Here is a 56,426-nt window from a genome sequence, read left to right on the forward strand (position 1 = left end):
AGAAAGGACCGTTACCAAAAAAGGTAGCGGTCCTTTTGTGTTTGAATTTAAAACGATTTATTTACAATAAAAGCACTGCGAGGGAAGGGAGGAACAAGGAGATCAAGGAAGCGAGGGAGAGAGACCCGGAACGTGTGATACACGTGAGGACCGAACGAGTGAAGCTGATGCTAAAGATCCGACGTTCATCCTTTTCCGAGCGCCGAACACGGAAGTTAAGCTCGTGCGCCGATGGTAGTCGGAGATTTCCCTATAAGAGAAGGAACAGAGCTAAAAGTGCCCACATCGCTAGGCTATGAAAAGCAGTATCGAAAGGCAGCAGTTCTTTTGTAATTAGAGAAGGGGAAAAAAGGAACTCATCTTTAGGAAAATGATTCTGTGCTTCAAAAAAATCATCTCACATTGCCTAGGAGGATTCTATATTCAGGACAGGTAAGTCATTTGGAATCCTGTTTGCACCGCTCTCCCCGTTCTAAAAGCCAGATTTTATGATTAATATATTGAATACTACTTGAAGTTATTTATTACCATAAATGATCATTTAATGTCCTCAAAAGAGATTCTACCCTCTCTTCATTCAAATTCTAGAGATATGAATTTTACACACCGGAGAAGGCAACCTACATCTTTAAAATCATTGTACACTGACGAAATAAATTTCACGTTCAAGAAATACGCTTCTACTTTCAGACGATATAGCAGCCCAAATCGATAAAGATCAACTTAATTCAATCGGGTGCGATTTTCTAATTGTAATCCAATAAATTTCTATTTTAATTCATTTCAACGCCCTATCCACCCAATTATTAATTCCTCAACTCCAAGGTAAATACAAACGGGCTCATCCACTTTTTCATCAACAAATATCTTTTATGTAATACAAATCAAGAATACCCTTCCTTCCTACCTGTTATTATTCTCTTGTACATTGTCCTTGAGTTTTAATTGTTGAAATAAATAGGCGAAAAGGCATAAACATTTGGAGTCATTAGTGATAGCACTTCGAGCATTCTGGATGCATATTTATTATTATTATGGAACGAACTTTAATTTCTTATGAAAGATAAAAATAAATGTAATCAATTTTATATTACGAATATCATTCAGTAAATATGGAGAAAAATAGTTCAGGAAGGCAGGATGGGGGACAAGTCTTGAAAAATGAGCTGGTCTATTTATCCGTTTTACAGTATATAGAATGGGTTAAAATTACATTTGAGTACACATCAATTAGCTGAAAATTATTAATTATATTTTTCTCCGATCGATTAAAGGGTTAATCCTTTGCAAATCAAAAGAATGCTGTTGTATAATTTATGTCAAAGATAGTCAAAGTCAAAGGGAGTGGAGGTTATATGAAAAACATTTCCGATGTCATTGAAAGTTATTTAAAACAGGTTTTAGATGTAAGTGGAAGTGAAATAGTGGAAATAAAGCGAAGTGAGATCGCAGATAAATTTCAATGTGTCCCATCACAAATCAATTATGTAATCAATACGCGTTTTACAGTCGAGCGTGGATACTTGGTGGAGAGTAAACGCGGCGGTGGTGGATATATTAGGATAATCAAAGTCAAAAGCCACGATCAATCACACCTTATTGATCAGGTGCTAGCGCTATTGCATTCACATTTGCCTCAAGCTACGGCAGAAGACGTGGTTTATCGACTTCTAAATGAAGAGGTTATATCAAAACGGGAAGCAAAACTGATGTTGAGCGCAATGGATCGTGCAGCATTACAGCTTGATTTGCCTCTGCGTGACGAGATTCGAGCGAGAATTTTAACGGCTATGTTAATAACGTTAAAGTATAAATAAGTGGGTGAGGTGTGGGAAATGGTTTGTCAAGAATGCAATGAGCGACCGGCAGCACTCCATTTTACAAAAGTAATTAATGGAGAAAAAACGGAAGTTCACCTTTGTGAAAAGTGTGCCCAAGATAAGGGGGGGCTTTTTCTTTCAAATGACGCGAGCGCCTTTTCATTTAACAATTTACTCGCAGGATTACTAAACATATCTCCAATGGTGCAACAGGCTAATCAGCCGCAGCAGAAAGAACATGAGACTGTTCAATGTCAACATTGTCATATGACTTTTCATCAGTTTTTGAAGCTCGGTAAATTTGGCTGTCCTAATTGTTACGTGACATTTGGGGCGCAAATTCCACCTATTTTAAAGCGTCTCCACAGTGGTAACGCGCTTCACCAGGGCAAGCTCCCTGCGCGTATTGGCGGGACCATTCATGTGAAGCGTCAGCTTGATGAACTACGCTTGCAATTAAAAGGATTAATTGAGCAGGAAGAATTCGAACAAGCTGCGAAGATCAGAGATGAGATTCGATCACTTGAGAAGGGTGTAAGCGATCAAGGAGGGGAGAACGTATGACGTTAGAGCGGTTTTTGTCACACGCTGTAAGCTCTTGGATGAGCGAAGAGGGACCTGATTCTGAAATTGTCCTGTCCTCACGCATCCGGCTTGCTCGCAACAGTCGTCACCATCCGTTCCCAACTGTTTTTTCTGCTGAAGAAGCTGTGGATGTTGCATCGGTTGTAAAGAAATCTATGGAACAAATAGGAGAATCATTAGAGAAGCTTGAGATGGATGAATTACAGGGCCTTCAAAAGCGCGTTCTCGTTGAAAAACATTTAATTAGTCCGAATTTAGCAGAGGATTCAACTGCTGCAGCGGTTTGGCTATCAGATCAGGAAGATATAAGCATTATGGTCAATGAGGAGGACCATCTTCGGATCCAATGTTTATATCCAGGCCTGCAGCTGAAAGAAGCACTTGAAAAAGCAAACCAAATTGATGATGCCCTTGAAGCCCATCTTGATTATGCATTTGATGAACAGCTAGGTTATTTAACAACATGTCCTACAAATGTTGGTACAGGTTTACGTGCTTCCGTAATGATGCATCTGCCAGGTTTAATGATGACGCATCAAATGAACAGAATAATTCCTGCAATTGGACAATTTGGTCTTGTAGTAAGAGGAATTTACGGGGAAGGTAGCGAAGCTTTAGGTAACATCTTTCAAATCTCTAATCAAATCACTCTTGGTAAGTCAGAAGAAGACATTGTGGAGGACCTGCTACGAGTTGTCCATCAGATTATTGCTCAAGAAAAGGCAGCAAGAGAGGCACTTGTTCAGACCTCTGGTATTCAATTAGAGGATCGAGTATTCAGGTCCTATGGAATCTTGCGCTATAGCCGGGTGATAGAGTCAAAAGAGGCGGCAAAATGTTTGTCTGATGTACGTTTAGGCATTGATCTTGGGTATATAAAGGATGTCCCGCGCTCAATATTAAATGAGTTGATGATTTTAACTCAGCCAGGATTTTTACAGCAGTATGCAGGCGGTTTTCTTCGACCGTTCGAGCGGGATTTGAGAAGAGCTGCTTTAATTCGAGAGCGGTTGGAAATGGATGATTTACAGGATAAAGGAGGAACAAACCTATGATGTTTGGACGATTTACTGAAAGAGCTCAAAAGGTATTGGCATTGGCACAGGAAGAGGCGATTCGTCTCTCACATTCAAATATAGGCACAGAGCATATCCTTCTCGGCCTTGTTCGCGAAGGAGAGGGCATCGCTGCTAAAGCACTTCAGAGCTTAAATCTCAGCTCTGATAAAATCCAAGAAGAGGTAGAAGAGTTAATTGGCAAAGGTACAGAGCAATCGCCAAGTGTTCATTATACACCTCGAGCGAAAAAAGTGATTGAGCTGTCCATGGACGAAGCACGCAAGCTGGGACACTCTTATGTAGGCACAGAACATATTCTCCTTGGTCTTATTCGTGAAGGCGAAGGTGTGGCTGCACGTGTTCTTAATAATTTAGGTGTAAGCTTAAACAAAGCGCGTCAGCAGGTCTTGCAGCTATTAGGAAGCAATGAGGCAAGCGGACATCAGGGAAGCTCTCATACCAACGCAAATACACCGACACTTGATGGTCTTGCAAGAGATTTGACCGTTATTGCGCGTGAAGGAAGTCTGGACCCTGTTATTGGTCGAAGCAAAGAAATACAGCGCGTAATTGAAGTATTAAGCCGCCGTACAAAAAACAACCCTGTTTTGATTGGCGAGCCGGGTGTTGGTAAAACGGCCATTGCTGAAGGACTTGCACAGCAAATTGTTCAAAATGAAGTACCTGAAATTCTGCGTGATAAGCGCGTAATGACGCTCGATATGGGAACGGTTGTAGCTGGTACTAAATATCGCGGAGAATTTGAAGACCGTTTGAAAAAAGTAATGGATGAAATTCGTCAAGCAGGAAATATTATTTTATTTATTGATGAATTGCATACATTAATTGGCGCAGGTGGGGCGGAAGGTGCGATTGATGCTTCAAACATTCTAAAACCTTCTCTTGCACGTGGCGAACTGCAGTGTATTGGTGCGACAACACTTGATGAGTATCGTAAATATATTGAAAAGGATGCTGCTCTTGAGCGTCGCTTCCAGCCGATTCAAGTCGATGAGCCTACACCAGAAGAATCTATTCAAATTCTTCAAGGGCTTCGCGACCGTTATGAGGCTCACCACCGTGTGTCCATTACAGATGCAGCAATTGTAGCGGCGGTTAAACTTTCAGACCGTTACATTTCAGACCGTTTCCTTCCGGATAAAGCCATTGATTTGATTGATGAAGCAGGTTCAAAGGTTCGATTGCGTTCATATACAACACCTCCGAATTTAAAAGAGCTGGAATCAAAACTGGAAGAAATCCGTAAAGAAAAGGATGCTTCTGTTCAAAGCCAAGAGTTTGAAAAAGCAGCTGCTTTGCGTGACTCTGAGCAAAAAACGAAAGAAAAGCTAGAAGAAACGAAGAAAGTGTGGAAAGAAAAGCAAGGTCAGGAGAACACAGAAGTAACAGTCGAGGATATTGCCCACGTGGTTTCTACTTGGACGGGAATTCCTGTATCACGCTTAGCGGAAACAGAAACACAAAAGCTTCTTAACCTTGAAGAAACGCTTCATAATCGTGTAATCGGACAGCATGATGCCGTAACAGCAATCTCTAAGGCTGTTCGTCGTGCTAGAGCAGGTCTTAAGGATCCGAAGCGTCCAATTGGTTCATTTATTTTCCTAGGGCCAACAGGGGTCGGTAAAACAGAGCTTGCACGTGCATTAGCTGAATCCATGTTTGGTGATGAGGATGCGATGATCAGAATCGATATGTCTGAGTATATGGAGAAACACTCCACATCACGTCTTGTGGGTTCACCTCCAGGATATGTTGGTTATGAAGAAGGCGGGCAGCTGACGGAAAAGGTTCGACGCAAACCATACTCTGTTGTGCTGCTTGATGAAATTGAAAAAGCGCATCCGGATGTTTTCAACATTTTGCTGCAAGTATTAGAAGACGGCCGTTTGACAGACTCTAAGGGGCGTACGGTAGACTTCCGCAACGTGGTCTTAATTATGACATCAAATGTAGGTGCTAGTGCCCTCAAGCATAATAAACACGTTGGCTTTAACGTCCAAGACACAGTACAGGATTACAAGGATATGAAAGGCAAAGTAATGGAAGAGCTTAAACGTGCTTTCCGTCCGGAATTCCTTAACCGAATCGATGAGATGATCGTGTTCCATTCTCTTGAGAAGAGTCATTTGAAAGAGATTGTAACACTGATGGCCAACGGACTGGTTAAGCGTCTTAAAGAACAAGACATCGAACTTACGATCACAGAGGCAGCAAAAGAAAAAATTGCGGACGAAGGATTTGATCCGGAATACGGTGCAAGACCGATTCGCCGTGCGATTCAAAAACATATTGAAGATCGTCTTTCTGAAGAACTATTAAAAGGTAACGTCTTAACGGGCTATGTCGTTGAGGTGGATTATAAAGATGGAGAATTTGCTGTGAATCGAAAAGAAGAGGTTAACTCTGCTACAATTTGATGAATGAAGGTGCGCGTGTTTTCCATAGGCACGTGCGCCTTTTTTATCTTTAATAGGTGGAATGCATGATTTAGCATTTCAGTGCATGTTAGAAAAATAGAAAGGGAGAGTTTTTTGGCGAAGAAAAAGACAAAGTTTATGTGTCAATCCTGTGGGTATGAGTCGGCAAAATGGATGGGGAAATGTCCGGGCTGCGGTGAATGGAATTCCATGGTAGAAGATATTGAAATCACAGGGAAACAGCCGAAAAGATCATTCACCCATACGCCTGTTGGAGAGTCAGCAAAGGCAACGCCACTCATTTCGGTAGAATCAATCGAAGAGCCAAGGGTAAAAACGAAAATAGCGGAGTTGAACCGCGTATTAGGTGGGGGGGTTGTTCCCGGTTCCCTTATTTTAATCGGGGGAGATCCTGGGATTGGTAAGTCTACTTTACTTCTTCAAGTATCCTCTCAATTAGCAGAGACTGACAATAAGGTCTTATATATCTCCGGTGAAGAATCCGTTAAGCAAACGAAGCTCCGATCTGATCGATTGAATATCCAATCAAAAGAGCTTTATGTATACGCAGAAACTAGCTTAGAAGCTATTCATCAATCTATTGAACAATTATCTCCAGATTTTGTTGTAATCGATTCAATTCAAACGATTTATCACCCCGAAGTGACATCGGCACCAGGAAGTGTCACACAGGTTAGAGAGTGTACAGCTGAGCTTATGAGAATCGCAAAAACAAAGAATATCGCAATCTTTATTGTTGGACACGTAACAAAGGAGGGATCCATCGCCGGACCGCGTATTTTAGAGCATATGGTGGATACCGTTCTTTATTTTGAAGGAGAGCGGCATCATACGTACCGCATTTTACGTGCTGTAAAAAATCGTTTTGGTTCAACAAATGAAATGGGTATTTTTGAAATGAAGGAATCAGGTCTTGAAGAAGTGGCTAACCCTTCAGAAATTTTTCTAGAAGAGCGGTCGCAGGGGGCTGCGGGTTCTACTGTTGTGGCTTCAATGGAGGGAACCAGGCCGGTATTGGTTGAAATCCAGGCGCTCGTTACACCAACAAGCTTTAATAATCCGAGACGAATGGCAACAGGAATCGATCAGAGTCGTGTTTCGTTGTTAATGGCGGTGCTTGAAAAAAGAGTGGGACTTCTTTTACAGCAGCAGGATGCCTACTTAAAAGTGGCTGGTGGTGTACGGTTAGACGAGCCGGCAATTGATTTGGCTGTGGCTGTAAGTATTGCTTCAAGCTTCAAGGATCAGCCGTCAAATGCGTTTGATTGTATCATCGGGGAGGTCGGCTTAACGGGTGAGGTTCGTCGTGTTTCGCGCATTGAACAGCGAGTGCAGGAAGCGGCTAAGCTTGGCTTTAAACGTGTTATTATTCCCGCAAATAATATAGGGGGGTGGAAGTTTCCTGAGGATATTCAAGTAATAGGTGTTTCAAGTGTGAACGAAGCGTTGAAGCAGGTATTGGGGGGATAGCTATGGATGAAAAGAAAAAACCGGATCGGTCGTCTGGAGATATTGTTCAGATTGTGGCGCCGGGTACGCCTTTTCGTGAAGGACTCGATAATGTCCTTCGTGCAAACACAGGAGGTCTTATCGTTGTTGGCTACAATGATAAAATGAAATCGATCGTAGATGGTGGATTTCAAATCAATTGTCCTTTCTCCCCAACCTATTTATACGAGCTTGCTAAAATGGACGGTGCGATCATTTTAAATGAAAGTGGAAGCAAAATTTTGATAGCAAACGCTCAATTAGCACCAAGCCCCATGATTCCTTCCTCAGAGACGGGGATGCGTCATCGAACAGCAGAACGGGTGGCAAGAGAAACGGATGCACTTGTAATTGCCATATCCCAAAGGAGAAATGTGATTACGCTTTATAAAGGGTCCTTTCGCTATGCTTTAAAGGACATGGCTGTTATTTTAACAAAAGCCAATCAGGCGGTTCAAACGCTTGAAAAATATAAAGTGGTGTTAGATCAAAGTATCTCTAGTCTTACACTGCTGGAATTTGAAGAAATGGTGACTTTTAGCGATGTTCTCAAAGTACTTCATCGTTTTGAAATGGTGCTGCGTATAAAAAATGAACTGCTTGTCTACTTAAATGAATTAGGAACAGAAGGCCGTCTAGTGCGCTTGCAAATGAATGAGCTGATAGCCGATATGGAAGAAGAAATCATGCTGATTATTCGAGACTATTCGATTGATCGTTATATTAAGCCGTTAGAAATCCTTCATCGTTTTCAGGATATCGTCACAACAGAGGTGCTCGATGACACGGTGCTGTTAAAGCTTCTCGGTCATCAAGGCTATGTTCCAATGGATGATGTTATTGATCCGAGAGGTTACCGTGTGTTGAATAAAATACCGAGGCTCCCAATGATCATTATTGAAAATTTAATTAATGAATTTCAACATTTGAATCAAGTGGTAAAAGCAAATGTACAAATGCTCGATGACGTTGATGGTATCGGAGAAGTGAGGGCAAGAAAGATAAAAGATGGTCTTCGTCTAATAAAGGATCAGTCGACGGCAGACAATCAGCTGTAAAAAAAAGATATTGTCGAGAGTGTAGATTTATGATACGATGTGTCGTTTTCAATGAATTGACACTCTAGTTTGAATCGTGCTACTCTTTTCACTAAAGATAGAAGGTAATTAATGGCTATTTCAATATGTAGCTATTTGGTTTAAATGTAAGTAAATAGACATGATTATGTAAGAATATAAGGTTTGAAATTTGGAGTATTGTTTATAATGAATAGAAGGAGGTGAAGGAATGTTAAGAAGAATTGTACAATCCTGTTTTCTAATTATAGGTGGTACGTTGGGCGTCTTTTTAATTCCGGAATTATTACTTGAATTACTTAATTTATCTGATAACGCATTCATTAATAATCCCTACACCACCGCGATTGTGGGAGCGATAATTTTTTATTCGTTATTGTTCTGGGTTATCGATCATGTGGTGAATTTTATTAAATGGTGTGAGGACACAATCATTAAGGCACCTGTAACCGATATTTTATTTGGAACACTTGGACTTATTATTGGTTTAATCGTCGCATTCCTTATCGGTGTAGCGATTACTGATATTCAAATCCCAATCGTCAATACAGTTTTACCGATCTTATTGACATTAATTTTAGGTTATTTAGGTTTTCAGGTCGGTTTTAAAAAGCGTGATGAACTGATTCAGTTCTTTACGAACTCTCGAAGCAACACAAATAAAAAGCAGTTGGATATTAATGGTCAGCAGCTGACTTCTGAGCCGTCCGTATCAAAACGTCACAAGATTCTTGATACGAGTGTCATTATTGATGGGCGTATAGCTGATATTTGCCAAACCGGCTTTTTGGACGGAGAAATTGTTATACCTCAGTTTGTACTTGGGGAGTTACAGCATATTGCTGACTCTTCTGACGCTTTAAAAAGAAACCGAGGGCGACGCGGACTGGATATATTAAAAAGAATTCAGCGTGATATTCCGATCGAGGTTACAATCTACGAAGGCGATTTTGAAGAGATTCAAGAAGTCGATAGCAAGCTTGTGAAGCTCGCGAAAGTTCTTAATGGAATTGTTGTAACAAATGATTTTAATTTAAATAAAGTATGTGATCTTCAGGGAGTCCAGGTATTAAACATTAATGATCTTGCAAATGCCGTTAAGCCGGTGGTTTTACCGGGTGAAGAATTGCATGTGCAAATGATTAAGGACGGAAAAGAGCATAATCAGGGTATTGCTTATCTAGATGATGGAACCATGATTGTTGTGGAAGAAGGTAAAAACTTCATAGGCAAGCATATTGATGTGATCGTAACGAGTGTTTTACAAACATCAGCGGGCCGTATGATTTTTGCTAAACCAAAAGCGTATGAGAAGGCACTTTAATCGCGTATTGTTGAACAGGAGATAAAAGTATGGAATATCAGGTAATTATCCCTGCTGCGGGTCAAGGCAAGCGAATGGGAGCCAATCGCAATAAGCTTTTACTGGAAGTTGATGGTCGTCCGATCATTGTTCATACACTAAAGGTGTTTGAACAGGATGAAAATTGCCGAGGGATTTTGTTAGCCATTCATCCAGACGATCACTTAGTGCTTCTTGAATTATTTGATCAATATAATATTCGTAAGGTGACGGCAATGGTAGAAGGCGGAAAAGAGCGTCAGCAAAGTGTATATTATGCTCTAAAGCAAGCACTGCCAAATGGGGTTGTGCTTGTCCATGACGGGGCTCGTCCTTTTATACAGCAGAATACGATTAATGAATTGGTGTCGGTGGCCAAAGAGACAGGAGCGGCCATTGCGGCTGTACCTGTAAAAGATACAATTAAGACGGTAAAGCAAGGACTTGTTGATAAAACAATTGAACGTTCAAGCTTGTGGTCGGTTCAGACACCACAGGCTTTTCGTCATTCTTTGCTGATGGAAGCATATGAACAAGCTGAGAGCTCAGCATTTCTTGGAACGGATGACGCCTCCCTCGTAGAAGAAATGGGTAAAAAAATTCAAGTCGTGGAAGCAGATTATGATAATATAAAGCTGACCACGAAAGAAGATCTTATTTTTGCTGAAGCTATTATAAGAAAAAGAAAAGAACAGTGATAGTCGGGCTGTTTTGAATAGAGAGGAGAGACTCCATATGTTTCGTATTGGACAAGGTTATGACGTTCATCAGCTAACAGAAGGACGCCCGCTTATACTAGGCGGTATTACGATCCCTCATGAAAAAGGGCTGCTTGGACATTCAGATGCTGATGTGCTGCTCCATGTTATAGCGGATGCGGCTCTTGGAGCAATTGGAGCGGGAGACATTGGTAAGCACTTTCCTGACACAGATCCTGCTTTTAAGGGAGCAGACTCTGCTGAGCTTCTTCGGCATGTCTGGGCACTTGTGAAAAAGGAAGGCTATAAGCTTGGAAATATCGATTGCACAATCATTGCGCAAAGACCTAAGATGGCGCCGCATATTGAAGCAATGAGAGAGAAAATTGCGGAGCTTTTAGATGCTGAACCATCACAGATAAACGTGAAGGCGACGACAACAGAAAAGTTAGGCTTTGCAGGGCGTGAAGAAGGCATCGCAGCTCAGGCAGCCATTTTAATTCAAATGGAAAAATAAACGAAGGCCACACAACTGAATAAAAAACATTATAGGAGGATCAGTATGTCAGCAGATATTCGAGTGCGCTATGCACCAAGCCCAACAGGTCATTTACATATTGGGAATGCAAGAACAGCTCTTTTCAATTATTTATTTGCAAGAAATCAAGGTGGAAAGTTTATTATTCGCATTGAAGATACGGATAAAAAACGCAATATTGAAGGCGGAGAGGAATCCCAGCTTCAGCATTTAAAATGGCTTGGAATCGACTGGGATGAAAGTGTTGATGTAGGAGGAGAGTATGGTCCTTACCGTCAGTCGGAACGTAATGATATCTACAAAAAGTATTACAACGAGCTGCTGGACCGCGGACTTGCCTATAAGTGTTACTGTACCTCTGAAGAGCTTGAGGCAGAGCGTGAAGCACAAAGCGCGCGTGGGGAAATGCCTCGTTACAGCGGGAAATGTCGTAACTTATCAGAGGAAGAACGTGCTGCGCTAGAAGCTGAAGGACGCCAGCCAAGTATTCGTTTTGCTGTGCCTGCGGGTAAGATCTATACATTCAAGGATATGGTAAAGGATGACGTATCTTTTGAATCTGACGGTATTGGCGATTTTGTTATTGTCAAAAATGACGGAATCCCGACTTACAATTTTGCAGTAGCGGTGGATGATCATTTAATGAAGATTTCTCATATTCTTCGCGGTGATGATCATATTTCAAATACTCCTAAGCAAATGATGATTTATGAAGCGCTTGGATGGGACATCCCCGTATTTGGTCATATGACGCTGATTGTAAATGAAAACCGCAAAAAATTAAGTAAGCGAGATGAGTCCATTATTCAGTTTATCGAGCAGTATGAGGGCTTAGGGTATCAGTCTGCTGCTTTATTTAATTTCATTGCTCTTCTTGGATGGTCTCCAAAAGGAGAAGAAGAAATCTTCACAAAAGAACAGTTCATTGAAATTTTTGATGCCGATCGTCTGTCTAAGTCACCCGCTGTTTTTGACCAGCAAAAACTTGTTTGGATGAATAATCAATATTTGAAAAATCTTGATTTAGATGAAGTGGTTCAGCTTGCAATTCCGCATTTGGAAGAAGCGGGACGAATCTCTAAAAATCGAACCCCGGAAGAAAATGCTTGGGTTCGCAGCCTTGTTGCGCTGTACCAGGAACAAATGAGTTTTGGTGCCGAGATTGTAGAGCTTTCAGAGCTTTTCTTTAAAGAGGAAATTGCTTATGATGAAGAGGCCAGTGCAGTGCTCGCTGAGGAGCAGGTGCCTGAGGTAATGACCGAGCTTCAAAACCAGCTGGCTGCCTTGGAGTCATTTGAAGCAGCTGAAATTAAAAAAGCAATTAAAGCCGTTCAAAAGGAAACAGGACACAAAGGGAAGAAGCTGTTTATGCCGATTCGAGTAGCTGTCACAGGACAGACTCACGGTCCTGAACTGCCAAATGCGATTGAAGTATTAGGTAAAGAACGTGTTTTAACTAGAATAAGCAAACTTTCAAATTAACATTTTGGGTTAAATAGTATATAGTATGACTAGAGGACGATGAAAAAAGCAATCGCCTTATAAGCAAAACGTAAATATATGCAAAGCATTGAAGAGGAAAAGTAAAAAAATGATGTCTAGAAGAGAGAACCATCACCGGCTGAAAGTGGTTCAGACCTCTTGTTTTTTGAAGTGCCCCTCAGAGTCTTTTACCGAACAATGTAGTAGGTAAGAGCGGTTCAGGCCGTTATCCTGTATAAGTGGGGAACAGTGAATTTGCTGTTTCAAACAGAGTGGAACCGCGCATTCAAAAGCGTCTCTGTCTATAGACAGAGACGCTTTTTTTCGTTTCTAAAGAATGTGTTACGAGTTGGAAAGATGGAAAATAATTAGATCAAAAAGGGAAAAGGGTCAGAGAGGAAAGGGGATGGGAGTATGTTTAAGAGAATTAAAGAAGATATTGAAACAGTATTTGATCAGGATCCGGCAGCAAGGTCATCCATTGAAATCATCTTAACCTATTCGGGGCTGCACGCTATATGGGCATACAGGATTGCTCATGCTTTTTATAAACGAAAGCTTTACTTTATTGCTCGGGTAATATCACAGCTTGCACGATTTGCAACCGGAATTGAAATTCATCCAGCAGCTAAAATCGGACATCGTTTTTTTATCGACCACGGTTCGGGAGTAGTAATAGGAGAAACGTGTGAAATTGGCGATAATGTAACGCTGTTTCAAGGTGTCACACTTGGCGGAACAGGTAAGGAAAAAGGGAAGCGGCATCCTACATTAAAAGATAATGTACTCATTGCAACAGGTGCCAAAGTATTAGGTTCGATTACCATTGGAGAGAATTCTAAAGTGGGAGCGGGATCTGTTGTATTAAAAGATGTTCCTGCTCATTCAACAGTGGTCGGAATTCCTGGGAAAGTCGTAATTAGCAACGGAATAAAGGTTCGCCGTGATTTAAATCACCAGGATATGCCGGATCCAATCGCAGATCGATTAAGAGTTTTAGAGACAGAAATTGCTCGTTTAAAAGAAGAGCTTCATGATGTAAAAGAGAAAGGGGTACAGCAGTATGAGCGTTAAGCTGTATAACACATTAACAAGACAAAAAGAAGAATTTAAACCGATACAAGAAGGGAAAGTGTCGATGTATGTATGCGGTCCAACCGTATATAACTACATTCACATAGGAAATGCCCGGCCGGCTATTGTCTTTGATACCGTTCGCCGCCATTTAACCTATCGCGGATATGACGTGAATTTTGTATCTAATTTTACGGATGTTGACGACAAGCTCATTCGTGTTGCCAACGAACTCGGAGAAGAAGTGCCAGCCATTGCAGACCGATTTATTAATGCGTATTTCGAGGATGTTGGCGCGCTTGGGTGCTCTCCAGCAGACGTTCACCCTCGTGTTACCGAGAATATCGATTTAATTATCGAGTTTATAGCAGTGCTAATGGAAAAAGGTTTTGCTTATGAATCAGGCGGCGACGTTTATTATCGCACACGCAGGTTCGATGGCTACGGAAAGCTTTCACATCAATCGATTGATGAATTGCGTATTGGTGCTAGAATTGAATCAGATGAACGCAAAGATGATGCCCTTGATTTTGTGTTATGGAAAGCGGCAAAAGAAGGAGAAATCTCTTGGGAAAGTCCATGGGGGCAAGGTCGCCCTGGCTGGCATATTGAATGTTCCGCAATGGCTCGCAGATATCTGGGCGATACAATTGATATACACGCTGGAGGACAGGACCTCGCCTTTCCGCACCATGAAAATGAAATAGCCCAGTCAGAAGCGCTGACAGGAAAAGAGTTTGCAAAGTACTGGATGCATAATGGGTATATCAACATTGATAATGAAAAGATGTCCAAGTCGCTTGGAAACTTTGTTCTTGTACATGACATTATAAAAGAGCATGACCCTCAGGTACTCCGCTTTTTCATGCTGTCTGTACACTATCGCCATCCAATTAACTATAATCTTGAGCTATTAGAGGCGGCGAGAGCGGGATTGGATCGCCTGCGAACTTCTTACGAGAATCTTCTTCACCGTAAAGAATCAAGTGCAGGACTGAATGAAAAGAAGGAACACTGGATAGAGGGGATTAAAAATAGTAAAGATGCCTTTGTCACAGCGATGGACGATGATTTTAATACCGCCAATGCGATCGCTTCTTTATTTGATTTATCTCGCCAAGCAAATCTTTATTTGATGGAAAAAAACACGGCGGTAGAAGTGCTTGACACATTTACCTCAGTATTTGACGAGCTTACAAGTGTTTTGGGTATCCCTCTTAAACGAGAAAAAGGCAAAATGCTGGATACAGAAATCGAAGCGCTTATTGAAAAGCGTGAACAAGCAAGAAAAGAAAGAAGCTTCAAAGTCGCTGATGAAATTCGAGATCAACTAAAAGAAATGAATATTATTTTAGAAGATACAGCTCAGGGCATTCGCTGGAAACGAGGATAAGGGTATGGAAGAAATAGAGCACAATTTAATAAATCCTAAACAGCTCAATGCATTGGCACTGGCCTATATGGGAGATGCTGTGTTCGAACAATACGTTCGACACCATCTCCTCCTTCAAGGGGCAGTGAGACCCAATTTGCTGCAAAAAACGGCGATTCAATATGTTTCGGCCCGTGGACAGGCCTTCGTGATAAAAATAATGCTAGCCGATGAGTGGTTTTCAGAGGAAGAAAAGGCGATTATTCGCAGAGGCCGTAATGCCAAATCAGGCTCAATACCAAAAAATGTTGATGTTCAAACGTATCGATACAGTACAGCTTTTGAAGCGCTTATTGGTTATTTATATTTGAGGGAACAAAAGGATCGTTTGCAATCAATTGTAGAACGAGCGATTGAAATCATCATGGAAAAGCAGAAAGGAGAGTAGACATGACTCAGGAATTCATTGGAGGAAAAAACCCTGTTATAGAAGCATTGAAGTCTGGACGTGACATTAATAAAGTTTGGATTGCAGAAGGATCGCAAAAAGGTCAGATGCAGCAGGTTATTCATCTTGCAAAAGAAGCGGGAGTACTAGTTCAATTTGTACCTAAGCAAAAAATTGATCAAATGCTTGATGGACAGCATCAGGGGGTAGTAGCATCCGTTGCAGCTTATCAATATGCGGAGATTGATGATATGCTTGCCTCTGCTAAAAACAAGGGTGAACAGCCGTTTATTTTGCTTTTAGATGAGCTGGAAGATCCACATAATTTGGGTTCCATTATGCGAACGGCGGATGCTGTGGGTGCACATGGTATCGTTATTCCTAAGCGACGATCCGTTGGACTAACGGCCACAGTAGCAAAATCTTCGACGGGTGCGATTGAACACGTCCCAGTGGCGAGGGTAACAAACCTTGCTCGTACAATAGATGACCTAAAGCAAGAAGGGCTCTGGATTGCCGGAACGGATGCGAAAGGCAGCGAGGACTACCGCCGATTTGATGGTACAATGCCGCTTGGTTTAGTCATTGGAAGCGAAGGGCGTGGCATGGGTCGCTTGATTCGTGAAAAATGTGATTTCTTAATACATTTGCCGATGGCCGGACATGTTACATCATTAAACGCTTCAGTTGCGGCGAGCATCTTGATGTATGAAATCTACCGAAAACGTAATCCGTTAGAGGGATGATGTTCCTATGAACAACGTCCTTCTTGTCGACGGATATAATATTATTGGCGCTTGGCCGGAGCTAAGTGAGCTTAAAAGTCGGGATCTCGGGGCTGCTCGTGACCGCTTAATTGAGATGATGGCTGAATATCAGGGCTACACTGGTTACAGAGTCATTGTGGTGTTTGATGCCTACTATGTACAAGGTATTGCGAAAAAACATAGGAACTACAAAATAGAAATATTATTTACGAGCGAAAACGAAACAGCGGATGAACGGATTGAAAAGCTAGCTATCGAACTGAATAACATTAAAACGCAAGTCTACGTAGCCACATCTGATTTCACAGAACAATGGGTAATCTTTGGTCAAGGAGCACTTAGGAAGTCTGCACGAGAATTATTAATTGAAATGAATGTAATTGAGCAAAAAATCAGCAAAAGTGTTCGGAAAACTCAAGAAGAACGTCCTATTACAAAGATTCCCCTAACGGACGAAGTGGCAGAAATTTTCGAAAAATGGCGTCGGGGCGATCCATTTGAATGAGTACAAGCGGGTAACAAATGATCGGGGAAGTTTTCAGGATCTAGAGGACGATGCCATCATTAATCTTGTCCACAAAGGAAACAGTGATGCTCTTGACTTTTTGATTAACAAATATCGGAATTTTGTCAGAGCCAAAGCCCGTTCTTATTTTCTGATTGGGGCAGATAAAGAAGATATTATTCAAGAAGGTATGATCGGTTTGTATAAAGCCATTCGAGATTATAAAGAAGAGAAGCTGACGTCCTTTAAGGCATTTGCTGAACTTTGTATCACCCGCCAAATCATCACAGCCATTAAAACTGCTACTCGCCAAAAACACATTCCACTAAACTCTTATGTTTCGCTTGATAAACCTATTTATGATGAAGAATCGGATCGTACACTAATGGATGTCATATCCGGTGCGAAACCGACTGACCCAGAAGCACTAATCATCCATCGCGAAGAATTCAGTAAAATAGAAGGAAAAATGGCAGAGTTATTAAGTGACTTAGAGCGTCAAGTGCTGTCACTTTATCTTGATGGACAATCCTATCAAGAGATTTCTGCAGAATTAAACCGCCATGTCAAATCCATCGATAATGCACTTCAGCGTGTTAAACGGAAGTTAGAGCGCTATTTAGAAACGCGAGAACTATCTTTTTGATAGAAGGGCTTGTTGACAGGGATTTGCCTAGGTGTTATTTTTTATAAGACCTATTTTCCGTAAAAGGGAATGAAAATCGTGAGTAAAAAGTTGATTCTGGCTTGTTCTCAATGCGGTTCTCGGAATTATTCCGTACCTAGCAAGAAAGACAAGCAGTCTGATAGATTAGAAATTAAAAAATTTTGTCGCTATTGTAATACCCATACATCTCATAAGGAGACAATGTAAGGGTACCCGTTCGCTTATAGTGAACAATTGAAATAACACGGGTTGGAGGGTACACCAGCATGGGGAAAATCAGCAACTTCTTCCGTAATGTAGCTTCTGAAATGCGCAAGGTCAGTTGGCCAAAGCGCAAGGAGCTGACTCGTTATACCATTACGGTGCTTGTCACAGTTATTTTTGCAGCTGTGTTCTTTGCAATTATTGATCAAGGTATTTCTACCGTTATCAACTGGATTTTGTAACTGATTATTGAGATTCTCTTCGCTTGTGCGAACGGTTTCGTGTACAATTAGGGAGAGAAGTGTTAAAGCCCGTTTAACGGGTTTTTTCATTGGGGAAAATAATAAAGTTTTCGGACTTGCGAACTAGTGTGAGCGACTGCTTTTCTTTTTTTAGTGTGGCGAGCTCTTTGACAGTATAAGTCACGCTGCCCAGGTCAGTAATAAAATTGCCGACCAGAGCAGGCGCGTCTTATGCGTGTCGGGCTTGAGTGAGCCACCTACATTTTTAATACAAGGAGGGACGGACGTTAAGTCCTTTTACATGGAGAAAAATTGGTATGTGGTTCATACGTATTCCGGTTACGAGAATAAGGTAAAAGCTAATCTCGAAAAACGTGTGGAATCCATGGGCATGCAAGATAAAATCTTTCGCGTAGTTATACCGGAAGAAGAAGAAACTGAAGTGAAAAACGGCAAAGCTAAAACCGTAAAACGCAAAGTATTTCCAGGGTATGTACTAGTGGAGATCGTGATGACTGATGATTCTTGGTATGTGGTGCGTAATACACCTGGTGTGACAGGATTTGTGGGATCATCTGGTTCAGGCTCAAAGCCAACTGCGCTGCTGCCCGAGGAAGTAACGCAATTGCTCAAGCAAATGGGAATGCAAGAACGTACGGTTGACTTTGATTTTGAATTAGGTGAAAACGTAACCGTGAACGAAGGTCCATTTGCAAACTTTGCTGGTGTCATTGAAGATATCGATACATCCAAAGGCAAGGTAAAAGTACTAGTCAATATGTTTGGTCGAGAAACACCTGTAGAGCTTGACTTTATGCAAATCAATAAAATATAATGATAAACGTCTTGAATTATGATTTGAAAGATGATAACATCTTTTAAGTCAGTATGTCTCAATGAGACTGAACTAACATTTACATTCTTTATATAAAAAGAATCAGTTTTGAGTGGGAGGGTTAAAGCCCTATTACCACATCACGGACTTAAGGAGGTGTGTCTCGTGGCTAAAAAAGTTATCAAAATGGTAAAACTTCAAATCCCTGCTGGTAAAGCTAATCCGGCTCCACCGGTTGGTCCTGCATTGGGTCAAGCTGGTGTTAACATTATGGGATTCTGTAAAGAGTTTAACGCTCGTACAGCTGATCAAGCTGGTCTTATCATCCCTGTTGAAATTACGGTATTTGAGGACCGTTCATTTACATTCATCACTAAAACTCCTCCTGCTGCTGTACTTCTTAAAAAAGCAGCTGGAATCGAGTCAGGTTCTGGTGAACCTAACCGTAAAAAAGTAGCGACTGTAAAGCGTGACAAGGTACGTGAAATCGCTGAAACAAAAATGCCTGATCTAAATGCGGCTGATGTTGAATCAGCTATGCGTATGGTTGAAGGTACGGCTCGTAGCATGGGTATTGTGATTGAAGACTAATTGATGTTTATGTTTGGCTTGGACGAGGTTGCGAAGTTGAAGGTTTTTTCACTCGCAACCTTTATTCGTGGGAGGTTATTCCGCTAAAACCACAATCGAGGAGGAAATATAGAAATGGCTAAAAAGGGCAAAAAGTTTGTTGAAGCAGCAAAGCTTGTGGATCGCACAACAGCATATGAAATCAACGAAGCAATTGAGCTTGCAAAAAAGACAAGCATCGTAAAGTTTGATGCAACAGTAGAGGTAGCATTCCGTCTTGGAATCGATACTCGTAAAAATGATCAGCAAATCCGTGGAGCAGTTGTGCTTCCAAACGGAACTGGTAAAACGCAAAGTGTTCTTGTTTTCGCTAAAGGCGAAAAAGCAAAAGAAGCTGAAGCTGCTGGAGCTGATTTCGTTGGAGAAGCTGACCTAGTTGCAAAAATTCAAGGTGGTTGGTTCGATTTTGATGTAATCGTTGCTACACCAGATATGATGGGTGAAGTTGGTAAACTTGGACGTGTCCTTGGGCCAAAAGGCTTAATGCCAAACCCGAAAACTGGTACAGTTACATTTGATGTTGAAAAAGCTGTTAAAGAAATCAAAGCAGGAAAAGTAGAATATCGTGCTGAAAAAGCTGGTATTATTCATGTGCCAATCGGAAAGGTTTCTTTCGATTCTGCGAAGCTTGTTGAGAACTTCAACACTATTTTTGACACTGTGCAAAAGGCAAAGCCTGCTGCAGCTAAAGGAACTTACATGAAGTCTGTTGCAGTAACGACAACAATGGGCCCTGGAATCAAGATCGACCCATCTACAGTTACAGTAAAATAATTTTATTTAAAATATGCTATTGACACGAAAACTCGTATTTGATAATATGTGTTTTGTTGTGAAAATATATAACCATTTGTACCGTAGACAGTAGGTGTCCTTAGGACTTAATATCCTGCCGAGGTCATTGCGATAAAAAGATTCTATCTTTTTCTTGACGTGATACGCCTCTATGTCTACTTTGGATATAGAGGCTTTTTAGTGATCGATCGGTATAAATGACGCACCAGATAAATCTACAGGAGGTGTTAAGATGAGCAGCATTATCGAGCAAAAGAAACAACTCGTTACAGAAATCCAAGAAAAACTTCAAAATAGCGTAGCTACTGTTGTTGTTGACTATCGTGGATTAACTGTTGCGGAAGTAACTGAGCTACGTAAGCAACTTCGTGAAGCAGGTGTTGAGTTCAAAGTTTACAAGAACTCTATGACTCGCCGCGCGGCTGAAGGTGCTGGTCTTGAAGGGTTGAACGTAAATCTAACAGGACCAAACGCGATTGCATTCTCTACGGAGGACGTAGTTGCACCAGCGAAGATCATCAACGACTTTGCTAAAAAACATGAGGCGCTTGAAATTAAAGCAGGTGTTATGGAAGGAAATATCATTACTGTTGAAGAAGTAAAAGCTCTTGCTGAACTTCCATCACGTGAAGGTCTTCTTTCTATGCTTCTTAGCGTGCTTCAAGCACCAATTCGCGGTCTTGCCGTTGCTACAAAAGCAGTTGCAGATCAAAAAGAAGAGCAAGGCGCTTAATTTAAAGCTCTTGCAAACCGGATGATTCTTCATCCACAACAAAAAATTATAACATCCACTAAGGAGGAACTATATCATGACTAAAGAACAAATGATCGAAGCTATCAAAGAAATGACAGTTCTTGAACTAAACGACCTTGTTAAAGCAATCGAAGAAGAATTCGGTGTATCTGCTGCTGCTCCTGTAGCTGCTGCTGGTGCTGCTGGTGGCGAAGCTGCTGCTGAGCAATCTGAGTTCGACGTAGTTCTTACACAAGCTGGCGCTCAAAAAATCAAAGTTATTAAAGTGGTTCGTGAAATCACTGGTCTTGGCTTGAAAGAAGCTAAAGAAATGGTTGATAACACACCTAAAGCAATTAAAGAAGGTATTTCTAAAGAAGAAGCTGAAGAAGTTAAAGCTAAGCTTGAAGAAGTTGGAGCTGGCGTAGAAGTTAAGTAATAACTGTTTGTAGAAAAAGCTCGCGTGAATTAGCGAGCTTTTTTTAACGGTTGAGAAATATTAATTGCTTATACTTGTTGTGAAGTAACTATCGAAAACGACAGTTAGCTTCAAAATGGCAGTTTATAGGGTTGTAAGGACTTGCTCTTATGGAAAGAAAACTGCCTTCTCGCAGTATTCTTCCATGGGTCGAGAACGAGCACCCGCTTACACTTTTGTAACGGGAGGGTGATCTGCGTGTCAGATCATTATTATTCCAAAACACCAGGGGTTAGTAGTAACCCGCAGTGGTGGGACTTTACGCTGCGAGGGCATTCGATGCGTTTTAAAACAGATCAGGGTGTCTTTTCAAAGCGAGAAGTGGACTTTGGCTCAAGAGTATTAATTGAAGCATTTTCTGAACCTGAAGTGGAGGGCCCGATTCTAGATGTTGGGTGTGGATATGGACCAATTGGTCTTTCAATAGCAAAAAGCTTTAAAAATCGAGAGGTCCATCTTATAGATGTCAACAATCGTGCGCTAGATTTAGCGCGAGAGAATGCTATACAGAATGAGGTATCATCTGTAAAAGTATATGAGAGTGATTGCCTTGACCAAGTAAAGCCTGTTAATTTTGCTGCTATTTTGACTAATCCCCCAATTCGGGCTGGTAAAGAGGTTGTGCACCGAATTTTAGAACAGAGTGTTGCTCATTTAGCTCCAGGCGGAGAGTTGTGGGTTGTCATTCAAAAAAAACAAGGTGCGCCTTCGGCTAAAGCGAAGCTTGAAGAGCTTGTCAGAGATGTGGAAATTGTTGAAAAGAAAAAAGGTTATTTTATCCTGAAAGCTAGAAGGATTTGACCGGTATTTGTAATTGTGATATTATTATAAAATGCAAAAATATCATTATCAGTAAGTATGTCCATTTTGTATAAATGGGTTCGTTATTGGGAATAATGGTTCAAATAATTGTTCGTCAAATAGAAAATGTGGTTATATAACCTCGTTTTCTTTTTGTCTTACGCCCGTTGTGTGATGGCATTGAGCAAAATGGGCGCAATTAAAACGCTTGATTTGAGGGGTGAATCGGTTGACAGGTCAACTAGTTCAGTATGGACGACACCGCCAACGCAGAAGTTTTGCGCGTATCAGTGAGGTATTGGAGCTTCCGAATTTGATTGAAATTCAGACAGCTTCCTATGAGTGGTTTTTAGAAGAAGGATTGAGAGAAATGTTTCGCGATATTTCCCCAATCGAAGACTTTACTGGAAACCTTTCACTGGAATTTATTGATTACAGCCTTGGAGAGCCGAAGTATTCGGTGGATGAATCTAAGGAGCGAGATGTAACGTTTTCTGCTCCACTCCGTGTTAAGGTGCGGTTGTTGAATAAGGAAACGGGTGAAGTGAAGGATCAGGATGTATTTATGGGAGATTTCCCTCTTATGACAGAGACGGGAACGTTTATCATCAACGGTGCTGAACGTGTAATTGTTTCCCAGCTTGTTCGTTCGCCGAGTGTATATTTCCATGATAAAATGGATAAAAACGGTAAAAGAGGCTTTGGTGCAACGGTGATTCCTAACCGCGGTGCATGGCTTGAGTACGAAACAGACGCAAAAGATGTTGTGCACGTACGAATTGACCGCACTCGTAAATTACCTGTAACGGTATTGTTGCGTTCATTAGGATTTGGCACAGATCAAGAAATTATTGATCTAATTGGAGACAATGAATATATTCGTAATACGCTTGAAAAGGATAATACGGAAAGTGTAGAGAAAGCTTTGCTTGAGATTTATGAGCGTCTGCGCCCTGGTGAACCGCCAACGGTAGATAACGCGAAGAGTCTCTTAGTATCTCGCTTCTTCGATCCAAAGCGTTATGACCTAGCAAATGTAGGTCGATATAAAATGAACAAAAAGCTTCACATTAAGAACCGTTTGTTTGGACAAGTGTTAGCTGAAACGCTAGCTGACCCCGAAACTGGCGAGATCTTGGCAGAAAAAGGGACATTGTTAGATCGTCGTAACTTAGACAAGCTTATTCCTTACCTTGAGAATGGTGTGGGCTTCAAGACGATTAATCAAGTGGCAGGAGTCGTTGAAGAGGATGTGACTCTTCAATCGATTAAAATCCAAGTTCCTAATGCGGACAGCGATCGTGTAATTAATGTAATTGGAAATGCTTATGTAGATGACAGTGTGAAAAACATTACATCTGCGGATATCATTTCTTCTATTAGCTATTTCTTTAATCTACTCCACGGTGTAGGTCTTACGGATGATATTGATCATCTTGGTAATCGTCGACTGCGTTCTGTAGGTGAATTGCTTCAAAATCAATTCCGTATTGGCTTATCCCGTATGGAGCGTGTAGTGCGTGAGAGAATGTCGATTCAAGACACAAACACGATTACGCCGCAGCAATTGATTAATATTCGTCCAGTTATTGCGTCAATTAAGGAGTTTTTTGGTAGCTCTCAGTTGTCACAGTTTATGGACCAAACAAATCCGCTTGCTGAATTGACGCATAAGCGTCGTCTGTCAGCACTTGGACCAGGTGGTTTGACACGTGAACGTGCAGGGTTTGAAGTGCGTGACGTTCACTACTCTCACTATGGCCGTATGTGTCCAATCGAAACGCCTGAGGGACCAAACATCGGTTTGATCAACTCCTTATCCAGCTTCGCGAAAGTAAATCGTTTCGGTTTTATTGAAACACCTTACCGCCGTGTTGACCCTGAGACAGGAAAAGTAACCGAGCGTATTGATTACCTTACAGCGGACGAAGAAGACAATTACGTAGTGGCGCAAGCAAATGCACGTCTAGGTGAAGATGGTTCGTTCCTTGATGAGGAAGTAGTTTCCCGCTTCCGCGGTGAAAATACGGTTATTCGACGCGATCGTCTTGACTACATGGACGTTTCACCGAAACAGGTAGTATCTGCCGCGACAGCATGTATTCCTTTCCTTGAAAATGATGACTCTAACCGGGCGTTAATGGGAGCAAACATGCAACGTCAGGCAGTACCTCTAATGAACCCGGAAGCTCCTTTTGTCGGTACAGGCATGGAGCACGTTTCTGCGAAGGATTCAGGTGCTGCAGTTATTAATAAAGCTGAAGGTATTGTCGAACGCGTTCAAGCAAATCAAGTTTGGGTTCGTCGTATTGTCGAGATTGACGGAAAAGAAACAGAAGGCGATCTTGATAAATACAAAATGCAAAAATTCATCCGTTCCAACCAAGGAACGTGCTATAATCAACGTCCGATCGTGGCGGTTGGTGATCGTGTTGTTAAAGGAGAAATCCTTGCAGATGGTCCATCAATGGAAAAAGGTGAACTTGCACTAGGACGCAACGTGCTTGTCGGCTTTATGACTTGGGATGGATACAACTATGAGGATGCTGTCATCATGAGTGAGCGTCTGGTTAAAGATGATGTATATACGTCGATTCATATTGAAGAATATGAGTCAGAATCCCGAGATACAAAGCTTGGACCTGAAGAAATCACCCGTGATATTCCAAACGTAGGGGAAGATGCGCTTCGTAACCTTGATGAGCGCGGAATCATCCGTATCGGTGCGGAAGTTAAAGATGGCGATATTCTTGTTGGTAAAGTAACACCTAAGGGAGTTACAGAGCTAACAGCAGAAGAACGCCTACTTCATGCCATTTTTGGTGAAAAGGCTCGTGAAGTTCGCGACACATCACTTCGAGTACCACATGGTGCCGGCGGGATTATTCTTGATGTGAAGATCTTTAACCGTGAAGACGGTGACGAGCTTCCTCCAGGTGTTAACCAGCTTGTTCGTGCTTACATCGTTCAAAAGAGAAAAATCTCTGTTGGGGATAAAATGGCCGGACGCCACGGAAATAAAGGTGTTATCTCTCGTATTCTTCCTGAAGAGGATATGCCGTATCTTCCTGACGGAACACCGATTGATATCATGTTAAACCCACTGGGTGTACCATCTCGTATGAATATTGGACAGGTACTTGAAATGCACATGGGAATGGCTGCTCGTTCAATGGGTATTCACATCGCATCTCCGGTATTTGATGGTGCAAACGAAGAAGATGTTTGGGCTACACTTCAAGAAGCTGGTATGTCTCATGACGGAAAAACCGTTCTCTACGATGGAAGATCCGGTGACCCGTTTGATAACCGCGTATCTATTGGGGTTATGTATATGATCAAACTGGCACACATGGTTGATGACAAGCTTCACGCTCGTTCAACCGGACCATACTCTCTTGTTACTCAGCAGCCGCTTGGTGGTAAGGCGCAGTTTGGTGGGCAACGTTTTGGTGAAATGGAAGTATGGGCACTTGAAGCATACGGTGCTGCTTATACACTACAAGAAATTCTGACAGTAAAATCAGATGATGTTGTAGGCCGTGTGAAGACATATGAAGCCATTGTAAAAGGTGACAGCGTTCCAGAACCAGGTGTTCCTGAATCATTCAAAGTATTGATCAAAGAACTTCAAAGTTTGGGTATGGACGTTAAAATGCTGTCAAGTAACGATGAAGAAATCGAAATGCGCGACACGGATGATGATGAGGATATTCACCAAGCTGATGCGTTGAACATCGCTCCGGAAACAAATTTATTGCCATCTGAAACAGTCGCGGTTAAAGAATGATTACCATTGTGCAGATAAACAGCAAAAGGGCAAAAGCTGTAAACGAAAAGGGAGGTAGGCTCCTTGATAGATGTTAACAATTTTGAGTACATGAAAATTGGTTTGGCAGCTCCTGATAAGATCCGTTCATGGTCTTTCGGTGAAGTGAAAAAGCCAGAAACCATTAACTATCGTACGTTGAAACCTGAAAAAGACGGTTTGTTCTGTGAGCGCATTTTCGGTCCTCAAAAGGACTGGGAATGCCATTGCGGTAAATATAAACGTGTGCGCTATAAAGGCGTGGTTTGTGACCGTTGTGGCGTAGAAGTAACACGTGCAAAAGTTCGCCGTGAGCGTATGGGACATATCGAATTGGCAGCACCTGTTTCTCATATCTGGTACTTCAAAGGGATTCCAAGCCGTATGGGACTTGTTCTTGACATGTCTCCTCGTGCTTTGGAAGAGGTTATTTACTTTGCTTCCTACGTTGTAACAGAATCTGGTGATACAGCGCTTGAGAAAAAGCAGTTGCTTTCTGAGAAAGAATACCGTGCATACCGCGATAAATACAGTAACAAATTCCAAGCAGCAATGGGGGCAGAAGCAATCAAAAAACTTCTGCAAGACCTTGATTTGGATAAAGAAGCTGAGTCGTTAAAGGAAGAACTTAAAACTGCTCAAGGACAGCGTCGTACTCGTGCGATTAAACGGCTTGAAGTAGTAGAGTCCTTCCGTAACTCTGGAAACTCTCCAGACTGGATGATCCTTGATGTGCTGCCTGTCATCCCGCCTGAACTTCGTCCGATGGTTCAATTAGATGGCGGCCGCTTTGCTACCTCTGATTTGAATGACTTGTATCGCCGTGTGATCAACCGTAATAACCGTCTTAAGCGCCTTCTTGACCTTGGTGCACCAAGCATCATCGTACAAAATGAAAAGCGTATGCTCCAAGAAGCTGTTGATGCGTTGATTGATAATGGTCGTCGTGGCCGTCCTGTAACAGGACCGGGTAACCGTCCGTTAAAATCTCTTTCACACATGCTAAAAGGTAAGCAAGGACGTTTCCGTCAAAACCTTCTTGGTAAACGTGTTGACTATTCTGGCCGTTCTGTAATTGTTGTAGGTCCAAACTTGAAAATGTATCAGTGTGGACTTCCAAAGGAAATGGCACTTGAATTATTCAAGCCGTTTGTTATGAAAGAGTTGGTTGAACGCGGACTTGCACATAACATTAAGAGTGCAAAACGTAAAATTGAACGTGTACACAATGAGGTTTGGGATGTTCTTGAAGATGTAATCAAAGAGCACCCGGTGTTGCTTAACCGCGCACCAACGCTTCACCGTCTTGGTATTCAAGCGTTTGAACCAACACTTGTAGAAGGTCGTGCGATCCGTCTTCATCCACTTGTATGTACAGCATACAATGCCGATTTTGATGGTGACCAAATGGCTGTTCACGTTCCGCTTTCCTCCGAGGCGCAAGCTGAAGCGCGTCTGCTTATGCTAGCTGCGCAAAACATCTTGAATCCGAAAGATGGAAAGCCAGTAGTTACACCATCTCAAGATATGGTTCTGGGTAACTACTACTTAACACTTGAACGTAAAAACGCTGTAGGTGAAGGACATGTATTCCGCGATGCAGACGAGGTTTTGCTTGCCTATCAAAACGGATATGTTCATCTTCACACCAGAATCGCGATTCATGCGAGTGCGGTTAAAAAGGAAAACTTTACGGAAGAACAAATGAAGAAGCTTCTCTTAACTACACCAGGAAAAGTTATCTTTAATGAAATCCTTCCGAAGTCATTCCCATACATCAATGAGCCGACAATGGAAAACCTTGAGGTGGCAACACCTGATAAGTATTTCGTTGCTCCGACTACAAATGTAAAAGAACATATTAAAGCGAGCGAGTTAGTATCGCCGTTTAAGAAAAAATATTTAGGTAATGTCATTGCAGAAGTATTTAAGAGATTCCATATTACGGATACCTCAAGAATGCTTGACCGTATGAAAAACCTAGGCTTCAAGCATTCTACACGTGCGGGTATTACAATTGGTATTGCAGATATCGTTGTATTGCCTGAGAAGCAGGGAATTCTCGATGGAGCTCAAGAGAAAGTAGACAAAGTCATGAAGCAGTTCCGCCGCGGTTTAATCACCGAAGAAGAACGCTACGATCGTGTCATTTCAATCTGGAGCGCTGCAAAAGATGTAATCCAAGATAAGCTTATGCTTACGCTTGATAGTCTGAATCCAATCTTCATGATGAGTGATTCAGGTGCCCGTGGTAACGCATCTAACTTTACGCAGCTTGCTGGTATGCGTGGTCTTATGGCCAACCCGGCTGGACGTATCATTGAATTGCCGATCAAATCAAGTTTCCGTGAAGGGCTGACGGTATTGGAATACTTCATCTCAACTCACGGTGCACGTAAAGGTCTTGCCGATACAGCTCTTAAAACAGCTGACTCAGGTTACCTTACTCGTCGTCTTGTTGACGTGGCTCAGGATGTTATTGTTCGTGAAGAAGATTGCGGCACCGATCGCGGATTGCGTGTTCGTGCTTTGAAAGATGGCACAGAAACCATTGAAGCACTTGAAGAACGTCTTGAAGGCCGTTATTCGAACCAAACCGTTAAACATCCGGAAACGGGTGAAGTGTTTGTTACAAGAAATCACTTGATTACAGAAGATATCTCTCGACAAATTGTTGAAGCCGGTATTGAAGAAGTATCAATTCGATCTGCATTTACTTGTAATACGCGCCACGGTGTATGTGAAAAATGCTACGGTAAAAACCTTGCAACAGGCGAAAAAGTCGAAGTGGGAGAAGCAGTTGGAATCATCGCTGCTCAATCAATCGGTGAGCCTGGTACACAGTTAACCATGCGTACTTTCCATACAGGTGGGGTAGCAGGGGACGATATTACACAGGGTCTTCCGCGTATCCAAGAAATTTTTGAATCTCGTAATCCAAAAGGGCAAGCAATTATCACTGAAATTAGTGGTGTTATTACAGCAATTAGCGAAGGAAAAGATCGACAACAAGAGATCACAGTGCAAGGTGATGTTGAAACAAGAAGCTTTACCGCTCCTTACTCAGCTCGTCTAAAAGTCAATGTGGATGAAACTGTTGTTCGTGGTCAAGAGCTTACTGAAGGTTCAATCGATCCCAAAGAGCTCCTGAAAATTCGCGACGTTGCTGCTGTACAAGAGTACTTGCTGCGTGAAGTGCAGAAGGTATATCGTATGCAGGGGGTTGAAATCGGTGATAAACACGTTGAGGTAATGGTTCGCCAAATGCTTCGCAAAGTACGTGTTATAGAAGCTGGTGAAACAGAACTTCTGCCAGGCTCATTGCTTGATGTCCATCAATTCATGGAAGCTAACAGTAGTGTCTTGCTTGAAGGGAAAAAACCAGCAACGGGTCGCCCGGTGATTCTAGGAATCACAAAAGCGTCTCTTGAAACTGAATCATTCTTATCTGCAGCATCCTTCCAGGAGACTACTCGTGTCCTTACAGATGCAGCAATTAAAGGAAAACGTGATGAATTACTTGGACTTAAAGAGAATGTCATCATTGGTAAGCTTGTTCCAGCAGGAACGGGTATGCAGCGTTATCGCCAAGCTGAGATTAAATCTAATGATTCTGCATTTGAAGAAGCCGTATCAGTAGAATAGATTTTCAGTCTTGAACCGTTCAATGAACTTGAATGGAAAAGAAGTAACTCTTTTAAAAGAGTGAAAATGCGATGCCGGCTTATGGCATCGCATTTTCAATTTCTTTTTATTCACTTGTTGACATCGTATAAGTGAAATGATAATATATTCAAGGTTGCTCCTATTCGTAACCTGTTACTTTGGAGGATATGAAGATGTCTTATGAAAAAGTATCGCAGGCTAAACACATCATTGTAGGATCCAAACAAGTAGTAAAGGCCATCAAGGCAGGAACAATCCGTGAAGTGATCGTAGCTGAAGATGCAGATAACCGTGTGATTGAAAAAGTTATGCACACTGCTCGTGATATGAACGTGTCTGTTTCCCGTGTGGACTCGATGAAGAAACTTGGGAAAGCATGCGGAATCGAAGTCGGTGCTGCTGCAGTAGCCATTACTGATTAAACAAGTTTTTGTAGAAGATTACTACAAGGACATTGTTTTTACCCAAAAATGAACCACCTGGATGTGTGGGCTTACAACAATTTTGAAGGGAGGAAAAATAAATGCCTACTATTAACCAATTGGTGCGCAAACCACGCCAATCTAAGAGCACTAAATCAACGTCTCCAGCATTGAACAAAGGATACAATAGCTTTAAGAAAAAAGCGACAAACGTATCTTCACCACAAAAACGTGGTGTTTGTACTCGTGTTGGTACAATGACACCGAAGAAACCGAACTCGGCTCTTCGTAAATATGCCCGTGTACGTTTAACAAACCAAATCGAGGTAACTGCGTATATCCCAGGTATCGGTCACAATCTTCAAGAGCACAGTGTTGTTCTTATTCGTGGCGGACGCGTAAAGGATTTACCAGGTGTACGTTACCACATCGTACGTGGTGCACTTGATACCGCTGGTGTAGACGGACGTCGTCAAAGCCGTTCTCTATATGGTACTAAGAGACCAAAAGAAAAGAAATAATTATCTAGAAACATAAATTAATTTTCTCATGAAAGGAGGAACACACATGCCTCGTAAAGGTGCAGTAGCTAAACGTGACGTGTTGCCAGATCCGATTTATAGTTCGAAATTGGTTACTCGTCTAATTAACAAAATTATGATTGACGGTAAGAGAGGTACAGCTCAAAAGATTCTTTATTCCGCGTTTGATGTGATCCAAGAACGCAGTGGTAAGGATCCTCTTGAGGTGTTCGACCAAGCTCTTAAAAACATCATGCCAGTTCTTGAAGTGCGTGCACGCCGTGTGGGTGGTGCTAACTATCAAGTGCCAGTTGAAGTTCGCCCGGAGCGTCGTACAACTCTAGGTCTTCGTTGGTTAGTAAACTATGCTCGTCTTCGTGGAGAAAAAACGATGGAAGAGCGTCTTGCTAACGAAATTCTTGATGCAGCAAACAATACTGGAGCTGCAGTGAAGAAACGTGAAGATACACACAAAATGGCAGAAGCAAACAAAGCGTTTGCTCACTACCGTTGGTAATCTAAAACTAAGTTATACAATATTATTATCTTAGGAAGGAGAAATACCCATGGCTAGAGAGTTCTCCTTGAATAAAACTCGTAATATCGGCATCATGGCACACATTGATGCTGGTAAAACGACTACAACGGAGCGTGTTCTGTATTACACTGGTCGTATTCACAAAATCGGTGAAACGCACGAAGGTGCATCACAGATGGACTGGATGGAACAAGAGCAAGAGCGTGGTATTACAATCACATCAGCTGCTACAACAGCTGCTTGGAAAGAACACCGCGTTAACATCATCGATACACCTGGTCACGTAGACTTCACTGTTGAAGTTGAACGTTCTCTGCGTGTACTTGATGGAGCAGTAGCAGTTCTTGATGCTCAATCTGGTGTTGAACCTCAAACTGAGACAGTATGGCGCCAAGCAACAACTTATGGTGTTCCGCGTGTCGTGTTCGTTAATAAAATGGACAAAATTGGTGCGGACTTCTTGTACTCAGTTGGCACAATGCATGATCGTCTTCAAGCGAATGCACATCCAATTCAGCTTCCAATCGGTGCTGAGGATGAGTTTAGAGGAATCATTGACCTTGTAGAAATGAAAGCTACTTTCTACGGGGATGATCTTGGTACTGACATCAAAGTTAGTGATATTCCTGAAGAATATCAGGAACAAGCAGAAGAGTACCGTGGAAAGCTAATTGAAGCGGTAGCAGATCTTGATGAAAACCTGATGGAGAAATATCTTGAAGGTGAAGAGATAACTACAGAAGAAATCAAAGCTGCAATCCGTAAAGGAACTGTAAACGTTGAATTCTACCCTGTAATCTGTGGTTCTGCCTTCAAAAACAAAGGGGTTCAGCTTATGCTGGATGCCGTTATCGACTACCTGCCATCACCATTAGATGTACCTTCTATCAAAGGTATACTTCCTGATTCTGATGAAGAAGTGCTTCGTCCATCTAGCGATGAAGAACCATTTTCTGCATTAGCATTCAAGGTAATGACAGATCCTTATGTTGGTAAACTAACGTTCTTCCGTGTGTACTCTGGTACACTTCAATCCGGATCTTACGTTCAAAACTCTTCTAAAGGAAAGCGTGAGCGCGTAGGACGTATCCTTCAAATGCATGCTAACTCTCGTGAAGAGATTGGACAAGTATATGCTGGAGATATCGCTGCTGCTGTTGGTCTTAAAGATACAACTACAGGTGACACACTATGTGACGAGAAAAATCTTGTTATCCTAGAGTCAATGGAATTCCCAGAGCCGGTTATCTCTGTTGCGATCGAACCGAAGTCAAAAGCTGACCAAGATAAAATGGGTCAAGCTCTTCAAAAGCTTCAGGAAGAAGATCCAACTTTCCATGCACATACAGACACGGAAACAGGTCAAACGATCATCGCAGGTATGGGTGAACTTCACCTTGATATCCTAGTTGACCGTATGCGCCGTGAATTTAAAGTAGAAGCTAATGTGGGTGCTCCTCAGGTATCTTACCGTGAGACATTCCGCAGCTCTGCACAAGTTGAAGGGAAATTCGTGCGCCAATCTGGTGGACGCGGTCAATTTGGTCACGTTAAAATCGAGTTCTCTCCAAATGAAGAAGGAAAAGGCTTTGAATTCGAGAATGGTATTGTTGGTGGTACTGTTCCTCGTGAATACATCCCTGCTGTTCAAGCGGGTCTTGAAGATTCATTAGGAAACGGTGTACTTGCAGGCTATCCATTAATCGATATTAAAGCCCGTCTATATGATGGATCTTACCATGATGTTGACTCCTCTGAAATGGCGTTTAAAATCGCTGCATCAATGGCATTGAAAAATGCTGTAGCGAAATGTAACCCAGTTCTTCTTGAGCCGCTTATGCGTGTGGAAGTAACAATTCCAGAAGAATACATGGGAGACATTATGGGAGATATCACATCTCGTCGCGGACGCGTTGAAGGTATGGATGCACGTGGAAACGCACAAATCGTTAAAGCGTTCGTGCCATTATCGGAAATGTTCGGATATGCAACATCACTTCGTTCAAACACACAAGGTCGTGGAACGTTTTCAATGTTCTTTGATCATTATGAAGAAGTGCCTAAATCAATCTCTGAAGAGATCATCAAAAAAAATAAAGGTGAATAATTGATTTAGAACTTACAATCAAGTATAACTACTTATGTAAGCTATGAGGCGAGGGAAGTGTATGGCACTTCTCAAGCTCATATCAAAATAAATTCTTTACTATCTAAAGGAGGATTTCCAGAATGGCTAAGGAAAAATTCGACCGTTCCAAGGAACATGCTAACATTGGTACTATTGGACACGTTGACCATGGTAAAACAACTCTAACAGCTGCAATCACAACTGTACTTCACAAGAAATATGGTCGTGGAACTGCAATGGCATATGATCAAATTGATGGTGCTCCAGAAGAGCGCGAGCGCGGAATCACGATCTCAACTGCACACGTTGAGTACGAAACTGATACTCGTCACTATGCACACGTAGACTGCCCGGGTCACGCTGACTATGTTAAAAACATGATTACTGGCGCTGCGCAAATGGATGGCGGAATCCTAGTAGTATCTGCTGCTGACGGCCCAATGCCACAAACTCGTGAGCACATCCTTCTTTCTCGTCAAGTAGGTGTACCTTACCTTGTAGTATTCATGAACAAATGCGACATGGTAGACGATGAAGAGCTTCTTGAACTAGTTGAAATGGAAATTCGTGATCTTCTTTCTGACTACGATTTCCCTGGCGACGATATTCCAGTAATTAAAGGTTCTGCTCTTAAAGCTCTTGAAGGCGATGCTGCTTGGGAAGAAAAAATCTATGAGCTTATGGAAGCTGTAGATTCTTATATCCCAACTCCAGAACGCGACACTGAAAAACCTTTCATGATGCCAGTTGAGGATGTATTCTCAATCACTGGTCGTGGAACAGTTGCTACTGGCCGTGTTGAGCGTGGACAAGTTAAAGTCGGTGACGTAGTTGACATCATCGGGTTCACTGAAGAACCAAAATCAACAACTGTTACAGGTGTTGAAATGTTCCGTAAGCTTCTTGACTATGCAGAAGCTGGTGACAACATTGGTGCACTTCTTCGTGGCGTATCACGTGAAGATATCAACCGTGGACAAGTTCTTGCTAAGCCAGGAACAATCACTCCACACACAAACTTCAAAGCTGAAGTTTATGTTCTATCAAAAGAAGAAGGTGGACGTCACACTCCATTCTTCTCTAACTACCGCCCACAGTTCTACTTCCGTACAACTGATGTAACTGGCGTATGTAACTTGCCTGAAGGCGTTGAAATGGTTATGCCTGGCGACAACATTGAAATGACTGTTGAGCTTATCTCTCCAATCGCGATCGAAGAAGGAACTAAGTTCTCTATTCGTGAAGGTGGACGTACAGTAGGCGCTGGCGTAGTTGCTTCAATTCAGAAATAATTCCTGTCGACAACGACTAAAGCCTGTTTCCCAATAAGGGAAGCAGGCTTTTTTTATAATTGTTTTGTTATAGGGATGCAAAGTAAGCAGCAAAATTTGTTCCTAGCATTTTGTGCGGGGAGTTTCACCTTTAAAGTATCCATGTTGTCATATATTAAAAAAAAATTGACTAGTAAAATATTGAGATTTTGGAATATAGGTCTACCTTTTAAAGTTGTTGCGACATTTTATAGAGTAACGATCATTTATTCACCACCAAGCTGCTTTAGTGTGTTCTAAGTAGAACTAGAGTTTATTTACTATAGAAGAAACTCAATTGAACCTAACTGAATGGTTGTTTTTGCAGAACGGAGCGTGTTCACTGTATGTTCGTTACAGTAATCACCCAATCAATCTTTCTTAAAGAGATATTATCGTTTTAAACAATAGGATATGTATGTGAATAAAAAGTTCTTTGTTGATGAGAGATTTGGTTATCTTAGCAAGGTTTGTTTTATAATAAAAAATGTTTGTGCTAGGTTATCCATTTGAATTTTCCGACTATATTCGACTCTCTTGAAACAATAGAGGCACGCTAGTATAATGAAATAAGTGCGTTAATAACTATTTTTCAAAAAGACTTGCGAGATTCTAATATTTTCTGTATAATATCAAATGTTGGTCTTTGACTGCGATGATGCGGGAGGTTGCCGACACACCCGGCCGCTTTGCCATGGCTGGTGTGTGGGAAATTTTCGCGGAGAATGTCTATTTACAAATAGGCGAAAAAGGAGGGAAAATAATGGCAAAGCAAAAAATTCGTATCCGTTTAAAAGCGTATGATCACAGAATTCTTGATCAGTCCGCAGAGAAAATTGTTGAAACTGCAAAACGTTCAGGTGCTAGCGTATCAGGTCCAATTCCGCTACCAACTGAAAAGTCAATTTACACAATTCTTCGTGCGGTACACAAATACAAAGACTCACGTGAGCAGTTCGAAATGCGCACTCACAAACGTCTTGTTGATATTGTGAACCCAACACCACAAACGGTTGATGCTCTTATGCGTCTTGACTTACCGTCCGGCGTTGACATCGAAATTAAACTTTAATCAAAATACATTTTAATAAAAACAATTTAGGAGGTGTGACTAATGACCAAAGGAATCTTAGGTAGAAAGATTGGAATGACTCAAGTTTTTGCTGAAAATGGTGACTTGATCCCTGTAACTGTAATCCAAGCAACTCCAAACGTTGTTCTTCAAAAGAAGACAGTTGATACAGACGGATACGAGGCGATCCAACTAGGTTTTGATGACAAGCGTGCTAAGCTTTCAAACAAACCAGAAGCTGGCCATGCTGCTAAAGCAGAAACTACTCCTAAGCGCTTCATTCGCGAAGTACGCGGTGCAGAACTTGGAGAGTATGAGGTTGGTCAAGAAGTCAAGGTTGATATTTTTGCAGAAGGCGATGTAGTGGATGTGACTAGTATTTCGAAGGGTAAAGGTTTTCAAGGTGCGATCAAGCGCCACAACCAATCCCGCGGACCTATGTCCCATGGTTCTCGCTATCACCGTCGTCCTGGTTCAATGGGTCCTGTAGATCCAAACCGCGTATTTAAAGGTAAAAAATTGCCTGGACGTATGGGTGGCAAGAGAATTACGATTCAGAATTTATCAATTGTTAAAATTGATGCTGAACGTAACTTGATTCTTATTAAGGGGAATGTCCCTGGCCCGAACAAATCAATGATTCAAGTAAATAGTGCGGTTAAAGCTAACTAATAGACGCTATCGGAAAGGAGGAAACAGGAATGCCTAAAGTATCTCTATACAAACAAGATGGTTCTCAAGCTGGAGAAATCGAGCTTAACGAGTCGATCTTCGGTATTGAGCCAAACAACGCTGTGATGTTTGAGGCGGTAGTTATGCAGCGTGCATCATTACGCCAAGGGTCACACAAAGTAAAAAATCGTTCTGAAGTACGCGGCGGTGGACGTAAGCCATGGCGCCAAAAGGGTACTGGTCGTGCTCGTCAAGGTTCTATCCGCTCACCACAATGGCGTGGCGGCGGTGCTGTATTCGGCCCGACACCACGTAGCTATAGCTACAAGCTTCCTAAAAAAGTTCGTCGCTTGGCGATCAAATCTGCTCTTTCTTCCAAAGTGGTTGAAGAGAACATCTTAGTATTAGAGGCGCTTTCATTCGAAACGCCAAAAACAAAGGAATTTGCAGCAGTGCTTAAAAATCTTTCAGTAGACAAGAAAGTCCTAGTAGTGACTGACGGTCTTGATGAAAACATCGCACTTTCTGGCCGTAATATTCCTGGAGTAACAATCGTATCTGCAAACGGAGTCAATGTTCTTGACGTGCTTGGACACGACAAGCTAATCATGACGAAGGCAGCGGTTCAAAAAGTAGAGGAGGTGCTTGTATAATGGAAGCTCGTGATATCATTAAGCGCCCCGTAATTACTGAACGCTCTTCAGACCTTATGGGTGAGAAGAAATATACGTTTGAAGTTGACACTCGTGCCAACAAAACTCAAGTAAAAGACGCGATCGAAGAAATCTTCGGCGTAGACGTTGCAAAAGTTAATGTATTGAACTACAAAGGTAAATACAAGCGCGTAGGACGTTATGCAGGTTATACAAACAAACGTCGTAAAGCAATTGTAACTTTGACTGAAGAAAGCAAAGAAATCGAATTTTTTGAAGTTTAATAACTGATCTATAGAAGAGGAGGGAATAGAATGGCGATTAAAAAGTATAAACCTACCTCCAATGGTCGTCGCGGCATGACTACTTCTGATTTTGCTGAAATTACAACTAGCAGCCCAGAAAAATCATTACTAGCGCCTTTAAAGCGTAAAGGTGGTCGTAACAACCAAGGTAAGTTAACCGTTCGTCATCAAGGTGGCGGTCACAAGCGTCAATACCGTGTCATCGACTTTAAGCGTAATAAAGATGGCATTCCAGGACGCGTTGCCACTATCGAATATGATCCAAACCGTTCAGCAAACATTGCACTTATCAACTATGTTGATGGTGAAAAACGTTATATCCTAGCTCCTAAAGGACTAGTAGTGGGTATGGAAGTTATGTCTGGTCCAGAAGCGGACATCAAAACAGGCAATGCCCTTCCGCTTATCAACATCCCTGTTGGTACAGTAATCCACAATATCGAGCTTAAGCCTGGTAAAGGTGGTCAGCTAGTACGTTCAGCTGGTACATCAGCACAGGTTCTAGGTAAAGAAGGTAAATACGTACTTGTACGTCTTAACTCTGGTGAAACTCGTATGATCCTTGCTACTTGCCGCGCTTCTGTTGGTCAAGTTGGTAACGAACAGCACGAACTAATCAACATTGGTAAAGCAGGTCGTTCTCGTTGGTTAGGCAAACGTCCAACTGTACGTGGATCTGTAATGAACCCTAACGATCACCCACACGGTGGTGGTGAAGGTCGTTCTCCAATCGGGCGCAAATCACCAATGTCACCATGGGGTAAACCAACTCTTGGTTACAAAACTCGTAAGAAAACGAACAAATCCGATAAATTCATTGTACGTCGCCGTAAAAAATAACGGGATTGAGCTACGGTTCAGCAAACGAGCCGTAGGGCAATTACGAAGGGAGGTTCCAATATGGGTCGCAGCTTGAAAAAAGGACCATTTGTGGACGATCATTTAATGGTAAAAGTTGAAAAGCTTAACGAAGTAGAGAAGAAACAAGTCATTAAAACTTGGTCTCGTCGTTCAACAATTTTCCCAGCTTTCATCGGGCATACAATCGCTGTATACGACGGACGCAAACATGTTCCAGTATACGTTACAGAAGACATGGTGGGGCACAAGCTTGGTGAATTCGCACCTAGCCGCACATACAAAGGCCATGGTAACGATGATAAGAAAACAAGACGCTAATTGAGAGGAGGCTATCCTAATGCAAGCTAAAGCTGTTGCGAGAACAGTTCGTATTGCTCCTCGTAAAGTACGCCTAGTAGTGGATTTGATCCGAGGTAAGCAGATTGGCGAGGCGGTTGCTATTTTAAACCACACTCCACGCTCTGCTTCACCCGTTGTTGAAAAGGTATTGAAATCTGCTGCAGCGAACGCTGAGCATAACTACGATATGGACATCAATAATTTAGTGATTACAGAGGCTTATGTAAATGAAGGCCCTACACTTAAACGTTTCCGTCCTCGTGCGATGGGTCGTGCAAGTGCAATCAACAAACGTACTAGCCACATTACAATCGTGGTATCTGAAAAAAAGGAGGGATAATGCGTGGGTCAAAAAGTACATCCAATAGGACTACGTATCGGCATTATTCGTGACTGGGAATCAAAATGGTTCGCAGGAAAAGACTATGCAGATCTTCTTCACGAAGACCTTAGAGTCCGTGATTACATTGAAAATCGCCTAAAAGAAGCATCAGTTTCTAAGGTTGAAATCGAGCGTGCGGCTAACCGCATTAACATTACAATTCACACTGCTAAGCCTGGTATGGTTATCGGTAAAGGTGGTACTGAAGTCGAAGCACTTCGTAAAGGCCTTAATGACCTAACTGCAAAGCGTGTTCACATCAATATCGTTGAAATCAAGAGAGCTGATCTTGACGCTAAACTTGTTGGTGAAAATATCGCACGTCAACTGGAAAACCGTGTGTCTTTCCGTCGTGCACAAAAACAAGCAATTCAACGCACAATGCGTGCTGGTGCTAAAGGGATCAAAACGCAAGTTTCTGGTCGTCTTGGCGGAGCAGACATCGCTCGTGCTGAACATTATAGCGAAGGAACTGTTCCACTTCATACTCTTCGTGCTGACATTGATTACGCTCACGTTGAAGCGGATACTACTTATGGTAAGCTCGGTGTTAAAGTATGGATTTACCGTGGAGAAGTTCTTCCTACCAAGAAGAAGTCCGAGGAAGGAGGAAACTAATCATGTTGTTACCTAAACGCGTAAAATACCGTCGTGTACACCGCGGAAAAATGCGTGGTCAAGCAAAAGGTGGCACTGAAGTGACTTTCGGTGAATATGGTTTGCAAGCTCTTGAAGCTAGTTGGATCACCAACCGTCAAATCGAAGCTGCTCGTATTGCGATGACACGTTACATGAAACGTGGCGGTAAAGTATGGATCAAAATCTTCCCTCATAAGCCTTACACGAAAAAACCTCTTGAAGTCCGAATGGGTTCTGGTAAAGGTGCTCCTGAAGGATGGGTTGCAGTTGTAAAGCCTGGAAAGATTATGTTTGAAATTGCCGGAGTATCAGAAGAGGTTGCACGTGAAGCTCTTCGTCTTGCATCACACAAACTTCCTATTAAAACTAAGTTTGTAAAACGCGAAGAAATTGGTGGTGAATCAAATGAAAGCTAATGAAATTCGTGAACTAACCACTGCCGAAATAGAACAAAAAGTAAAATCACTGAAGGAAGAGCTTTTCAACCTTCGTTTCCAACTTGCTACTGGTCAATTGGAAAACACAGCTCGCATTCGTGAAGTACGTAAAGCCATCGCTCGTATGAAAACCGTGATTCGTCAAAGAGAGATTGGCGCTAACAATTGATAACTGAGAGGAGGTTTGCAGCATGAGTGAACGCAATCAGCGTAAAGTCTACACTGGACGTGTCGTGTCTGATAAAATGGACAAAACGATTACAGTTTTAGTTGAGACACAAAAGAAACATTCACTTTATGGCAAACGAGTAAAATACTCTAAAAAGTACAAAGCTCACGATGAACAGAATGAAGCCAAAATTGGCGACATCGTTCGTGTAATGGAAACTCGCCCGCTTTCAGCAACTAAACGTTTCCGTCTAGTGGAAGTCGTAGAAAAAGCGGTTATTATCTAATATATTGTTCGGATAAGTTAATTCCGAGGGGAGGTAACCTACATGATTCAACAAGAATCCCGTTTAAAAGTAGCTGATAATTCTGGCGCACGTGAAGTATTAACAATTAAGGTACTTGGTGGCTCTGGCCGCAAAACTGCTAACATTGGTGATATTATCGTCTGCACAGTGAAACAAGCAACACCAGGGGGCGTTGTTAAAAAAGGTGAAGTTGTGAAAGCAGTAGTAGTTCGCACTAAGAGTGGAGTTCGCCGTACTGATGGTACTTACATCAAATTCGACGAAAACGCTTGTGTCATCATCAAAGACGACAAGAGCCCTCGCGGAACTCGTATCTTCGGTCCGGTTGCTCGTGAGCTTCGTGACAACAGCTTCATGAAGATCGTTTCTCTTGCTCCAGAAGTTCTGTAATTGATCAATAACCACCGTATCAAGGAGGTGCGACAGGATGCACGTTAAAAAAGGCGATAAAGTCATGGTTATTTCCGGTAAAGACAAAGGTAAGACTGGAACAATTCTTGCAGCTTTCCCGAAAAAAGACCGCGTGCTTGTTGAGGGTGTAAACATCGTCAAGAAGCACTCTAAGCCTTCCCAAATGAACCCACAAGGTGGGATCATCAACATGGAAGCAGCAATTCACGTTTCAAATGTAATGCTCATTGATCCAAAAACTAACGAACCAACACGCGTTGGTTACAAAGTTGAGGACGGCAAAAAAGTACGTTATGCAAAAAAATCAGGTGAAGTTCTATAAATAGTTCGATAAGAAAGGAGGTACTCAAGCATGAACCGCCTAAAAGAGAAATTCAACAATGAAATTACAACTGCTCTTGTGAGCAAGTTTAACTACACATCTGTTATGCAGGTGCCAAAAATCGACAAAATCGTAATCAACATGGGTGTTGGTGACGCTGTTCAAAACGCTAAAGCATTAGATACTGCTGTAGAAGAACTAGCGAAAATCACTGGTCAAAAACCTTTAGTGACAAAAGCTAAAAAATCTATCGCGGGCTTCCGTCTACGTGAAGGCATGCCAATCGGAGCGAAAGTTACACTTCGCGGCGAGCGTATGTATGAATTCCTAGACAAGCTTATCTCTGTATCTCTTCCACGTGTACGTGACTTCCGCGGGATTTCTAAAAAATCTTTCGATGGCCGTGGAAACTACACTCTTGGTGTTAAAGAGCAGCTTATCTTCCCAGAGATCGATTATGATAAAGTATCCAAGGTTCGTGGTATGGACATCGTTATTGTGACAACAGCTAATTCTGATGAAGAATCTCGTGAATTACTTACACAATTCGGTATGCCATTCCAAAAGTAATCTTTACAAAAGGGAGGCGTAAACGTGGCTAAAAAATCAATGATTGCGAAACAAAAACGCACACAAAAATTTAAAGTACAAGAGTACACTCGCTGCGAACGTTGCGGACGTCCACACTCAGTACTTCGTAAATTCAAGCTTTGCCGTATTTGTTTCCGTGAGCTTGCATACAAGGGTCAAATTCCTGGCGTTAAAAAAGCCAGCTGGTAATACCCGATTTTGGGAAGGAGGTAAAACATAATGACAATGACAGATCCAATCGCAGATTTGTTGACTCGCATCCGTAATGCGAATCAAGTTCGTCACGAGAAGCTAGAGGTTCCTGCTTCCAACATTAAAAAGGAAATCGCAGAAATTCTTAAACGTGAAGGTTTCGTTCGTGACGTTGAATATATCGAGGACAGCAAACAAGGTATTATTCGTATCTTCCTTAAGTATGGTGCGAACAATGAGCGTGTTATTACTGGCCTTAAACGTATCAGCAAGCCTGGACTTCGTGTTTATGCAAAAGCTGATGAAGTACCACGTGTATTGAATGGCCTTGGAGTCGCTCTAGTATCAACTTCCAATGGTGTGTTAACTGATAAAGAAGCTCGCTCTAAGCAAGTAGGCGGAGAAGTTCTAGCATACGTTTGGTAGTATTTTTTAATAGGAATGGAGGTGCAACAAAATGTCTCGTGTAGGTAAAAAACCAATTGAGGTACCATCTGATGTAACGCTTACTTTTGAAGGTTCAACCGTTACAGCTAAAGGACCTAAAGGTGAACTAACATTCACACACAAACCTGAAATTACAGTTGAGCAGGAAGGTAACATCTTAACAGTTGTTCGTCCTTCTGATTCAAAAGAACATCGTGCTTTACATGGTACAACTCGTGCGATTATCGCAAACATGGTTGAAGGTGTATCCAAAGGATTTGAGCGTGGTCTTGAACTTGTTGGGGTCGGATATCGTGCCCAAAAGCAAGGTAACAAGCTAATCTTAAACGTTGGTTACTCTCACCCGGTTGAGATCACACCAGAAGATGGAATTGAAGTTGAAGTTCCATCTAATACAAAAGTTATTATTAAAGGTGCGAGCAAAGAGCGCGTTGGTGCACTTGCTGCTAACATCCGTGACGTACGTCCTCCAGAGCCATATAAAGGCAAAGGAATTCGTTATGAAGGCGAACAAGTTCGTCGTAAAGAAGGTAAAACAGGTAAATAATGCCGCTTAGGCGCATGAAAGGAGTGACCTTGATTGATTACGAAAGCTGACAAGAATGCGGTACGTAAAAAACGTCATGCACGCGTACGTTCTAGAATTACTGGAACTGAATCTCGTCCACGTTTAAACGTTTTTCGCTCTAATAAGCACATCTATGCTCAACTAATTGATGATGTGGCTGGTAAAACATTGGCAAGCGCTTCAACATCTGACAAGGAGCTTGGACTAGAAGCAAGCAGCAACGTTGCTGCAGCATCTAAAGTTGGTGAATTGCTAGCTAAACGTGCAGTTGAAAAAGGTTTGAAATCAGTCGTATTTGACCGTGGAGGATATCTATACCACGGCCGTGTGAAAGCTTTAGCTGAAGCTGCACGCGAAAATGGACTTGAATTTTAATAGAAAAAGGAGGGACAATCCAGATGCGTCGCATTGATCCAAACAAACTCGAACTTGAAGAACGCGTAGTTACGATTAACCGTGTCGCTAAGGTTGTAAAAGGTGGGCGCCGCTTCCGTTTCACCGCTCTAGTAGTGGTAGGCGACAAGAACGGCCACGTAGGTTTCGGTACAGGTAAAGCCCAAGAGGTTCCTGATGCGATCCGTAAAGCAATCGAAGACGCGAAGAAAAATCTTATTGAAGTACCAATGGTAGGAGGCACAACTCCTCACCTTGTAATTGGACATTTCGGTGCTGGTGAAATTCTGATTAAACCTGCTTCTGCAGGTACAGGAATTATCGCTGGTGGACCGGTTCGTGCGGTACTTGAACTTGCCGGTGTCGCTGACATTCTGTCTAAATCTTTAGGATCTAACACACCAATCAACATGGTTCGTGCCACTGTCAATGGTCTAACGCAACTTAAGCGTGCTGAAGACGTCGCGAAACTGCGTGGTAAAACAGTGGAAGAACTGTTAGGATAAGGAGGGATAAGTGATGGCAAACAAACTAGCAATTACCCTCACTCGTAGCTTAATCGGCCGCAACAAAGATCAACGCAAAACTGTTGAGGCTCTTGGTTTGCGTAAAACTAACCAAACTGTAGAACAACAAGATAATGCTGCGATTCGCGGTATGATCAATAAAGTTTCTCATTTGGTTTCTGTTAAGGAATTGTAATAATACGTCTATCAACAAGGAGGTGCCATTATGAAACTTCATGAGTTAAAGCCTAGTGAAGGTTCCCGTAAGGAACGTAACCGTGTAGGTCGCGGTATCGGTTCTGGTAACGGTAAAACAGCTGGTAGAGGTCACAAGGGTCAAAATTCTCGTTCAGGCGGCGGTGTTCGTCCTGGATTTGAGGGTGGTCAAAACCCATTAGCTCGTCGTCTTCCTAAGCGTGGATTCACAAATATCCACCGCAAGGAATTCGCGATTGTGAACCTAGAAGCATTAAATCGTTTCGAAGAGGGTACGGAAGTAACGCCGGAACTTCTTATCGAAACAGGTGTTGTAAGCAATGAAAAAGCGGGTATCAAGATTCTTGCAAAAGGGAAGATCGAGAAAAAACTAACAGTTAAAGCTCACAAATTCTCTTCCACTGCTAAAGAAGCGATCGAAGCTGCAGGCGGACAAACTGAGGTGGTTTAATGTTTCAAACAATCTCCAATTTTATGCGCGTGAGTGATATAAGAAACAAAATTATATTCACTCTATTAATGTTGGTGGTCTTCCGAATCGGAACATTTATTCCGGTTCCGGGAGTAGATGCAGAAGTACTTCAAGCACAAGATCAGTTTACTGGTCTAATCGGCTTCATGAATACATTTGGAGGCGGAGCCTTAATCAACTTCTCCATTCTGGCGATGGGTATTATGCCGTATATTACGGCATCCATCATCGTTCAGCTTTTGCAAATGGACGTTGTTCCGAAATTTGCAGAGTGGGCTAAACAGGGAGATGTTGGACGACGTAAGTTGGCTCAGTTTACAAGATATTTCACGATTGTTCTTGGATTTATCCAAGCAATTGGTATGTCTTATGGGTTTAACCGTTTGTACGGAGGCAACTTGATTCAGGATACGTCCATCGGAACCTATCTGTTGATTGCTATCGTTCTTACAACGGGTACAGCCTTTTTGATGTGGTTAGGAGAGCAAATCACGGCAAAGGGTGTTGGAAATGGTATTTCCATTATTATCTTTGCAGGTATCGTGGCAGCTATTCCTAATGCAGTTAATCAAATCTATGCTACACAAATTCAAGATGCTGGGGAGCAATTGTTCCTTAACATTATTATTTTAGTGCTTATTGCTTTGGCAGTTGTTGCAATTACCGTAGGGGTTATCTTTGTGCAGCAAGCGTTGCGCAAGATTCCTGTACAGTATGCAAAACGTGTAGGCGGAAAAAACGCGCCTGCTACGGGTGGTCAATCGACTCACCTGCCATTGAAAGTAAATGCTGCTGGTGTAATTCCGGTTATCTTTGCGATATCCTTTATGATCACACCGCAAACATTACTAACTTTTTTCGGATCAAACAACGTCACCACGACGATACAAAATGTCTTTGACTATACACAGCCAATTGGGATGGCGATATATGTTGCATTAATTGTTGCGTTTACGTACTTTTATGCCTTCATTCAAGTGAATCCCGAAAACATGGCTGAGAACCTTAAAAAACAAGGTGGTTATATCCCAGGTATTCGTCCAGGTCAAGCGACCAAAGATTACCTGACAAATGTCCTTTATCGTTTAACATTTATAGGAGCTATCTTCCTATCGGTTGTGTCCATTCTGCCAATCTTCTTTATTAATCTTGCAGGATTGCCTCCAGCTGTTCAAATCGGCGGTACCAGCCTTTTGATCATCGTAGGTGTTGCGCTTGAGACAATGAAGCAATTGGAAGCACAGCTTGTGAAGCGTAATTATAAAGGATTCATGAGATAACCACATGGTTTTGGGGGCACATAGGCTACCCGAAGCCCACCAAAAGACTGAGGGGGCTGACTTGTGAATATAGTATTAATGGGTTTGCCTGGTGCTGGGAAAGGCACTCAGGCTGAACAAATTATCGAAAAGTATGAAATTCCTCATATTTCTACAGGAGATATGTTCCGTGCTGCAATCAAAGGTGGTACGGAGTTAGGCTTGAAAGCTAAATCGTTTATGGATCAGGGAGACCTGGTACCTGATGAAGTAACCATCGGGATTGTACGTGAGCGACTAAGCAAGGAAGATTGCCAAAAAGGATTCTTACTAGATGGGTTCCCAAGAACAGTAGCTCAAGCAGATGCGCTTGATACGTTACTTTCTGATCTTGGAAAAAATTTGGACTATGTTCTAAACATTAAGGTGGAAACAGAAGAGTTGATGAAGCGTTTAACAGGTCGTTGGATTTGCAAGACCTGTGGTGCAACGTATCATACAATCTTCAATCCTCCTGCAGTGGAAGGTGTTTGTGATAAAGACGGTGGTGAATTGTACCAGCGTGAGGATGACAAACCTGAAACTGTTAAGAATCGTTTAGATGTTAATATGAAGCAAACACAACCTCTTCTTGACTTTTACAGCAAGAAGGGCGTTCTAAAGGACATTGATGGTCAACAGGATATTAATAAAGTATTCGTTGATATTGATGACTTGCTCGAGGGCCTTCGCTAATGATCATTTGCAAGACTCCTCGTGAGATTGAGATCATGCGCGAAGCAGGCAAGATTGTTGCGTTAACCCATCAGGAGATGCAAAAGCATATTGCGCCTGGAATCACAACGAAGGAACTTGATGCGATCGCTGATCGGTTTATCCGGCAGCATGGCGCTGTTCCATCCTTTAAGGGATACAATGGTTTTCGCGGCAGCATTTGTGCTTCGGTTAATGAAGAGCTTGTTCATGGTATTCCGGGTGACCGGATCTTAAATGATGGTGACATTATCAGTGTTGATATTGGTGCTTATTATAAGGGCTACCATGGGGATTCAGCTTGGACGTATCCTGTTGGCAGTATTTCTGCTGATACACAAAAGCTCCTGGAGGTCACGGAAGAGTCACTCTTTCTTGGTCTAAGGGAAGCGAAGCCGGGTGTGCGTCTTTCGAACATTTCTCATGCAATACAAACGTACGTAGAAGCCAATGGTTTCTCAGTTGTACGGGAGTATGTTGGGCACGGAGTTGGGCAAGACTTGCATGAGGCGCCACAAATCCCTCATTATGGTCCACCCAATAAAGGGCCACGCTTGAAGCCGGGCATGGTACTAGCAATTGAACCGATGGTAAATGCAGGGAGTCGCTATGTCAATACTCTTTCTGATAACTGGACAGTAGTTACCGTGGATGGTAAGATGTGTGCTCACTTTGAACACACGATTGCAATCACTGAGGACGGTTATGAAATCCTGACAAAAGCCTAAATAAAGGCAATCCTTATTGTTTGAATCCGATTCGCCCCCCGGGATAGGGCAGATTGTGCTTTTGAACAAGGGCCGTGATACGGGTGTATCTGCGGTTGTCATTCATCGGTTGGATGAGAAGTTTGTTTTAGTTGAGGACGGTGAGCGCCGGAAGTTCGACCGCCCAAAAAAGAAAAACATTCAACATTCGACTTCATGCGATTATGTATCTTCGGAAGTTCAAAATAGTATTTCCGAAACTGGGCGTGCGACATATGCAAGGCTGCGTCATGCAGTCAACACATTTGTCCATGAGATCCTAAAAGATTGATAAAGAAGGGAGACATGTTCAATGGCGAAAGACGATGTTATCGAAGTTGAAGGAACCGTAGTTGAGACTTTGCCTAACGCAATGTTTAAGGTAGAATTAGAGAATGGCCACAGTGTGCTTGCACACGTATCTGGTAAAATTCGCATGCATTTTATTCGAATTCTGCCAGGAGACCGAGTGACAGTGGAGCTATCTCCATATGACTTGACTCGTGGTCGTATCACTTACCGTTACAAATAATCTTTTGCACTCCGAACCACTAAGGAGGTTTAGATAAGATGAAAGTCAGACCATCTGTTAAGCCGATCTGCGAAAAGTGTAAAGTAATCCGCAGACGCGGCAAAGTAATGGTGATTTGCGAAAATCCAAAGCATAAACAAAAACAAGGCTAATCAAGAAGGAGGTGCTCTTTAAATGGCACGTATTGCTGGTGTAGACATTCCGCGTGACAAACGCGTTGTGATCTCTCTAACTTATATCTTTGGTATCGGTAAATCTACAGCCGGGAAAATCCTAGCTGAAGCAGGCGTATCTGAAGACACTCGCGTTCGCGACTTGACTGAAGATGAGCTTAATAAAATTCGTGAAATCGTTGACCGTTTGAAAGTTGAAGGTGACCTTCGTCGTGAAGTATCACTTAACATCAAACGTTTGATGGAAATCGGTGCTTACCGTGGCCTTCGTCACCGTCGTGGACTTCCTGTCCGTGGACAACACACGAAGAACAACGCACGTACTCGTAAAGGTCCTCGTAAGACCGTAGCTAACAAGAAAAAATAATTCGTAAAGGAGGTTTCTTCTTAAAATGGCACGTAAACAACAAACTCGTAAGCGTCGTGTGAAAAAGAATATCGAAGCTGGTATTGCACACATTCGTTCAACTTTTAATAATACAATCGTTACCATTACAGACGTTCATGGCAACGCAATTTCTTGGTCAAGTGCTGGTTCACTTGGTTTCAGAGGATCTCGTAAATCTACACCATTTGCAGCTCAAATGGCAGCTGAAACAGCAGCTAAAACTTCAATGGAACACGGTTTGAGAACTCTTGAAGTAACAGTAAAAGGGCCTGGTGCTGGTCGTGAAGCAGCTATCCGTGCATTGCAAGCTGCTGGACTTGATGTAACAGCTATTAAAGACGTTACTCCAGTACCTCACAATGGTTGTCGTCCACCAAAACGTCGTCGTGTTTAATTTTTCTGTATAAAATTCGGATCCTTGTCCATACTGGGATCAGTAGATTCCTTCATGCAGAAATGAATGATCCAGTTGTTTTGCACAATGGGAACCGCAAACATGGGGAATTTCGAACAGATTCTGTAGTTGGATCAAATAGTTCGGGATTTCGACGTTTTGAAGGAGGGTAAATTTGAATGATCGAAATTGAAAAGCCAAAAATTGAGACGGTTGAGATCAGCGATGATGCCAAGTACGGAAAATTCGTTGTAGAGCCACTTGAGCGTGGATATGGTACAACATTGGGTAACTCCTTGCGTCGTATCCTATTATCTTCACTCCCTGGTGCTGCTATCACTTCAATTCAGGTTGATAGTGTTCTTCACGAGTTTTCAACGATTGAAGGCGTTGTAGAAGACGTTACAACTATCATTTTGAATATCAAGAAGTTGGCATTAAAGATCTATTCAGATGAAGAAAAGACACTTGAAATTGATGTTCAAGGTGATGGTGTGATCACCGCAGCTGATATTACGCATGACAGTGATGTTGAAATTCTTAACCCTGACCTGTACATCGCTACAATCGGCAAAAACGGACATCTTCGTATGCGTTTATCTGCATCAAGAGGTCGTGGATACACACCTGCTGACCAAAATAAACGTGAAGATCTTCCGATCGGTGTAATTCCTATCGACTCAATTTATACACCAGTTTCTCGTGTAAACTATCAAGTAGAAAATACTCGTGTTGGTCAAATGACGAACTTCGATAAGCTTTCACTTGATGTCTGGACAGACGGCAGTATTGGCCCGAAAGAAGCAGTTGCTTTAGGTGCTAAAATTCTGACCGAACACCTTAATATCTTTGTAGGATTGACCAATGAAGCACAGAATGCCGAAATCATGGTGGAAAAAGAAGAAGATCAGAAAGAGAAAGTTCTAGAGATGACGATCGAAGAACTAGATCTATCGGTTCGTTCTTACAACTGCCTGAAGCGTGCAGGAATCAACACAGTCCAAGAGCTGTCTAACAAGTCAGAAGAGGACATGATGAAAGTGCGTAACCTTGGCCGTAAATCTTTAGAAGAAGTTAAGGCGAAATTAGATGAACTTGGTCTTGGTCTTCGTAAAGAGGACTGAACTGTTCTAAAATGACTAGAATCATCCGAAGATAGACACAACTTTAACAAAGGAGGGAACCCTTCATGGCTTACAGAAAGTTAGGACGTACAAGCTCTCAGCGTAAGGCACTACTTCGTGATCTTACTACTGACTTGATCGTCAGCGAACGTATCGAAACAACTGAAGCACGTGCGAAAGAACTTCGCTCTGTTGCTGAAAAAATGATCACACTTGGAAAACGCGGTGACTTGCACGCACGTCGTCAAGCAGCTGCTTACATCCGTCGCGAACTTACAACAACGAAGGACGAAGAAGGCAATGAAAAGTCTGTATTCGCACTTCAAAAATTATTTGACGATGTAGCACCACGCTACGCTGAACGTCAAGGTGGATATACACGTATCATGAAAGTTGGTCCACGTCGCGGAGACGGCGCACCAATGGTAATCATTGAGCTAGTATAATTCATCACAACTCAGAGGGCGGAACAGTTAGAGCCTAACTGGTCTCGCCCTCTTTCTTTAAACAGCTTTAACGATCATACGACACGCAAAAAGCAGAGTGTTATGATGAGTAGCTCCGGCTATCTCGTTTAGCTCTTAGCACCTCATTCATCCATCGTCACAGTGGATCTGGAACGTCATAATTTTTTATGAATGAAGCGAGCGCATTTCCTTGAATGAGGTGCGCGCTTTTTTTGTATTTTAGGGATTAATAAAAATATAGACCTCCTTTAGCATACAGTTTAACCGAAGTCGCAAGTCAATCGTTGCCAGAAGGTAAAAAATGCTTTAGCATTCGCCTTATGATTGTCGCGGCTGAATGCCTGCTTCGGCTTTTTAGTAAATCCAGCTTCAGCAGCTAGTATATCAGGAGGATAAGCCACAAAACCCAGTTTGCATGAATATCGACTGGATTATGATTACTCATGATTATCTGGGCTATGCAAGCCGCTTGCACTTTTTAGATGGGAGACGTAGGCAGATGAAAAAACCAATCATTTCCTTAGATTCGATCACATTTCGCTATCCTAATTCTGTACATGATGTATTAAAACAAGTGTCCTTTTCAATTCATGAAGGTGAATGGGTCGCGATTGTTGGACATAACGGGTCAGGTAAGTCAACACTGGCAAAATTAATTAATGGACTCTATTTTCCGGAAAACGGGGAGATTCATATAGCTGGAATTAAGCTCGATAACAGCACTGTATGGGATACAAGAAAACATATTGGAATGGTTTTTCAGAACCCTGATAATCAATTCGTTGGAACGACTGTGCAAGATGATGTGGCTTTTGGCTTGGAGAACCATGGTGTTCCTTACGAAGATATGGTCAAACGCGTAATCGGAGCACTTAAGCAGGTGAAAATGGATGACTTTCTAAATCAAGAGCCACACCATCTGTCGGGTGGTCAGAAGCAGCGGGTCGCCATAGCAAGTGTTCTTGCGCTTAGACCTGATATCATTATTTTGGATGAAGCAACCTCAATGCTTGATCCACATGGCAGAGAGGAAATTATCTCATTGGTCCGACAGCTAAAGGAAGTACAAGGCTTGACGGTATTGTCCATTACGCATGATTTAGAAGAGGCTGCGAAAGCAGATCGTATTATCGTCATGAATGATGGAGAAGTTTTTCAAACGGGAACACCAGATGAAATTTTTAAGCTTGGCGATGAGCTCGTAAAGCTTGGACTTGATCTGCCATTTCCAATAAAAATGGCGAATACGTTTAAAGAGCAGGGCGTTCCACTACAGGGACAATATTTAACTGAAGAAGAGTTGGTGATTGAGCTATGGACATCTCACTTCAAAAAGTAGAATATCGATATGCAGCAGGATCACCATTCGAGAAGTTGGCAATAGAAGACGTTTCTTTTTCGGTTCCAAGCGGACAATACGTCGCAATTATTGGCCACACGGGTTCAGGTAAATCAACAGTTCTGCAGCACTTAAATGCTCTCTTAAAGCCAACTGCAGGGTCTGTCGTAATCGGTGATCGTACGGTCCGGGCTGGGCGAAAGGAAAAAGAACTGAAGTCAATTCGCCAAAAGGTAGGGATTGTTTTTCAGTTTCCTGAGCAGCAGCTGTTTGAGGAAACCGTGCTAAAGGATATTTGCTATGGACCGATGAATTTCGGTGTGAGTGAAGAAGAAGCAAAAAACCGTGCTGAATACTGGATTGAAGAGGTTGGTCTTTCAAGAGAAATTTTGAATCAGTCTCCATTTGATTTATCAGGCGGTCAGATGCGTCGTGTTGCCATTGCAGGTGTGCTTGCCATGCAGCCGGACCTCATTGTATTGGATGAGCCAACGGCGGGTCTGGACCCCCGTGGAAGAAAAGAAATGATGGATATGTTCTACCGTCTTCATAAAGAACGAAATCTATCCATGATTTTAGTCACCCACAGCATGGAGGATGCATCTGTGTATGCAGATAAAATTGTCATCATGCATAAAGGGAAAAAAGTACATGAAGGAACACCGAGAGAAATCTTTGCTGATGCCGAGAAGCTTAAGCAATGGGATCTAAGTGTACCCGAGGTCGTTCACTTCCAGCGTCTTCTAGAACATAAGACGGGCATACTTTTTCCGGTCGTATGTTTAACGATGGAAGAGCTTGTGGCTCAGTGGAAGCAGCTGTCAGGAGGACACCCGTTATGATGGAGAAAATGATCTTTGGGCGATATATCCCAGCTGATTCCATCGCACACCGTTTGGATCCGCGAGCGAAGCTGCTTTTTGTTTTTATTTTTATCGGTATTATTTTTTTGGCTAATAATGGTTGGGCGTACGGAGCCGCGGCCGCCTTTACGGTTCTTTCAATTTGGCTATCCGGTGTTACGATCCGTTTTTTAATAAAAGGGCTGAAGCCGGTCATGATCATCATTGCGATCACCTTTGTGCTGCAAATCTTTTTTGCTCGCGAAGGGGATATAATTGTCGACCTTGGCTTTGTGACGATTTACGAAGAAGGCGTACGGCAAGCGATTTTTATTTCAACAAGATTTTTGCTGTTGGTCTTTATGACATCCTTACTAACGCTGACAACTACGCCAATTTCGATAACAGACGGACTTGAAAGTCTTTTAAACCCATTAAAGAAAATTAAATTTCCGGCTCATGAACTTGCCCTCATGATGTCGATTGCCCTTCGCTTTATTCCAACCTTAATGGATGAAACGGATAAGGTGATGAAAGCACAAATGGCCAGAGGATCTGATATGTCCAGCGGACCGCTTAAGGATCGTCTGAAAGCGGTGGTACCGTTAATGATTCCGCTATTTGTTAATGCATTTAAACGGGCAGAAGATCTAGCAATAGCAATGGAAGTTCGGGGCTATCGAGGAGGAGAAGGCCGTACAAAGTATCGTTTATTGAAATGGCATGGACGAGACACTCTTGCTCTTCTTTCTCTCGTTGGGCTCACGGTGTTGCTAGTATTGCTTCGTGGATAAGGAGGACCGTATATGCCGCGAATAAAATGTGTCGTATCATATGACGGCTCAGGGTTTGCTGGCTACCAGGTGCAGCCAGGCATGCGTACGGTTCAACTTGAGCTTGAGCGCGCGCTGAAAAAAATTCATAAGGGCGTACCAACGTTCGTTTCTGCGAGCGGGCGTACAGACTCGGGTGTGCATGCAGTCGGGCAGGTGATCCATTTTGACACGGATTTTCATATACCTGATGAAAAGTGGCCGACCGTCCTTAATCAACGGCTGCCACACGATGTTGTCGTGCTGGAGGCTGCTGCGATGTCCGCTGATACCTTCCATGCCCGTTTTTCAGTAGTGGCAAAGGAATATCGATATCACTTAAACAGGGGACAGCACAGGAGCCCGTTTCGCCGTAATTATGCTTTTTATGAATCGAGGCCGTTGAATATTGCTTTAATGCAGGAAGCCGCACAGTATTTTGTCGGCACACATGATTTTACGAGTTTTTGTTCAATCAAAACAGAGGTCGCTGATCGAACCAGGACGATCGAACGATTTGATATTGTTGAACAAGGAGAAGAATGGATTTTTTCCGTAAAAGGCAATGGGTTTTTATATAATATGGTTCGCATCATGATTGGGACCTTACTTGGGGTAGGGTACGGACGCTTTAAACCGGAGGATATTCCTGATATGCTGGCAGCAAAAGATCGTAACCGTGCAGGCAAAACAGCTCCTGCACATGGTCTTTATTTATGGCAAGTCGATTACAAAGAAGTATAAATAAATATTTTACAAAAAAAATTAGTAAAACAACTCAACCTGGTGTGACATTCTCTTGACAGAGTACCGTAGACGTTATATTATAGCATATGGTATGTATTTCATCCCCACGATAAGCCCCGGAACTTATCTGTGTTGCGTATAAATACGGCTTGTGAAACAGTAGCAATAAACAATAATAGTAATTTACATTTTAGGAGGGTAACTCATGCGTACAACATTCATGGCAAAAGGTCACGAAGTAGAACGTCAATGGCTCGTGATCGACGCAGCAGGCAAGACTCTTGGACGTCTTTCCAGCGAAGTTGCGTCTATCTTGCGTGGTAAACATAAAGCAACATTTACACCAAACGTTGACACTGGTGATCATGTAATTATCATCAATGCTGAAAAAATCGAACTTACAGGTAAAAAGCTAACTGACAAGATTTACTACCGTCACAGCTTACACCCAGGTGGTTTGAAACAGCGTACTGCGCTTGAAATGCGCACTAATTATCCAACAAAAATGCTTGAACTTTCTATCAAAGGTATGCTTCCAAAGAATTCTCTTGGTCGTCAAATCTTCAAGAAGCTTCACGTATTTGCTGGACCAGAACATCCACACCAAGCACAACAACCAGTTGCTTACGAGCTTCGCGGTTAATTAATTTTAAGAGGAGGTTATTATCTTGGCACAAGTTCAATATATTGGAACAGGTCGTCGTAAAAGTTCTGTAGCCCGTGTACGCCTCGTACCTGGCGACGGACAAATCGTTATCAACGGACGCGAAGTTGAAAACTACATCCCGTTCGCAGCACTACGCGAAGTAATTAAACAACCGCTTGCTATCACTGAAACTATTGGTAGCTACAACGTTTTAGTTAACGTTAATGGTGGAGGATACACTGGACAAGCTGGCGCAATCCGTCACGGTATTTCTCGTGCATTGCTTCAAGCAGACCCAGAGTTCCGTGCATCACTTAAGAGTGCAGGTCTTCTAACTCGTGACTCTCGTATGAAAGAGCGTAAGAAGCCAGGTCTTAAAGGCGCTCGTCGTGCACCTCAGTTCTCAAAACGTTAATCTGGACTTCATCGTCCTTTCAAAAATCCTCAGCCCTTGTGGCTGAGGATTTTTTTGTCGTTTTGAGGGATTGATGCAAGTAGAGTGGAGGAAGGAAATTTATTGCGAGCTTCACATAATGAGTCAAAAGTCCCGAATCTCGGATAAAATTTTTGAGCTTCGATAACCAACTCGGAACGTCAACCAGAGCACCCGTTTTTATGCTTGTCGGGACTAAGCAAGCCGCCTCTGCTTTTCTACTCTTCTACTCTTTTCACGACGAGCATATACTGATGCATCAATGAGTGGAGGCAGGGGAGCGACAGTTGAAAAAAAAGATATTCTTGCTTGCGTTCATTTTAGGGATGATCTTGGTGTTCAGTTTTAGAATTGATCGGTTGGTGATAAATGCAATTGAGGAATGGAAGATGCCGCTGTCTGGAAAGATTATTGTCCTAGATCCTGGACACGGAGGAGCAGATGGAGGGGCGGCAGTTGAAACGATACTGGAGAAGCATCTGACACTCCGTATAGCAAATAACCTTCGTGCTTATCTTGAAGAACAAGGGGCAATTGTAAGGATGACGAGAGAAACGGATAAAGATCTCGCTGATGAAAGTACAACAGGGTTACGAGACCGTAAAAGAGAAGATTTGAAAAAAAGGCTAGACCTATTAAATGACCCAAAAAACGATCTCTTTATAAGCATTCATCTCAATGCGATTCCTCAAACCCAGTGGAGCGGGGCGCAAACCTTTTATACCACCTACCATGATGACAATAAGCGCATTGCCCGCTTTATTCAACACGAGCTAGTTCGCCATCTGCCAGAAAACAATCGAAAAGCGAAGACGATTGATGGCATTTATGTACTGAGTCATGCAAATACACCTGGTGTGTTGGTGGAAGCAGGATTTCTTTCAAATCCAGAGGAGCGTTATTGGTTATTGCAGGAGGAGTATCAGCAACAAATTGCTGCAGCCATCTATCTTGGTATTTTACGTCATTATTCAAACGAAGAAGATCTTCCAGAAGATTTAGAATAGAAGTAAGATACAGACCCCTTTCACAGACTTATCTTTTCGCCTATGTTATACTGACATAGGATGTAAACGAATTCAATGAAGGGGTGTCTAAGGTGATTACAGAACAACAAGTGCACGAATTGATTGGTTCCATGAAAGATCCAATCTTACATACATCAATTGCTGAAACAGGCGGTATTGTGGAAGTAAGCATAAAAGAAGAAAAGCAGCATGTCAGTGTGAAAATTGCACTTGCCAAAACAGGTACTGCTGAACAAATGCAGCTTCAAATGGCTGTTGTCGATGCGTTGAAAAAAGCGGGAGCACAATCAGTCGGTATA

General features: G+C 42.3%; 70 protein-coding genes and 2 other annotated features (1 of these 72 running past the window's edge). All 70 genes read left to right on the forward strand.

Annotated features, from left to right (window positions below; translation table 11 throughout):
• Window positions 1-1,355: 1,355 nt before the first annotated feature.
• Window positions 1,356-1,817, forward strand: coding sequence for a CtsR family transcriptional regulator (locus tag KP78_RS00460; protein ID WP_041085380.1), 462 nt, complete (start codon window positions 1,356-1,358; stop codon window positions 1,815-1,817).
• Between the two features lie 18 nt (window positions 1,818-1,835).
• A complete protein-coding gene (locus tag KP78_RS00465) occupies window positions 1,836-2,384 on the forward strand; it encodes a protein-arginine kinase activator protein McsA (protein ID WP_041085382.1) in 549 nt (182 codons plus the stop codon).
• Window positions 2,381-3,460 carry a protein-arginine kinase McsB gene (locus KP78_RS00470; RefSeq protein WP_041085384.1) on the forward strand — a complete coding sequence of 360 codons (1,080 nt, stop codon included), beginning with the start codon at window positions 2,381-2,383 and terminating at the stop codon, window positions 3,458-3,460. The genes KP78_RS00465 and KP78_RS00470 overlap by 4 nt, the downstream gene beginning before the upstream one ends.
• Window positions 3,457-5,901 carry an ATP-dependent protease ATP-binding subunit ClpC gene (gene clpC, locus KP78_RS00475; protein WP_041085386.1) on the forward strand — a complete coding sequence of 815 codons (2,445 nt, stop codon included), beginning with the start codon at window positions 3,457-3,459 and terminating at the stop codon, window positions 5,899-5,901. The genes KP78_RS00470 and clpC overlap by 4 nt, the downstream gene beginning before the upstream one ends.
• A gap of 114 nt (window positions 5,902-6,015) precedes the next feature.
• Entirely contained in the window at window positions 6,016-7,392 is a 1,377-nt protein-coding gene (radA, locus tag KP78_RS00480; protein WP_041085388.1) for a DNA repair protein RadA, read from the forward strand.
• A 2-nt stretch (window positions 7,393-7,394) separates the two neighbouring features.
• Window positions 7,395-8,468: a DNA integrity scanning diadenylate cyclase DisA gene (gene disA / locus KP78_RS00485; RefSeq protein WP_041085390.1), complete on the forward strand. Its 1,074-nt coding sequence runs from the start codon at window positions 7,395-7,397 to the stop codon at window positions 8,466-8,468.
• Window positions 8,469-8,697: 229 nt separating this feature from the next.
• Window positions 8,698-9,810 (forward strand): PIN/TRAM domain-containing protein, encoded by a 1,113-nt coding sequence (locus KP78_RS00490; RefSeq protein ID WP_041085392.1) that lies wholly within the window; start codon window positions 8,698-8,700, stop codon window positions 9,808-9,810.
• Window positions 9,811-9,839: 29 nt separating this feature from the next.
• Window positions 9,840-10,526, forward strand: coding sequence for a 2-C-methyl-D-erythritol 4-phosphate cytidylyltransferase (gene ispD / locus KP78_RS00495; RefSeq protein WP_041085394.1), 687 nt, complete (start codon window positions 9,840-9,842; stop codon window positions 10,524-10,526).
• Between the two features lie 37 nt (window positions 10,527-10,563).
• The gene (gene ispF, locus KP78_RS00500) at window positions 10,564-11,043 is read left to right on the forward strand and encodes a 2-C-methyl-D-erythritol 2,4-cyclodiphosphate synthase (RefSeq protein ID WP_041085395.1); all 480 of its coding nucleotides are present in this window, start codon (window positions 10,564-10,566) and stop codon (window positions 11,041-11,043) included.
• Between the two features lie 45 nt (window positions 11,044-11,088).
• A complete protein-coding gene (gene gltX, locus KP78_RS00505) occupies window positions 11,089-12,546 on the forward strand; it encodes a glutamate--tRNA ligase (protein WP_041085398.1) in 1,458 nt (485 codons plus the stop codon).
• Between the two features lie 79 nt (window positions 12,547-12,625).
• Window positions 12,626-12,849 (forward strand) — a binding site (T-box leader).
• A gap of 111 nt (window positions 12,850-12,960) precedes the next feature.
• The gene (gene cysE, locus KP78_RS00510) at window positions 12,961-13,620 is read left to right on the forward strand and encodes a serine O-acetyltransferase (RefSeq protein ID WP_041085399.1); all 660 of its coding nucleotides are present in this window, start codon (window positions 12,961-12,963) and stop codon (window positions 13,618-13,620) included.
• Window positions 13,610-15,013 carry a cysteine--tRNA ligase gene (gene cysS, locus KP78_RS00515; protein WP_041085401.1) on the forward strand — a complete coding sequence of 468 codons (1,404 nt, stop codon included), beginning with the start codon at window positions 13,610-13,612 and terminating at the stop codon, window positions 15,011-15,013. The genes cysE and cysS overlap by 11 nt, the downstream gene beginning before the upstream one ends.
• A 4-nt stretch (window positions 15,014-15,017) precedes the next feature.
• Complete coding sequence (locus KP78_RS00520) at window positions 15,018-15,440, forward strand: Mini-ribonuclease 3 (RefSeq protein ID WP_041085403.1); 423 nt, start codon at window positions 15,018-15,020, stop codon at window positions 15,438-15,440.
• A gap of 2 nt (window positions 15,441-15,442) precedes the next feature.
• Window positions 15,443-16,186: a 23S rRNA (guanosine(2251)-2'-O)-methyltransferase RlmB gene (gene rlmB, locus KP78_RS00525; protein WP_041085405.1), complete on the forward strand. Its 744-nt coding sequence runs from the start codon at window positions 15,443-15,445 to the stop codon at window positions 16,184-16,186.
• A 7-nt stretch (window positions 16,187-16,193) separates the two neighbouring features.
• Window positions 16,194-16,712, forward strand: coding sequence for an NYN domain-containing protein (locus KP78_RS00530; protein WP_041085407.1), 519 nt, complete (start codon window positions 16,194-16,196; stop codon window positions 16,710-16,712).
• Window positions 16,705-17,358: an RNA polymerase sporulation sigma factor SigH gene (gene sigH / locus KP78_RS00535; RefSeq protein ID WP_041085409.1), complete on the forward strand. Its 654-nt coding sequence runs from the start codon at window positions 16,705-16,707 to the stop codon at window positions 17,356-17,358. The genes KP78_RS00530 and sigH overlap by 8 nt, the downstream gene beginning before the upstream one ends.
• 78 nt (window positions 17,359-17,436) lie before the next feature.
• Window positions 17,437-17,586, forward strand: coding sequence for a 50S ribosomal protein L33 (gene rpmG / locus KP78_RS18850; protein ID WP_200889193.1), 150 nt, complete (start codon window positions 17,437-17,439; stop codon window positions 17,584-17,586).
• Between the two features lie 59 nt (window positions 17,587-17,645).
• Entirely contained in the window at window positions 17,646-17,825 is a 180-nt protein-coding gene (gene secE / locus KP78_RS00540; RefSeq protein ID WP_041085411.1) for a preprotein translocase subunit SecE, read from the forward strand.
• Between the two features lie 301 nt (window positions 17,826-18,126).
• Complete coding sequence (nusG, locus tag KP78_RS00545) at window positions 18,127-18,660, forward strand: transcription termination/antitermination protein NusG (RefSeq protein ID WP_041085413.1); 534 nt, start codon at window positions 18,127-18,129, stop codon at window positions 18,658-18,660.
• Between the two features lie 165 nt (window positions 18,661-18,825).
• Entirely contained in the window at window positions 18,826-19,251 is a 426-nt protein-coding gene (rplK, locus tag KP78_RS00550; protein WP_041085415.1) for a 50S ribosomal protein L11, read from the forward strand.
• Between the two features lie 114 nt (window positions 19,252-19,365).
• Complete coding sequence (gene rplA / locus KP78_RS00555) at window positions 19,366-20,064, forward strand: 50S ribosomal protein L1 (protein WP_041085417.1); 699 nt, start codon at window positions 19,366-19,368, stop codon at window positions 20,062-20,064.
• A 63-nt stretch (window positions 20,065-20,127) separates the two neighbouring features.
• Window positions 20,128-20,273 (forward strand) — a sequence feature (ribosomal protein L10 leader region).
• 44 nt (window positions 20,274-20,317) lie between these two features.
• The gene (rplJ, locus tag KP78_RS00560; protein WP_041085419.1) at window positions 20,318-20,818 is read left to right on the forward strand and encodes a 50S ribosomal protein L10; all 501 of its coding nucleotides are present in this window, start codon (window positions 20,318-20,320) and stop codon (window positions 20,816-20,818) included.
• Between the two features lie 76 nt (window positions 20,819-20,894).
• Window positions 20,895-21,257, forward strand: a complete 363-nt coding sequence (gene rplL / locus KP78_RS00565) for a 50S ribosomal protein L7/L12 (RefSeq protein ID WP_041085421.1) — start codon at window positions 20,895-20,897, stop codon at window positions 21,255-21,257.
• 237 nt (window positions 21,258-21,494) lie between these two features.
• Window positions 21,495-22,097: a class I SAM-dependent methyltransferase gene (locus KP78_RS00570; protein WP_041085423.1), complete on the forward strand. Its 603-nt coding sequence runs from the start codon at window positions 21,495-21,497 to the stop codon at window positions 22,095-22,097.
• A 229-nt stretch (window positions 22,098-22,326) separates the two neighbouring features.
• A complete protein-coding gene (gene rpoB, locus KP78_RS00575) occupies window positions 22,327-25,887 on the forward strand; it encodes a DNA-directed RNA polymerase subunit beta (protein ID WP_041085425.1) in 3,561 nt (1,186 codons plus the stop codon).
• Between the two features lie 63 nt (window positions 25,888-25,950).
• Entirely contained in the window at window positions 25,951-29,550 is a 3,600-nt protein-coding gene (gene rpoC / locus KP78_RS00580; RefSeq protein ID WP_041085427.1) for a DNA-directed RNA polymerase subunit beta', read from the forward strand.
• Between the two features lie 194 nt (window positions 29,551-29,744).
• Entirely contained in the window at window positions 29,745-29,993 is a 249-nt protein-coding gene (locus tag KP78_RS00585) for a 50S ribosomal protein L7ae-like protein (RefSeq protein ID WP_041085428.1), read from the forward strand.
• Between the two features lie 101 nt (window positions 29,994-30,094).
• A complete protein-coding gene (gene rpsL / locus KP78_RS00590) occupies window positions 30,095-30,514 on the forward strand; it encodes a 30S ribosomal protein S12 (protein WP_041085429.1) in 420 nt (139 codons plus the stop codon).
• Between the two features lie 46 nt (window positions 30,515-30,560).
• The gene (rpsG, locus tag KP78_RS00595; protein ID WP_041085430.1) at window positions 30,561-31,031 is read left to right on the forward strand and encodes a 30S ribosomal protein S7; all 471 of its coding nucleotides are present in this window, start codon (window positions 30,561-30,563) and stop codon (window positions 31,029-31,031) included.
• A 49-nt stretch (window positions 31,032-31,080) separates the two neighbouring features.
• Entirely contained in the window at window positions 31,081-33,159 is a 2,079-nt protein-coding gene (gene fusA / locus KP78_RS00600; RefSeq protein ID WP_041085431.1) for an elongation factor G, read from the forward strand.
• A gap of 122 nt (window positions 33,160-33,281) precedes the next feature.
• Window positions 33,282-34,472, forward strand: coding sequence for an elongation factor Tu (tuf, locus tag KP78_RS00605; protein ID WP_041085432.1), 1,191 nt, complete (start codon window positions 33,282-33,284; stop codon window positions 34,470-34,472).
• Window positions 34,473-35,253: 781 nt separating this feature from the next.
• Window positions 35,254-35,562: a 30S ribosomal protein S10 gene (gene rpsJ, locus KP78_RS00610; RefSeq protein WP_041085495.1), complete on the forward strand. Its 309-nt coding sequence runs from the start codon at window positions 35,254-35,256 to the stop codon at window positions 35,560-35,562.
• Window positions 35,563-35,604: 42 nt separating this feature from the next.
• Complete coding sequence (gene rplC, locus KP78_RS00615) at window positions 35,605-36,234, forward strand: 50S ribosomal protein L3 (protein ID WP_041085433.1); 630 nt, start codon at window positions 35,605-35,607, stop codon at window positions 36,232-36,234.
• Between the two features lie 29 nt (window positions 36,235-36,263).
• Window positions 36,264-36,887 (forward strand): 50S ribosomal protein L4, encoded by a 624-nt coding sequence (gene rplD / locus KP78_RS00620; protein ID WP_041085434.1) that lies wholly within the window; start codon window positions 36,264-36,266, stop codon window positions 36,885-36,887.
• Window positions 36,887-37,171: a 50S ribosomal protein L23 gene (rplW, locus tag KP78_RS00625; RefSeq protein WP_041085435.1), complete on the forward strand. Its 285-nt coding sequence runs from the start codon at window positions 36,887-36,889 to the stop codon at window positions 37,169-37,171. Before rplD ends, rplW begins: the two co-directional genes overlap by 1 nt.
• 30 nt (window positions 37,172-37,201) lie before the next feature.
• Window positions 37,202-38,032 carry a 50S ribosomal protein L2 gene (gene rplB / locus KP78_RS00630; protein WP_041085437.1) on the forward strand — a complete coding sequence of 277 codons (831 nt, stop codon included), beginning with the start codon at window positions 37,202-37,204 and terminating at the stop codon, window positions 38,030-38,032.
• Window positions 38,033-38,092: 60 nt separating this feature from the next.
• The gene (rpsS, locus tag KP78_RS00635; RefSeq protein WP_041085440.1) at window positions 38,093-38,371 is read left to right on the forward strand and encodes a 30S ribosomal protein S19; all 279 of its coding nucleotides are present in this window, start codon (window positions 38,093-38,095) and stop codon (window positions 38,369-38,371) included.
• Between the two features lie 19 nt (window positions 38,372-38,390).
• Window positions 38,391-38,732, forward strand: coding sequence for a 50S ribosomal protein L22 (gene rplV, locus KP78_RS00640; RefSeq protein WP_041085441.1), 342 nt, complete (start codon window positions 38,391-38,393; stop codon window positions 38,730-38,732).
• A 3-nt stretch (window positions 38,733-38,735) separates the two neighbouring features.
• Window positions 38,736-39,392, forward strand: coding sequence for a 30S ribosomal protein S3 (gene rpsC / locus KP78_RS00645; protein ID WP_041085442.1), 657 nt, complete (start codon window positions 38,736-38,738; stop codon window positions 39,390-39,392).
• 2 nt (window positions 39,393-39,394) lie between these two features.
• Window positions 39,395-39,829 (forward strand): 50S ribosomal protein L16, encoded by a 435-nt coding sequence (gene rplP, locus KP78_RS00650; RefSeq protein ID WP_041085443.1) that lies wholly within the window; start codon window positions 39,395-39,397, stop codon window positions 39,827-39,829.
• Window positions 39,819-40,019, forward strand: a complete 201-nt coding sequence (rpmC, locus tag KP78_RS00655; protein WP_041085445.1) for a 50S ribosomal protein L29 — start codon at window positions 39,819-39,821, stop codon at window positions 40,017-40,019. The genes rplP and rpmC overlap by 11 nt, the downstream gene beginning before the upstream one ends.
• A 22-nt stretch (window positions 40,020-40,041) precedes the next feature.
• On the forward strand, window positions 40,042-40,305 hold the full coding sequence (gene rpsQ, locus KP78_RS00660; protein WP_041085447.1) for a 30S ribosomal protein S17: 264 nt from the start codon (window positions 40,042-40,044) through the stop codon (window positions 40,303-40,305).
• Between the two features lie 42 nt (window positions 40,306-40,347).
• Window positions 40,348-40,716 (forward strand): 50S ribosomal protein L14, encoded by a 369-nt coding sequence (gene rplN, locus KP78_RS00665; RefSeq protein WP_041085449.1) that lies wholly within the window; start codon window positions 40,348-40,350, stop codon window positions 40,714-40,716.
• A gap of 37 nt (window positions 40,717-40,753) precedes the next feature.
• Entirely contained in the window at window positions 40,754-41,059 is a 306-nt protein-coding gene (gene rplX / locus KP78_RS00670) for a 50S ribosomal protein L24 (RefSeq protein ID WP_041085451.1), read from the forward strand.
• A gap of 30 nt (window positions 41,060-41,089) precedes the next feature.
• Window positions 41,090-41,629: a 50S ribosomal protein L5 gene (gene rplE / locus KP78_RS00675; RefSeq protein ID WP_041085452.1), complete on the forward strand. Its 540-nt coding sequence runs from the start codon at window positions 41,090-41,092 to the stop codon at window positions 41,627-41,629.
• A 24-nt stretch (window positions 41,630-41,653) separates the two neighbouring features.
• Window positions 41,654-41,839, forward strand: coding sequence for a 30S ribosomal protein S14 (gene rpsN / locus KP78_RS00680; protein WP_010285078.1), 186 nt, complete (start codon window positions 41,654-41,656; stop codon window positions 41,837-41,839).
• Between the two features lie 30 nt (window positions 41,840-41,869).
• The gene (gene rpsH, locus KP78_RS00685; protein WP_041085454.1) at window positions 41,870-42,268 is read left to right on the forward strand and encodes a 30S ribosomal protein S8; all 399 of its coding nucleotides are present in this window, start codon (window positions 41,870-41,872) and stop codon (window positions 42,266-42,268) included.
• A gap of 31 nt (window positions 42,269-42,299) precedes the next feature.
• Window positions 42,300-42,836, forward strand: coding sequence for a 50S ribosomal protein L6 (gene rplF, locus KP78_RS00690; protein WP_041085456.1), 537 nt, complete (start codon window positions 42,300-42,302; stop codon window positions 42,834-42,836).
• A gap of 33 nt (window positions 42,837-42,869) precedes the next feature.
• Entirely contained in the window at window positions 42,870-43,232 is a 363-nt protein-coding gene (gene rplR / locus KP78_RS00695) for a 50S ribosomal protein L18 (protein WP_041085458.1), read from the forward strand.
• Between the two features lie 23 nt (window positions 43,233-43,255).
• Window positions 43,256-43,756: a 30S ribosomal protein S5 gene (gene rpsE / locus KP78_RS00700; protein WP_041085460.1), complete on the forward strand. Its 501-nt coding sequence runs from the start codon at window positions 43,256-43,258 to the stop codon at window positions 43,754-43,756.
• A 13-nt stretch (window positions 43,757-43,769) separates the two neighbouring features.
• Window positions 43,770-43,952, forward strand: coding sequence for a 50S ribosomal protein L30 (rpmD, locus tag KP78_RS00705; RefSeq protein WP_041054725.1), 183 nt, complete (start codon window positions 43,770-43,772; stop codon window positions 43,950-43,952).
• Between the two features lie 30 nt (window positions 43,953-43,982).
• Window positions 43,983-44,423, forward strand: a complete 441-nt coding sequence (gene rplO, locus KP78_RS00710; RefSeq protein ID WP_041085461.1) for a 50S ribosomal protein L15 — start codon at window positions 43,983-43,985, stop codon at window positions 44,421-44,423.
• Complete coding sequence (gene secY, locus KP78_RS00715; protein ID WP_041085463.1) at window positions 44,423-45,724, forward strand: preprotein translocase subunit SecY; 1,302 nt, start codon at window positions 44,423-44,425, stop codon at window positions 45,722-45,724. The genes rplO and secY overlap by 1 nt, the downstream gene beginning before the upstream one ends.
• A gap of 63 nt (window positions 45,725-45,787) precedes the next feature.
• Entirely contained in the window at window positions 45,788-46,438 is a 651-nt protein-coding gene (locus KP78_RS00720; protein ID WP_041085464.1) for an adenylate kinase, read from the forward strand.
• Window positions 46,438-47,184: a type I methionyl aminopeptidase gene (map, locus tag KP78_RS00725; RefSeq protein ID WP_041085465.1), complete on the forward strand. Its 747-nt coding sequence runs from the start codon at window positions 46,438-46,440 to the stop codon at window positions 47,182-47,184. The genes KP78_RS00720 and map overlap by 1 nt, the downstream gene beginning before the upstream one ends.
• A 55-nt stretch (window positions 47,185-47,239) precedes the next feature.
• Window positions 47,240-47,494: an RNA-binding protein gene (locus KP78_RS00730; protein WP_327063141.1), complete on the forward strand. Its 255-nt coding sequence runs from the start codon at window positions 47,240-47,242 to the stop codon at window positions 47,492-47,494.
• Between the two features lie 21 nt (window positions 47,495-47,515).
• Entirely contained in the window at window positions 47,516-47,734 is a 219-nt protein-coding gene (infA, locus tag KP78_RS00735; protein ID WP_041085467.1) for a translation initiation factor IF-1, read from the forward strand.
• 38 nt (window positions 47,735-47,772) lie between these two features.
• The gene (gene rpmJ, locus KP78_RS00740) at window positions 47,773-47,886 is read left to right on the forward strand and encodes a 50S ribosomal protein L36 (RefSeq protein WP_000868344.1); all 114 of its coding nucleotides are present in this window, start codon (window positions 47,773-47,775) and stop codon (window positions 47,884-47,886) included.
• Window positions 47,887-47,908: 22 nt separating this feature from the next.
• Window positions 47,909-48,274 carry a 30S ribosomal protein S13 gene (rpsM, locus tag KP78_RS00745; protein WP_041085469.1) on the forward strand — a complete coding sequence of 122 codons (366 nt, stop codon included), beginning with the start codon at window positions 47,909-47,911 and terminating at the stop codon, window positions 48,272-48,274.
• Between the two features lie 25 nt (window positions 48,275-48,299).
• The gene (rpsK, locus tag KP78_RS00750; protein ID WP_041085471.1) at window positions 48,300-48,689 is read left to right on the forward strand and encodes a 30S ribosomal protein S11; all 390 of its coding nucleotides are present in this window, start codon (window positions 48,300-48,302) and stop codon (window positions 48,687-48,689) included.
• 179 nt (window positions 48,690-48,868) lie between these two features.
• Window positions 48,869-49,813: a DNA-directed RNA polymerase subunit alpha gene (locus KP78_RS00755; protein WP_041085473.1), complete on the forward strand. Its 945-nt coding sequence runs from the start codon at window positions 48,869-48,871 to the stop codon at window positions 49,811-49,813.
• Window positions 49,814-49,878: 65 nt separating this feature from the next.
• Complete coding sequence (rplQ, locus tag KP78_RS00760; RefSeq protein WP_041085475.1) at window positions 49,879-50,259, forward strand: 50S ribosomal protein L17; 381 nt, start codon at window positions 49,879-49,881, stop codon at window positions 50,257-50,259.
• Window positions 50,260-50,779: 520 nt separating this feature from the next.
• Entirely contained in the window at window positions 50,780-51,619 is an 840-nt protein-coding gene (locus tag KP78_RS00765; RefSeq protein WP_041085497.1) for an energy-coupling factor ABC transporter ATP-binding protein, read from the forward strand.
• Complete coding sequence (locus KP78_RS00770) at window positions 51,595-52,461, forward strand: energy-coupling factor ABC transporter ATP-binding protein (protein ID WP_041085477.1); 867 nt, start codon at window positions 51,595-51,597, stop codon at window positions 52,459-52,461. Before KP78_RS00765 ends, KP78_RS00770 begins: the two co-directional genes overlap by 25 nt.
• Window positions 52,458-53,255 (forward strand): energy-coupling factor transporter transmembrane component T family protein, encoded by a 798-nt coding sequence (locus KP78_RS00775; protein WP_041085479.1) that lies wholly within the window; start codon window positions 52,458-52,460, stop codon window positions 53,253-53,255. The genes KP78_RS00770 and KP78_RS00775 overlap by 4 nt, the downstream gene beginning before the upstream one ends.
• 12 nt (window positions 53,256-53,267) lie before the next feature.
• On the forward strand, window positions 53,268-54,017 hold the full coding sequence (gene truA, locus KP78_RS00780; protein WP_041085481.1) for a tRNA pseudouridine(38-40) synthase TruA: 750 nt from the start codon (window positions 53,268-53,270) through the stop codon (window positions 54,015-54,017).
• Window positions 54,018-54,225: 208 nt separating this feature from the next.
• Entirely contained in the window at window positions 54,226-54,663 is a 438-nt protein-coding gene (gene rplM, locus KP78_RS00785; protein WP_041085483.1) for a 50S ribosomal protein L13, read from the forward strand.
• A gap of 25 nt (window positions 54,664-54,688) precedes the next feature.
• Entirely contained in the window at window positions 54,689-55,081 is a 393-nt protein-coding gene (gene rpsI, locus KP78_RS00790; RefSeq protein ID WP_041085485.1) for a 30S ribosomal protein S9, read from the forward strand.
• Between the two features lie 305 nt (window positions 55,082-55,386).
• The gene (gene cwlD, locus KP78_RS00795) at window positions 55,387-56,106 is read left to right on the forward strand and encodes an N-acetylmuramoyl-L-alanine amidase CwlD (RefSeq protein ID WP_041085487.1); all 720 of its coding nucleotides are present in this window, start codon (window positions 55,387-55,389) and stop codon (window positions 56,104-56,106) included.
• Between the two features lie 92 nt (window positions 56,107-56,198).
• On the forward strand, window positions 56,199-56,426 hold the 5' end (the start) of the coding sequence (locus tag KP78_RS00800) for a P-loop NTPase (protein WP_041085489.1). The gene runs 825 nt beyond the window's last position; the window shows 228 of its 1,053 coding nt (coding positions 1-228); it begins with the start codon at window positions 56,199-56,201; its stop codon lies beyond the right edge, outside the window.

This window comes from Jeotgalibacillus soli (assembly GCF_000829435.1).
In the GTDB taxonomy this organism is placed as follows: domain Bacteria; phylum Bacillota; class Bacilli; order Bacillales; family Jeotgalibacillaceae; genus Jeotgalibacillus; species Jeotgalibacillus soli.

Coding starts and splice junctions, on each gene's coding strand:
- KP78_RS00465 (WP_041085382.1), top strand. CDS start 1,836: ATGGTTTGTCAAGAATGCAATGAGCGACCGGCAGCACTCCATTTTACA.
- KP78_RS00755 (WP_041085473.1), top strand. CDS start 48,869: ATGATCGAAATTGAAAAGCCAAAAATTGAGACGGTTGAGATCAGCGAT.
- rplA (WP_041085417.1), top strand. CDS start 19,366: ATGGCTAAAAAGGGCAAAAAGTTTGTTGAAGCAGCAAAGCTTGTGGAT.
- KP78_RS00530 (WP_041085407.1), top strand. CDS start 16,194: ATGAACAACGTCCTTCTTGTCGACGGATATAATATTATTGGCGCTTGG.
- tuf (WP_041085432.1), top strand. CDS start 33,282: ATGGCTAAGGAAAAATTCGACCGTTCCAAGGAACATGCTAACATTGGT.
- rplD (WP_041085434.1), top strand. CDS start 36,264: ATGCCTAAAGTATCTCTATACAAACAAGATGGTTCTCAAGCTGGAGAA.
- rpsG (WP_041085430.1), top strand. CDS start 30,561: ATGCCTCGTAAAGGTGCAGTAGCTAAACGTGACGTGTTGCCAGATCCG.
- KP78_RS00585 (WP_041085428.1), top strand. CDS start 29,745: ATGTCTTATGAAAAAGTATCGCAGGCTAAACACATCATTGTAGGATCC.
- rplL (WP_041085421.1), top strand. CDS start 20,895: ATGACTAAAGAACAAATGATCGAAGCTATCAAAGAAATGACAGTTCTT.
- KP78_RS00460 (WP_041085380.1), top strand. CDS start 1,356: ATGAAAAACATTTCCGATGTCATTGAAAGTTATTTAAAACAGGTTTTA.
- rplO (WP_041085461.1), top strand. CDS start 43,983: ATGAAACTTCATGAGTTAAAGCCTAGTGAAGGTTCCCGTAAGGAACGT.
- infA (WP_041085467.1), top strand. CDS start 47,516: ATGGCGAAAGACGATGTTATCGAAGTTGAAGGAACCGTAGTTGAGACT.
- secY (WP_041085463.1), top strand. CDS start 44,423: ATGTTTCAAACAATCTCCAATTTTATGCGCGTGAGTGATATAAGAAAC.
- fusA (WP_041085431.1), top strand. CDS start 31,081: ATGGCTAGAGAGTTCTCCTTGAATAAAACTCGTAATATCGGCATCATG.
- rplP (WP_041085443.1), top strand. CDS start 39,395: ATGTTGTTACCTAAACGCGTAAAATACCGTCGTGTACACCGCGGAAAA.
- rpsL (WP_041085429.1), top strand. CDS start 30,095: ATGCCTACTATTAACCAATTGGTGCGCAAACCACGCCAATCTAAGAGC.
- map (WP_041085465.1), top strand. CDS start 46,438: ATGATCATTTGCAAGACTCCTCGTGAGATTGAGATCATGCGCGAAGCA.
- rplJ (WP_041085419.1), top strand. CDS start 20,318: ATGAGCAGCATTATCGAGCAAAAGAAACAACTCGTTACAGAAATCCAA.
- rplN (WP_041085449.1), top strand. CDS start 40,348: ATGATTCAACAAGAATCCCGTTTAAAAGTAGCTGATAATTCTGGCGCA.
- KP78_RS00775 (WP_041085479.1), top strand. CDS start 52,458: ATGATGGAGAAAATGATCTTTGGGCGATATATCCCAGCTGATTCCATC.
- rplE (WP_041085452.1), top strand. CDS start 41,090: ATGAACCGCCTAAAAGAGAAATTCAACAATGAAATTACAACTGCTCTT.
- KP78_RS00770 (WP_041085477.1), top strand. CDS start 51,595: ATGGACATCTCACTTCAAAAAGTAGAATATCGATATGCAGCAGGATCA.
- rplQ (WP_041085475.1), top strand. CDS start 49,879: ATGGCTTACAGAAAGTTAGGACGTACAAGCTCTCAGCGTAAGGCACTA.
- rplX (WP_041085451.1), top strand. CDS start 40,754: ATGCACGTTAAAAAAGGCGATAAAGTCATGGTTATTTCCGGTAAAGAC.
- rpsK (WP_041085471.1), top strand. CDS start 48,300: ATGGCACGTAAACAACAAACTCGTAAGCGTCGTGTGAAAAAGAATATC.
- clpC (WP_041085386.1), top strand. CDS start 3,457: ATGATGTTTGGACGATTTACTGAAAGAGCTCAAAAGGTATTGGCATTG.
- ispF (WP_041085395.1), top strand. CDS start 10,564: ATGTTTCGTATTGGACAAGGTTATGACGTTCATCAGCTAACAGAAGGA.
- rpsE (WP_041085460.1), top strand. CDS start 43,256: ATGCGTCGCATTGATCCAAACAAACTCGAACTTGAAGAACGCGTAGTT.
- rplF (WP_041085456.1), top strand. CDS start 42,300: ATGTCTCGTGTAGGTAAAAAACCAATTGAGGTACCATCTGATGTAACG.
- rplV (WP_041085441.1), top strand. CDS start 38,391: ATGCAAGCTAAAGCTGTTGCGAGAACAGTTCGTATTGCTCCTCGTAAA.
- ispD (WP_041085394.1), top strand. CDS start 9,840: ATGGAATATCAGGTAATTATCCCTGCTGCGGGTCAAGGCAAGCGAATG.
- rpsQ (WP_041085447.1), top strand. CDS start 40,042: ATGAGTGAACGCAATCAGCGTAAAGTCTACACTGGACGTGTCGTGTCT.
- KP78_RS00470 (WP_041085384.1), top strand. CDS start 2,381: ATGACGTTAGAGCGGTTTTTGTCACACGCTGTAAGCTCTTGGATGAGC.
- KP78_RS00490 (WP_041085392.1), top strand. CDS start 8,698: ATGTTAAGAAGAATTGTACAATCCTGTTTTCTAATTATAGGTGGTACG.
- nusG (WP_041085413.1), top strand. CDS start 18,127: ATGGAGAAAAATTGGTATGTGGTTCATACGTATTCCGGTTACGAGAAT.
- rpsJ (WP_041085495.1), top strand. CDS start 35,254: ATGGCAAAGCAAAAAATTCGTATCCGTTTAAAAGCGTATGATCACAGA.
- gltX (WP_041085398.1), top strand. CDS start 11,089: ATGTCAGCAGATATTCGAGTGCGCTATGCACCAAGCCCAACAGGTCAT.
- rpmD (WP_041054725.1), top strand. CDS start 43,770: ATGGCAAACAAACTAGCAATTACCCTCACTCGTAGCTTAATCGGCCGC.
- rplC (WP_041085433.1), top strand. CDS start 35,605: ATGACCAAAGGAATCTTAGGTAGAAAGATTGGAATGACTCAAGTTTTT.
- secE (WP_041085411.1), top strand. CDS start 17,646: ATGGGGAAAATCAGCAACTTCTTCCGTAATGTAGCTTCTGAAATGCGC.
- rplB (WP_041085437.1), top strand. CDS start 37,202: ATGGCGATTAAAAAGTATAAACCTACCTCCAATGGTCGTCGCGGCATG.
- rplM (WP_041085483.1), top strand. CDS start 54,226: ATGCGTACAACATTCATGGCAAAAGGTCACGAAGTAGAACGTCAATGG.
- KP78_RS00765 (WP_041085497.1), top strand. CDS start 50,780: ATGAAAAAACCAATCATTTCCTTAGATTCGATCACATTTCGCTATCCT.
- rlmB (WP_041085405.1), top strand. CDS start 15,443: ATGACTCAGGAATTCATTGGAGGAAAAAACCCTGTTATAGAAGCATTG.
- KP78_RS00520 (WP_041085403.1), top strand. CDS start 15,018: ATGGAAGAAATAGAGCACAATTTAATAAATCCTAAACAGCTCAATGCA.
- rpmJ (WP_000868344.1), top strand. CDS start 47,773: ATGAAAGTCAGACCATCTGTTAAGCCGATCTGCGAAAAGTGTAAAGTA.
- rpsM (WP_041085469.1), top strand. CDS start 47,909: ATGGCACGTATTGCTGGTGTAGACATTCCGCGTGACAAACGCGTTGTG.
- cysE (WP_041085399.1), top strand. CDS start 12,961: ATGTTTAAGAGAATTAAAGAAGATATTGAAACAGTATTTGATCAGGAT.
- rpsS (WP_041085440.1), top strand. CDS start 38,093: ATGGGTCGCAGCTTGAAAAAAGGACCATTTGTGGACGATCATTTAATG.
- rplW (WP_041085435.1), top strand. CDS start 36,887: ATGGAAGCTCGTGATATCATTAAGCGCCCCGTAATTACTGAACGCTCT.
- cysS (WP_041085401.1), top strand. CDS start 13,610: ATGAGCGTTAAGCTGTATAACACATTAACAAGACAAAAAGAAGAATTT.
- rpsH (WP_041085454.1), top strand. CDS start 41,870: ATGACAATGACAGATCCAATCGCAGATTTGTTGACTCGCATCCGTAAT.
- truA (WP_041085481.1), top strand. CDS start 53,268: ATGCCGCGAATAAAATGTGTCGTATCATATGACGGCTCAGGGTTTGCT.
- disA (WP_041085390.1), top strand. CDS start 7,395: ATGGATGAAAAGAAAAAACCGGATCGGTCGTCTGGAGATATTGTTCAG.
- rpmC (WP_041085445.1), top strand. CDS start 39,819: ATGAAAGCTAATGAAATTCGTGAACTAACCACTGCCGAAATAGAACAA.